50 protein-coding genes (2 of these 50 running past the window's edge) are annotated in these 57,671 nt (G+C 66.5%); 44 read left to right on the top strand and 6 right to left on the bottom strand.

The annotated features are described in order from the left end of the window. The 4 genes from DB459_RS20535 to DB459_RS20550 form a co-directional block, all read right to left on the bottom strand. Positions 1 to 972, bottom strand: partial view of a TonB-dependent receptor gene (locus tag DB459_RS20535; RefSeq protein WP_371926792.1) — the start only. 1,296 nt of this gene lie to the left of the window's left edge; only the first 972 of its 2,268 coding nucleotides appear in the window; it begins with the start codon at positions 970 to 972; its stop codon lies beyond the left edge, outside the window. A gap of 318 nt (positions 973 to 1,290) precedes the next feature. Continuing rightward, the gene (locus tag DB459_RS20540) at positions 1,291 to 1,479 is read right to left on the bottom strand and encodes a hypothetical protein (protein ID WP_253707169.1); all 189 of its coding nucleotides are present in this window, start codon (positions 1,477 to 1,479) and stop codon (positions 1,291 to 1,293) included. 150 nt (positions 1,480 to 1,629) lie between these two features. Beyond that, complete coding sequence (locus DB459_RS20545) at positions 1,630 to 2,253, bottom strand: FMN-binding negative transcriptional regulator (RefSeq protein WP_253707171.1); 624 nt, start codon at positions 2,251 to 2,253, stop codon at positions 1,630 to 1,632. Positions 2,254 to 2,293: 40 nt separating this feature from the next. Next, entirely contained in the window at positions 2,294 to 2,515 is a 222-nt protein-coding gene (locus tag DB459_RS20550) for a hypothetical protein (protein WP_371926793.1), read from the bottom strand. Between the two features lie 74 nt (positions 2,516 to 2,589). Here DB459_RS20550 and DB459_RS20555 point away from each other — a divergent pair, with 74 nt between their 5' ends. The 27 genes from DB459_RS20555 (at position 2,590) to DB459_RS20685 (ending at position 32,434) form a co-directional block, all read left to right on the top strand. Then, positions 2,590 to 2,976 (top strand): DUF2946 family protein, encoded by a 387-nt coding sequence (locus tag DB459_RS20555; RefSeq protein ID WP_253707174.1) that lies wholly within the window; start codon positions 2,590 to 2,592, stop codon positions 2,974 to 2,976. 39 nt (positions 2,977 to 3,015) lie between these two features. After that, positions 3,016 to 5,202 (top strand): TonB-dependent receptor, encoded by a 2,187-nt coding sequence (locus DB459_RS20560; RefSeq protein ID WP_253707176.1) that lies wholly within the window; start codon positions 3,016 to 3,018, stop codon positions 5,200 to 5,202. A gap of 10 nt (positions 5,203 to 5,212) precedes the next feature. After that, the gene (locus tag DB459_RS20565) at positions 5,213 to 5,674 is read left to right on the top strand and encodes a copper uptake system-associated protein (RefSeq protein WP_253707178.1); all 462 of its coding nucleotides are present in this window, start codon (positions 5,213 to 5,215) and stop codon (positions 5,672 to 5,674) included. Positions 5,675 to 6,041: 367 nt separating this feature from the next. Beyond that, a complete protein-coding gene (locus tag DB459_RS20570) occupies positions 6,042 to 6,407 on the top strand; it encodes an NADH-quinone oxidoreductase subunit A (RefSeq protein ID WP_253707180.1) in 366 nt (121 codons plus the stop codon). Beyond that, positions 6,377 to 6,970 carry an NADH-quinone oxidoreductase subunit B family protein gene (locus DB459_RS20575; protein ID WP_253707182.1) on the top strand — a complete coding sequence of 198 codons (594 nt, stop codon included), beginning with the start codon at positions 6,377 to 6,379 and terminating at the stop codon, positions 6,968 to 6,970. The genes DB459_RS20570 and DB459_RS20575 overlap by 31 nt, the downstream gene beginning before the upstream one ends. A gap of 14 nt (positions 6,971 to 6,984) precedes the next feature. Next, positions 6,985 to 7,605, top strand: coding sequence for an NADH-quinone oxidoreductase subunit C (locus DB459_RS20580; RefSeq protein ID WP_253707193.1), 621 nt, complete (start codon positions 6,985 to 6,987; stop codon positions 7,603 to 7,605). Then, positions 7,605 to 8,795 carry an NADH-quinone oxidoreductase subunit D gene (locus DB459_RS20585; protein ID WP_253707195.1) on the top strand — a complete coding sequence of 397 codons (1,191 nt, stop codon included), beginning with the start codon at positions 7,605 to 7,607 and terminating at the stop codon, positions 8,793 to 8,795. Before DB459_RS20580 ends, DB459_RS20585 begins: the two co-directional genes overlap by 1 nt. Beyond that, positions 8,795 to 9,415, top strand: a complete 621-nt coding sequence (locus tag DB459_RS20590; RefSeq protein WP_253713649.1) for a hypothetical protein — start codon at positions 8,795 to 8,797, stop codon at positions 9,413 to 9,415. Before DB459_RS20585 ends, DB459_RS20590 begins: the two co-directional genes overlap by 1 nt. Positions 9,416 to 9,437: 22 nt before the next feature. Then, positions 9,438 to 10,079, top strand: coding sequence for an NADH-quinone oxidoreductase subunit NuoE (nuoE, locus tag DB459_RS20595; protein ID WP_253707197.1), 642 nt, complete (start codon positions 9,438 to 9,440; stop codon positions 10,077 to 10,079). After that, complete coding sequence (gene nuoF / locus DB459_RS20600) at positions 10,079 to 11,401, top strand: NADH-quinone oxidoreductase subunit NuoF (RefSeq protein ID WP_253707199.1); 1,323 nt, start codon at positions 10,079 to 10,081, stop codon at positions 11,399 to 11,401. Before nuoE ends, nuoF begins: the two co-directional genes overlap by 1 nt. A gap of 6 nt (positions 11,402 to 11,407) precedes the next feature. Further along, positions 11,408 to 13,483, top strand: coding sequence for an NADH-quinone oxidoreductase subunit NuoG (gene nuoG, locus DB459_RS20605; protein ID WP_253707201.1), 2,076 nt, complete (start codon positions 11,408 to 11,410; stop codon positions 13,481 to 13,483). Positions 13,484 to 13,487: 4 nt separating this feature from the next. Next, entirely contained in the window at positions 13,488 to 14,519 is a 1,032-nt protein-coding gene (gene nuoH / locus DB459_RS20610; protein WP_253707203.1) for an NADH-quinone oxidoreductase subunit NuoH, read from the top strand. A 7-nt stretch (positions 14,520 to 14,526) separates the two neighbouring features. Continuing rightward, positions 14,527 to 15,015, top strand: coding sequence for an NADH-quinone oxidoreductase subunit NuoI (gene nuoI, locus DB459_RS20615; protein ID WP_253707206.1), 489 nt, complete (start codon positions 14,527 to 14,529; stop codon positions 15,013 to 15,015). A gap of 9 nt (positions 15,016 to 15,024) precedes the next feature. Next, a complete protein-coding gene (locus DB459_RS20620) occupies positions 15,025 to 15,663 on the top strand; it encodes an NADH-quinone oxidoreductase subunit J (RefSeq protein ID WP_253707208.1) in 639 nt (212 codons plus the stop codon). Further along, complete coding sequence (gene nuoK, locus DB459_RS20625) at positions 15,660 to 15,968, top strand: NADH-quinone oxidoreductase subunit NuoK (RefSeq protein ID WP_253707210.1); 309 nt, start codon at positions 15,660 to 15,662, stop codon at positions 15,966 to 15,968. Before DB459_RS20620 ends, nuoK begins: the two co-directional genes overlap by 4 nt. A 7-nt stretch (positions 15,969 to 15,975) precedes the next feature. Further along, complete coding sequence (gene nuoL / locus DB459_RS20630) at positions 15,976 to 18,063, top strand: NADH-quinone oxidoreductase subunit L (protein WP_253707212.1); 2,088 nt, start codon at positions 15,976 to 15,978, stop codon at positions 18,061 to 18,063. Then, positions 18,064 to 19,569, top strand: a complete 1,506-nt coding sequence (locus DB459_RS20635) for an NADH-quinone oxidoreductase subunit M (protein ID WP_253707214.1) — start codon at positions 18,064 to 18,066, stop codon at positions 19,567 to 19,569. 25 nt (positions 19,570 to 19,594) lie between these two features. Then, positions 19,595 to 21,025 (top strand): NADH-quinone oxidoreductase subunit NuoN, encoded by a 1,431-nt coding sequence (nuoN, locus tag DB459_RS20640; RefSeq protein WP_253707217.1) that lies wholly within the window; start codon positions 19,595 to 19,597, stop codon positions 21,023 to 21,025. Next, complete coding sequence (locus DB459_RS20645; protein WP_253707219.1) at positions 21,025 to 21,834, top strand: biotin--[acetyl-CoA-carboxylase] ligase; 810 nt, start codon at positions 21,025 to 21,027, stop codon at positions 21,832 to 21,834. Before nuoN ends, DB459_RS20645 begins: the two co-directional genes overlap by 1 nt. Beyond that, on the top strand, positions 21,834 to 23,504 hold the full coding sequence (locus DB459_RS20650; protein WP_253707221.1) for a ribonuclease J: 1,671 nt from the start codon (positions 21,834 to 21,836) through the stop codon (positions 23,502 to 23,504). The genes DB459_RS20645 and DB459_RS20650 overlap by 1 nt, the downstream gene beginning before the upstream one ends. Before the next feature lie 74 nt (positions 23,505 to 23,578). Continuing rightward, the gene (gene mce / locus DB459_RS20655) at positions 23,579 to 23,983 is read left to right on the top strand and encodes a methylmalonyl-CoA epimerase (RefSeq protein WP_253707223.1); all 405 of its coding nucleotides are present in this window, start codon (positions 23,579 to 23,581) and stop codon (positions 23,981 to 23,983) included. A gap of 4 nt (positions 23,984 to 23,987) precedes the next feature. After that, on the top strand, positions 23,988 to 24,257 hold the full coding sequence (locus DB459_RS20660) for a DUF1467 family protein (protein ID WP_253707225.1): 270 nt from the start codon (positions 23,988 to 23,990) through the stop codon (positions 24,255 to 24,257). A gap of 1,536 nt (positions 24,258 to 25,793) precedes the next feature. After that, entirely contained in the window at positions 25,794 to 26,159 is a 366-nt protein-coding gene (locus DB459_RS20665) for a DUF2946 family protein (protein WP_253707227.1), read from the top strand. Positions 26,160 to 26,221: 62 nt separating this feature from the next. Then, positions 26,222 to 28,657: a TonB-dependent receptor gene (locus DB459_RS20670; RefSeq protein ID WP_253707229.1), complete on the top strand. Its 2,436-nt coding sequence runs from the start codon at positions 26,222 to 26,224 to the stop codon at positions 28,655 to 28,657. A 197-nt stretch (positions 28,658 to 28,854) separates the two neighbouring features. Continuing rightward, entirely contained in the window at positions 28,855 to 30,171 is a 1,317-nt protein-coding gene (gene proS / locus DB459_RS20675) for a proline--tRNA ligase (protein ID WP_253707231.1), read from the top strand. Positions 30,172 to 30,455: 284 nt separating this feature from the next. Further along, a complete protein-coding gene (locus DB459_RS20680) occupies positions 30,456 to 31,724 on the top strand; it encodes a lipoprotein-releasing ABC transporter permease subunit (RefSeq protein ID WP_253707233.1) in 1,269 nt (422 codons plus the stop codon). Positions 31,725 to 31,732: 8 nt separating this feature from the next. Further along, the gene (locus DB459_RS20685) at positions 31,733 to 32,434 is read left to right on the top strand and encodes an ABC transporter ATP-binding protein (protein ID WP_253707241.1); all 702 of its coding nucleotides are present in this window, start codon (positions 31,733 to 31,735) and stop codon (positions 32,432 to 32,434) included. A gap of 33 nt (positions 32,435 to 32,467) precedes the next feature. Here the strand turns inward: DB459_RS20685 and DB459_RS20690 are convergent, their stop codons facing one another. Then, positions 32,468 to 32,749, bottom strand: coding sequence for a DUF3551 domain-containing protein (locus DB459_RS20690; protein ID WP_253707243.1), 282 nt, complete (start codon positions 32,747 to 32,749; stop codon positions 32,468 to 32,470). A gap of 618 nt (positions 32,750 to 33,367) precedes the next feature. On the opposite strand from DB459_RS20690, the gene DB459_RS20695 reads away from it, so the two are divergent. The 17 genes from DB459_RS20695 to lpxB all read left to right on the top strand — a co-directional run bounded on the left by DB459_RS20695 (position 33,368) and on the right by lpxB (position 56,508). Further along, on the top strand, positions 33,368 to 33,907 hold the full coding sequence (locus DB459_RS20695; RefSeq protein WP_253707245.1) for a putative immunity protein: 540 nt from the start codon (positions 33,368 to 33,370) through the stop codon (positions 33,905 to 33,907). A gap of 296 nt (positions 33,908 to 34,203) precedes the next feature. Beyond that, positions 34,204 to 37,692 carry a DNA polymerase III subunit alpha gene (gene dnaE, locus DB459_RS20700; protein WP_253707247.1) on the top strand — a complete coding sequence of 1,163 codons (3,489 nt, stop codon included), beginning with the start codon at positions 34,204 to 34,206 and terminating at the stop codon, positions 37,690 to 37,692. Between the two features lie 223 nt (positions 37,693 to 37,915). Further along, complete coding sequence (locus tag DB459_RS20705) at positions 37,916 to 40,909, top strand: caspase domain-containing protein (protein WP_253707249.1); 2,994 nt, start codon at positions 37,916 to 37,918, stop codon at positions 40,907 to 40,909. 248 nt (positions 40,910 to 41,157) lie between these two features. Continuing rightward, on the top strand, positions 41,158 to 42,150 hold the full coding sequence (locus DB459_RS20710) for a 30S ribosomal protein S2 (RefSeq protein ID WP_253707251.1): 993 nt from the start codon (positions 41,158 to 41,160) through the stop codon (positions 42,148 to 42,150). 276 nt (positions 42,151 to 42,426) lie between these two features. Next, positions 42,427 to 43,350, top strand: coding sequence for a translation elongation factor Ts (gene tsf / locus DB459_RS20715; RefSeq protein ID WP_253707253.1), 924 nt, complete (start codon positions 42,427 to 42,429; stop codon positions 43,348 to 43,350). Positions 43,351 to 43,463: 113 nt separating this feature from the next. Then, the gene (gene pyrH, locus DB459_RS20720; RefSeq protein WP_253707255.1) at positions 43,464 to 44,180 is read left to right on the top strand and encodes a UMP kinase; all 717 of its coding nucleotides are present in this window, start codon (positions 43,464 to 43,466) and stop codon (positions 44,178 to 44,180) included. 108 nt (positions 44,181 to 44,288) lie between these two features. Continuing rightward, complete coding sequence (gene frr / locus DB459_RS20725; protein WP_253713650.1) at positions 44,289 to 44,852, top strand: ribosome recycling factor; 564 nt, start codon at positions 44,289 to 44,291, stop codon at positions 44,850 to 44,852. Between the two features lie 23 nt (positions 44,853 to 44,875). Then, positions 44,876 to 45,634 (top strand): isoprenyl transferase, encoded by a 759-nt coding sequence (locus tag DB459_RS20730; protein WP_253713651.1) that lies wholly within the window; start codon positions 44,876 to 44,878, stop codon positions 45,632 to 45,634. 26 nt (positions 45,635 to 45,660) lie between these two features. Beyond that, complete coding sequence (locus tag DB459_RS20735) at positions 45,661 to 46,488, top strand: phosphatidate cytidylyltransferase (RefSeq protein ID WP_253713652.1); 828 nt, start codon at positions 45,661 to 45,663, stop codon at positions 46,486 to 46,488. Positions 46,489 to 46,594: 106 nt separating this feature from the next. Next, positions 46,595 to 47,821, top strand: coding sequence for a 1-deoxy-D-xylulose-5-phosphate reductoisomerase (gene dxr / locus DB459_RS20740; protein WP_253707257.1), 1,227 nt, complete (start codon positions 46,595 to 46,597; stop codon positions 47,819 to 47,821). A 208-nt stretch (positions 47,822 to 48,029) separates the two neighbouring features. Then, positions 48,030 to 49,181: an RIP metalloprotease RseP gene (gene rseP / locus DB459_RS20745; RefSeq protein ID WP_253707259.1), complete on the top strand. Its 1,152-nt coding sequence runs from the start codon at positions 48,030 to 48,032 to the stop codon at positions 49,179 to 49,181. Positions 49,182 to 49,448: 267 nt separating this feature from the next. Then, the gene (gene bamA / locus DB459_RS20750; RefSeq protein ID WP_253707261.1) at positions 49,449 to 51,923 is read left to right on the top strand and encodes an outer membrane protein assembly factor BamA; all 2,475 of its coding nucleotides are present in this window, start codon (positions 49,449 to 49,451) and stop codon (positions 51,921 to 51,923) included. A 32-nt stretch (positions 51,924 to 51,955) separates the two neighbouring features. Further along, positions 51,956 to 53,053 (top strand): UDP-3-O-(3-hydroxymyristoyl)glucosamine N-acyltransferase, encoded by a 1,098-nt coding sequence (gene lpxD / locus DB459_RS20755; RefSeq protein ID WP_253707263.1) that lies wholly within the window; start codon positions 51,956 to 51,958, stop codon positions 53,051 to 53,053. After that, positions 53,053 to 53,505: a 3-hydroxyacyl-ACP dehydratase FabZ gene (gene fabZ, locus DB459_RS20760; RefSeq protein WP_253707265.1), complete on the top strand. Its 453-nt coding sequence runs from the start codon at positions 53,053 to 53,055 to the stop codon at positions 53,503 to 53,505. The genes lpxD and fabZ overlap by 1 nt, the downstream gene beginning before the upstream one ends. A gap of 158 nt (positions 53,506 to 53,663) precedes the next feature. Then, positions 53,664 to 54,491, top strand: coding sequence for an acyl-ACP--UDP-N-acetylglucosamine O-acyltransferase (gene lpxA / locus DB459_RS20765; protein ID WP_253707267.1), 828 nt, complete (start codon positions 53,664 to 53,666; stop codon positions 54,489 to 54,491). Continuing rightward, on the top strand, positions 54,488 to 55,339 hold the full coding sequence (locus DB459_RS20770; protein ID WP_253707269.1) for an LpxI family protein: 852 nt from the start codon (positions 54,488 to 54,490) through the stop codon (positions 55,337 to 55,339). Before lpxA ends, DB459_RS20770 begins: the two co-directional genes overlap by 4 nt. Continuing rightward, positions 55,336 to 56,508 (top strand): lipid-A-disaccharide synthase, encoded by a 1,173-nt coding sequence (gene lpxB, locus DB459_RS20775; protein WP_253707271.1) that lies wholly within the window; start codon positions 55,336 to 55,338, stop codon positions 56,506 to 56,508. Before DB459_RS20770 ends, lpxB begins: the two co-directional genes overlap by 4 nt. Positions 56,509 to 56,832: 324 nt before the next feature. On the opposite strand, the gene gltA is transcribed toward lpxB, so the two are convergent. Then, on the bottom strand, positions 56,833 to 57,671 hold the 3' portion of the coding sequence (gene gltA, locus DB459_RS20780) for a citrate synthase (RefSeq protein ID WP_253707274.1). The gene runs 463 nt beyond the window's last position; 839 of the gene's 1,302 nt are visible here — the last part of the coding sequence; the start codon falls outside the window, past its right edge; the stop codon is at positions 56,833 to 56,835.

Genomic DNA, 57,671 nt, shown 5'->3' on the forward strand with positions numbered 1-57,671 from the left:
GCCGATGTCGTCGGTGCCGGCGATGCGGCCCGACAGGGCGAAGCGGCTGGTCCTGCCGCCGTCGGTCGGGTTCTCGGAGCCGAAGCGCGGGATCAGGCCGGACTCGATCGCTCGCATCGGCACCTGGTCGGTCGAATTCCAGCGGTTCGCATAGGCCATGCCGGTCAGGGAGAAGCCGTCGGACGTGGTGCCCTGGGTGTAGCGGACGAGGCTGTTCAGCTTGCGCAGCTCGTCCGGATTGGTCCAGGGGCCGTCGTAGCTGCCGCCTTCGCCGGCGACGAGCAGCGTGCCGTCGCCGAGCTTCGTCGACCCCATGCCGAACATCCGACGATAGCCGAAGCTGCCGATGGTCAGGGAGGCGGTGCTGCGCGGCGCTTGGTCGACGAGCCCGATGCGCAGGCTTCCTGCCGAGCTGAAATCGCCTTCATCCGCGAAATAAGGGCCTTTGCGGATGTTGAGGGAGTTGACGGTTTCCGGCATCAGCCAGTTGAGGTCGGCATAGCCCTGGCCGTGGGCATGGGTGCGCATGTTGACCGGCACGTCGTCGACGTAGATCGCCATGTCCGTGCCGTGATCGAGATTGTAGCCGCGCAGGAAGTACTGGTTGGCTTTACCGTCGCCGCTGTGCTGGGTCACGATCAGTCCGGGGACCGCTTCGAGGATCTCTCCGGGCCGGGTGATCGGCTGGGTGTTCAACTGGTCGCCGCTAATACTGAGCTCGCTCGCCATTCCCGGCACTCGCGGCGGCCCGGATCCGACATTCGGCGCTCCGCTGCCGTTTGCGATTTCCGCTGACGACCGGCTCCCAGTGGGCTGAACCGACCTTGTCGTCTGGGTCGGCGTGGCGGGGCGGCGCATGCTCTGCCGCGACTTCAGCTTTTTCGGCTCTGGATTGACGGTGATCGTCGGAAGCTCGGTGGGTACCGAATCTGCCGCGGCTCGCACCGGTTCGGTGAGAGCCGGCTCCGCCATTGCAGCCACGAGCCCAAAGGTGGCGAAAAGCCGATGAAAGCCCAAATTCACGTGACAGCCCCTACAATCTGCCGCGACGGTATCGCAGGAAGCTGCCAAAGTCATACGAATTTATTAAGTTGTCATACCGAAACTGGGCGCCGGGATATCAACTCACGGCTGAGTGGAACGGACGGCAATCGCTCGTTGGCCGTCGCCGGTCGGGACGGGTCGCCTGAAAGGATGGCCGGCGGCGCGACGGCTGCTGACGCCCGGCGCGGAAGGCGGCACGCAGTGCCATCCCGCGATCCGCGGCGCGCGTTACTCCCTTGCCCCGCGCTACTTTGTTTTCGTGTCGGTCGTGCCCGATTTCGGCGCCCCGTCGGTCTTCTTCTTGGAATTGTCCGTGTCCTTGTGCTTGCCGCTCTTGGGGTCCCCCTTGGGTGGGCTCGGCTCCTGACTGAAGGCAGGTGCCGCGCTGGCGGTCACCAGCGCGATCGCGGTCAATATGGTCAAGGCACGTTTCATCGCCCGTCTCCTCTAACCCCTTGATGAGGGGGCTCGACTATCGCGTGGCGTCCGGCCGAGACATTGACGTAGGTCAACGTGAAGTTGCCGCACCCATGAGCGACGGGCAGGGCGGCGAGCCCGAGATCGACGACGGGAGCCAGGGTCCGATCAGCGCGGGATCAGTGGCGCCACCGCGCGCTCGCCCGGCTTGTCGCTCTGCGAAAGTCCGGCGGCGACGCCGGCGCGGTCCTCGGCGCTCCGGTTCTGGCTCATCTTGCGCTTGGCATCGATGCGCGTGACCGTCAGCTTGATGCCGACGATGGCGCGCAGCTGGGCCTCGATGAATTTCTCCGGCGCGTCGGACACCTGCCAGCGTTCGGCGCGGCCCTGCTCATGGCGGTTCGTCAGCCGCGTCACCACGTCCAGCAGCCGCGCCTGGTCGTCGAAGAATTCCACCTCGCCATAGACATGCACCGCGACGTAATTCCAGGTCGGCACCACGCGGCCGTGCTCGGCCTTGGAAGCGTACCAGGAGGGCGTCACATAAGCGTCCGGTCCCATGAAGATCGCCATGGCGTCGCCGGTGGCGCCGGCCTGCCACTGGGGATTGGCGCGGGCGAGGTGGCCGTAGAGCGTGCCGAGCACGCCTTCGTTCTCGTCGAGCAGCAGCGGCAGCGGCGAGGCGATCAGCCCGTCGGCGCCGCTGGTGACGAGGCTCGCCAGAGGGGCGGCGCGGATCAGTCCGGCGATCTCGGCGCGATCCTCGATCCTGAAATGCGGCGGGAGGTACATCGAACGGGCCTCTTGCTGGCGTGCAGTGCTGTCGGCGGCGTTACTTGTTCGGCTGATGGACGGTCGCGGGCGCCGTGCCGATAGCCGGCTTCTGTTTCAGGCTGCCGGCATAAAACGACAACGCGCCGATGGCGATCACCAGCACCGCATAGACCGCGTAGGCCTGCGGCGGCGTGGTCGCCCAGTTGTAGATCGCTTTCACCTTCGCCCGGCTCCCTGAATCTGCGCCGCAGACCATGGCCCCGGCATCGGTTGGTGACAAGGCGGTAATATCCACCGCCCGTCGTTGCAGCCCTCGACCGCCTTATGTCACTATATTTCTGAAGGGATGCGGAGGTGACATTGCGTCGGGGCTGGCTGTCGCGGTTTGCAGGGGTGGTCGGCTTTGCCGTCGCCCAGCTGCTTGCCGTGCAGCTGATTCTGAGCGGCGTCGCCGCCACCCGCATGGCCGTCGCGGCGGGCCTCGACGAGGCTCCGATCTGCTCGGAACTGGGTCATCTGTCGCCCGACGGCGGCACGTCGAAATCGCCCGCTGCCGCCCATCCCGCCTTCTGCGCGCTGTGCGCCTTCGCATCCCAGCATGCGGTGCCGCCGGCGATGCCGGCAATGCTGCCGCTGGAGCTTGCTGTCGTCACGGCGGCGCTGCCGGCGGTCATCGTTGTCGCGCCTGCCGAACGCAGAACCGAACCCCGTTCGTCCCAGGGACCTCCGTCGATCGTCTGACCGTCCTTTTCGGCTGACCTTCATTCCCGGAGTCCTCCCATGTTTCGTCACGTACCCGCGCTCGGCGCGGCGGCGCTGCTCGCCTCTGTTCCAGTCCAGTCTCATGCCCAGAATCGCTCGGTCCTTCCGCCGGTCATCGTCGATGCCGCCAAGAAGCGACCCGCCCAGCAGCAGGCGAAGCCCCAGGCGAAGCGGTCGTCGCGGACGGGCGTTGCCCGAGCCAACCGATCGCCGGCCGCACCGCTGCCGCAGCCCGCGGCCCCTGCGAGCCTGACGGTCGCCGACACCCGGCAGGCCACCACGGAATTGGCGCGTATTCCCGGCGCGGTGGCCGTGGTGCCCGACACCGCCTTCAAGAATGCGCCGGCGCAGAGCATCAAGGACATGCTCGACTATGTGCCCGGCGTCTTCGTCCAGCCGAAATGGGGGGACGACACGCGCCTGGCGATCCGCGGCTCGGGCCTGTCGCGCAACTTTCATCTGCGCGGCACCCAGCTCTTCATGGACGGGATTCCCATCAATACGTCCGACGGCTACGGCGATTTCCAGGAGATCGATCCGACGGCCTACCGCTATGTCGAGGTCTTCAAGGGCGCCAATGCCCTGCGCTTCGGCGGCAACTCGCTCGGCGGCGCGATCAATTTCGTCATGCCGAGCGGGCGGGACGCCTCGTGGTTCGACGGGAGGGTCGATGGCGGCGCCTTCGGCTATCTTCGCGGCCAGGCCAGTTCGGGCGGCGCGTCCGGTCCGGCGGACTATTTCGTCACCGGCTCGTCGTGGCGCAACGACGGCTACCGCGACCACAGCTCCGGCTTCGGCGAGCGCGGCAGCGCCAACATCGGCTACCAGTTTTCGCCGGACTTCGAGACGAGGTTCTACCTCAACGCCAATTCGGTGCGTCAGCGCATTCCAGGCGAGGTCACCAGGACCGCGGCGCTCACGACGCCGCAGGCGGCCTGGACGGACAATGTCGTCAACGATTGGCAACGCAATATCGACACCATCCGCGTCGCCAACAAGTCGACCCTGCGTCTCGACAGCACCACCATCGATTTCGGCATCTTCGGCGTCGACCGGCATCTGATGCATCCGATCTACCAGTGGCTCGACTATCGCTACGCCGATTACGGCGGGTTCGTCCGCGCGGCCGACGATCGCATCGTCGGCGGCCACCGCAACCGCGTCACTGTCGGCCTCAACATCCAGAACGGCACGATCGACGCCAACCAGTACCAGAACATCGGCGGCAACAAGGGCGCCCAGCAGTCGGCGCTGGTCCAGAAACCCGAGAACTACACCGCCTATCTCGAAGACGCCTGGTACGTCGTGCCGACCGTGTCGCTGGTCGCCGGCACCCAGTTTCTCTATGCGGTGCGCGACCAGCAGGTGAATTTCTCGCTCAATGGCGATGTTCCGGGGCGCAGCAGCTTCAGCCTGTGGAGCCCGAAGGGGGGCATCGTCTGGGACGTCGATCCCGCCTGGCAGGTCTTCGCCAATGTCTCGCGCAGCGCCGAGGCGCCGAGCTTCGGCGAAAACGTCGCGCCGAACTTCCTCCATCCCAATTATCCGACCATTCCGTTCTACGACATCAAGGCGCAGACCGCGACGACCTACGAGATCGGCACGCGGGGGCGACGACCGGATTACAGCTGGGATCTCGCGCTCTATCGCGCCGATATCCGCAACGAGCTGCAATGCTTCTACAGCTCGTTCGGCAACTGCAACGTCACCAATGCCGACCGCACCGTCCACCAGGGCGTCGAGGCCGGGTTCGGCGCCACCCTGTTCAGGGGCCTTGCGGTGAACAGCGATCAGCCGGACCGGATCTGGCTCAACGTCGCCTACACCTACAGCGATTTCCGCTACGACCATGACGCCCGCTTCGGCGACAACCGGCTGCCGGGGGCGCCGTCGCATTTTCTGCGGGCGGAGCTGCTCTACCGGCACCCGAGCGGGATCTCCTTCGGGCCGAACATCGAGTGGGTGCCGCAGGCCTACTACGTCGACAGCGCCAATACGCTGGCGACCGATCCCTACGTCTTGTGGGGCCTCAAGGCGACCTACGACGACGGCAGGCATTTCTCGGCCTACGTGGAAGGCCGCAATCTTTCGGACAAGGCCTATATCGCCGCGACCAGCATCATCGATCGGGCCGATCCGACCTCGCGCCTGTTCAATCCGGGGAACGGCCGCGCGGTCTATGCCGGCATTCGCTACAAGCTGTGAGGAGGGGATGATGTCGCTCAGGTCTCTGGGGTTGGCCCTGTCCACGGCCTTGATGCTCTCCGTTCCGGCCGGGTCGGGCTCTGCGGGGTCGGAGGACGACGCCATCCGCGCCGTGTTGATGGCGGCCTTCGACAGGCCCGATCAGCGGCTGGTGGTCGAGCCGGTGGTCGTGGCCGGCGACCATGCCGTCGCCGACTGGAGCCAGGGGGCGACCGGGGGCCGCGCGCTGCTGCGGCGCGCCGTCCATGGCGCGATCGAAGGCGCGATCGACGGCTGGATCATCGTGCTGTGCAGCGGCGAGGAGATCAGATCGGCCGACGCCCTGGTGCGAACCGGGATCCCGCGGCCGGCCGCCGCGCAATTGGCGGCCGCGCTGGCCGAGGCCGAGCGTCATGTCGCTGCCGAGCGCCTCGCCCTGTTTTCCACCTTCGAGGGCACTGTGCCGGTCGAGGAGGGCGCCCACCACCGCTGAACTCGGCGGACGGAGCGGCCGCGGCGCCACCCCCGGCCGATGCGACGCAGGCAGGATTGTGCATGTTGAGCCCCGCCGCCGCCCCGGCGACATTCGGAACGAGGCGGCGGCGCGATTGACACCGCCCGGCGGGCAGGCGGGGCGGGCTGGGGCGGCCGTCCGGCCGGTTCGGCGTGGCGCACGGGCCTCACCCGGTCAAAGGGCGCTATCCCATTGAAATAGATGGTTGTCCCCAGCCGGACACGCGCTATAAGCCCTCAAGACACCTTGTCTTGCGCCCCCTGTTGCGCTGCGCTAATTCAGAACCGTTCCAAAGGTTTCGCGAATCTGCGGAACCAACCTCCTCCGCCGAAAATCGAGGTCGCCGATGAACGGCATCTTGCAGAGCTATCTTCCGCTTGTCGTCTTCATCGGCGTGGCGGGAGTGATCGGTCTGGCGCTTCTGGTGGCGCCCTTCCTGGTGGCCTATCAGCAGCCCGATCCGGAAAAGCTCTCCGCCTACGAATGCGGCTTCAACGCTTTCGACGACGCGCGCATGAAGTTCGACGTGCGGTTCTACCTGGTCGCCATCCTCTTCATTATCTTCGATCTCGAGGTCGCCTTCCTGTTTCCCTGGGCGGTGGCCTTCGGCAAGCTCGGCGCAGCCGGCTTCTGGTCGATGATGGTTTTCCTCGGCGTCCTTACCGTCGGCTTCGCCTATGAATGGAAGAAAGGGGCGCTGGAATGGGATTGATCCAGCCCGCAGTGGCGCCCGCCGCCACAGGAATTCTCGACCCGCGCACCGGCAAGCCGGTCGGCGCCGATGATCGCTTTTTCCTCGAGGTCAACAACGAACTCGCGGACAAGGGCTTCTTCGTCACCGCGACCGACGAGCTGATCACCTGGGCGCGCACCGGCTCGCTGATGTGGATGACCTTCGGTCTCGCCTGCTGCGCCGTCGAGATGATGCAGATGTCGATGCCGCGCTACGATGCCGAGCGCTTCGGCTTCGCGCCGCGGGCTTCGCCGCGCCAGTCCGACGTGATGATCGTCGCCGGCACCCTGACCAACAAGATGGCCCCGGCGCTGCGCAAGGTGTACGACCAGATGCCGGAGCCGCGCTACGTCATCTCGATGGGCTCCTGCGCCAACGGCGGCGGCTACTATCATTATTCCTATTCGGTGGTGCGCGGCTGCGATCGCGTCGTGCCCGTCGATATCTACGTGCCCGGTTGTCCGCCGACGGCGGAGGCGCTGCTCTACGGCGTCATGCTGCTGCAGAAGAAGATCCGGCGCACCGGCACCATCGAACGCTGAAGGCTGGCAAAGGCATGGACGACGCAAAGCTCGACGCCCTGGGTTTGACGATGGTCGAGGCGCTGCCCGGCGCCGCGCTGTCGCATCGCGTGGCCTTCAATCAGCTCGACGTCATCGTCGATCTGTCCCGGATCGTCGAGGTGGTGCGCGTGCTGCGCGACGATCCGCGGTTGCGCTTCGTCAACATCGTCGATGTGACGGCGGTGGACTATCCGGGCCGCGAGAGCCGCTTCGACGTGGTCTATCACCTGCTGTCGCCGACGCTGAACGCGCGGGTGCGGCTGCGCGGCGAGGCCGGCGAGACGACCCAGGTGCCCTCGATCATCGAGGTGTTTCCCGGCGCCGACTGGTTCGAGCGCGAAACCTACGATCTGTACGGCGTGATCTTCACCGGTCACCCCGACATGCGGCGGCTGCTCACCGATTACGGGTTCGACGGCCATCCGCTGCGCAAGGATTTCCCGCTCACCGGCTTCGTCGAGGTCCGCTACGACGACGAGGAGAAGCGGGTGGTCTATGAGCCGGTCCGGCTCAACCAGGAATTCCGCAAGTTCGACTTCCTGTCGCCCTGGGAAGGCGCGGACTATCCGCTGCCCGGCGACGAGAAGGCGAGCACCGGAAAGGCAGGCAATTGATGGCTGAGGCGTCACTGCGCAATTTCACGATCAATTTCGGACCGCAGCATCCGGCGGCGCACGGCGTGCTGCGCCTCGTGCTGGAGCTCGATGGCGAGGTGGTGGAGCGGGTCGATCCGCACATCGGCCTGCTGCATCGCGGCACCGAGAAGCTGATCGAGCAGAAGACCTATCTGCAGGCGATTCCCTATTTCGACCGGCTCGACTACGTCGCGCCGATGAACCAGGAGCATGCCTTCTGCCTCGCCGCCGAGAAGCTGCTCGGCATCACCGTGCCGCGGCGCGGCAGTCTGATCCGCGTGCTCTATTGCGAGATCGGCCGCATCCTCTCGCACCTCCTCAACGTCACCACCCAGGCGATGGACGTCGGCGCCCTGACGCCGCCGCTGTGGGGCTTCGAGGAACGCGAGAAGCTCATGGTGTTCTACGAGCGCGCCTCGGGCAGCCGGATGCATGCGGCCTATTTCCGCATCGGCGGCGTCCACCAGGACCTGCCGTCCAAGCTGATCGACGACATCTGGGACTGGTGCGATCCGTTCCTCAAGGTCGTCGACGACCTCGAGACCCTGCTGACCGACAATCGCATCTTCAAGCAGCGCAACGTCGATATCGGCGTGGTGACGCTGGAGCAGGCCTGGGCCTGGGGCTTCTCCGGGGTGATGGTGCGCGGCTCCGGCGCCGCCTGGGACCTGCGCAAGGCGCAGCCCTACGAGTGCTATGCCGAGATGGATTTCGACGTCCCGGTCGGCAAGAACGGCGACTGCTACGATCGCTACTGCATCCGCGTCGAGGAGATGCGCCAGTCGGTGCGCATCATGAAGCAGTGCATCGAGAAGCTGCGCGCGCCGGACGGGCAGGGGCCCGTCGCCGTCGAGGACAACAAGATCTTCCCGCCGCGCCGCGGCGAGATGAAGCGCTCGATGGAAGCGCTGATCCATCACTTCAAGCTCTATACCGAGGGCTTCCACGTGCCCGCCGGCGAGGTCTATGCCGCGGTCGAGGCGCCCAAGGGCGAGTTCGGCGTCTATCTCGTCGCCGACGGCGGCAACAAGCCCTACAAGTGCAAGATCCGGGCGCCGGGCTTCGCCCATCTGCAGGCGATGGATTTCATCTGCAAGGGCCACCTCCTGGCCGACGTCTCGGCCATTCTCGGCTCGCTCGACATCGTGTTCGGCGAGGTCGATCGGTGATCGTGCAGGCTCCCATCCGGTTCGACCGGGCGACGGGCGTCCTCGAGGGGACGAACGCATGGGAGCGGCTTGCGGCAATGTCCCTGGTGGCCGGCACCAAGATGTCGGCGCCGTTCTCGTATCGCGGCGACAACGTCTGCGCCAATTTCCAGCGCAAGGCGCTGCCGGCGCGTGACATCGCGGTCAAGCTCAACGCGGTCAAGCTCAACGACGACGCGATCTTCGCCTTTCCCTATGGCGACGGCTACTGGAGCAAGCTGCTCTATCGCGGCTTCCGCTACGAGGACGAGCTCGAGATCCTGTTCGAGGACTGCCGCGACATCGACTACGCGCTGGTCGATGGCGGCGCCAATTACGGCTACTGGTCGGTGCTGTTGTGCGAGGACCACGGCTCCGATCGCAGCCACAGCGTGTCGCGCTACATCCTCGAACAGACCCCGATGCAGCTGATCCTGCTCGATCGCGCCGTCCGCCGCTTCGAGCCCGTCACCGACCTGTCGGTGCTCGACCGCGTCAAGGTCGCGACCAATGTCGGCTACAACGTGTTCGCCACCGCGAGCGCGTTCTGGCAGGACCGTTTCGCCAACCTGAACGAGCGCGTCTCGCGCCGCGTTCATTAACGAGATCGCCAAAGAGACCGTCATGTCCGTCCGCCGCCTCGCCCCCAAGGAGCTGCAGCCCGCCAGCTTCGAATTCACGCCGGAAAATCTCGCCTGGGCCAGGGCGCAGATCGCGAAATATCCGGCGGGCCGCCAGGCATCGGCGGTGATCCCGATCCTGTGGAAGGTGCAGGAGCAGCATGACGGCTGGGTGTCGGAGCCGGCGATCCGTGCCGTCGCCGACCTGCTCGACATGCCCTATATCCGTGTCCTCGAGGTCGCGACCTTCTACACCATGTTCCAGCTCCAGCCGGTGGGCAAGAAGGCCCATGTCCAGGTCTGCGGCACCACGCCCTGCAAGCTGCGCGGCGCCGACGAGCTGAAGAAGGTCTGCGAGCACCGCATCCATCACGAGCCCTTCCACCTGTCCGCCGACGGCGATTTCAGCTGGGAGGAGGTCGAGTGCCTCGGCGCCTGCGTGAATGCGCCGATGGTCCAGATCTGGAAGGACACCTACGAGGACCTCACCCCCGAGAGCCTGAACAAGGTGCTCGACGGCTTCGCCGCCGGCAAGCCGCCGCAGCCGGGGCCGCAGAACGGCCGCCAGTTCTCCGCGCCCCAGGGCGGGCCGACCACGTTGAAGGACGTCGCCGGAAAGGCCGTCCCTGTGAAGGACAAAGCGTGATGCTGGACGACAAGGACCGCATCTTCAGGAATCTCTACGGCCTCCACGACTGGGGGCTGAAGGGCGCGCGCGAGCGCGGCGCCTGGGATGGCACCAAGTCCATCCTCGAGAAGGGCCGCGACTGGATCATCAACGAGATGAAGGCCTCGGGCCTGCGCGGCCGCGGCGGCGCCGGCTTCCCGACCGGGCTGAAATGGTCCTTCATGCCCAAGGAATCCGACGGCCGGCCGCACTACCTCGTGGTCAATGCCGACGAATCCGAGCCGGGCACCTGCAAGGACCGCGAGATCCTGCGCCACGACCCCCATCTGCTGGTCGAGGGCTGCCTGCTGGCGAGCTTCGCCATGGGCGCCCATGTCTGCTACGTCTACGTGCGCGGCGAATTCATCCGCGAGCGCGAGCGGCTGCAGGCCGCGGTCGATCAGGCCTATGAGGCCAAGCTGATCGGCAAGGACAACATCCACGGCTATCCCTTCGACCTCTACGTCCATCACGGCGCCGGCGCCTATATCTGCGGCGAGGAGACCGCGCTGCTGGAAAGCCTCGAGGGCAAGAAGGGCCAGCCGCGTCTCAAGCCGCCTTTCCCGGCCAATATGGGCCTCTACGGCTGCCCGACCACCGTCAACAACGTCGAGTCGATCGCGGTCGCGCCCGACATCCTGCGCCGCGGCGCCGCCTGGTTCGCCGGCATCGGCCGGCCCAACAATGTCGGCACCAAGCTGTTCGGCATTTCCGGGCACGTCAACACGCCCTGCGTCGTCGAGGAGGCGATGGGCATTCCGTTCCGGGAGCTCATCGAGAAGCACGGCGGCGGCATCCGCGGCGGCTGGGACAATCTCCTGGCGATCATTCCCGGCGGCGCGTCGTGTCCGCTGATCCCGGCGGCCGATTGTCACGACCTCATCATGGATTTCGATGGCACGCGCGCGGTGAAGTCGAGCTTCGGCACGGCGGGCGTGATCGTGATGGACAAGTCCACCGACGTGATCGCCGCGATCGCGCGCATCAGCTACTTCTTCAAGCACGAGAGCTGCGGCCAGTGCACGCCGTGCCGCGAGGGCACCGGCTGGATGTGGCGCGTGCTGTCGCGCATGGTCGAGGGCCGCGCCCACAAGCGCGAGATCGACATGCTGCTCCAGGTCACGACCCAGGTCGAGGGCCACACCATCTGCGCGCTCGGCGACGCTGCCGCCTGGCCGATCCAGGGTCTGATCCGGCACTTCCGGCCGGAGATCGAACGGCGTATCGACGCCTTCTCGCGCAATGCCGATCCCGGCGATGTGGGCGTGCTCGATCCCGCCCGCATGGCGGCGGCGGAGTAAACTGCAATGACGAAGCTGCTCATCGACGGCAAGGAAGTCGACGTTCCCGCGGAATACACGCTGCTGCAGGCCTGCGAGGCCGCCGGCGCCGAGATCCCGCGCTTCTGCTACCACGAACGGCTGTCCATCGCCGGCAACTGCCGCATGTGCCTCGTCGAGGTGAAGGGCTCGCCCAAGCCGGTGGCGAGCTGCGCCTGGGGCGTGCGCGACTGCCGGCCGGGTCCCAACGGCGAACTGCCGTCGGTCTCGACCCGCTCGCCGATGGTCAAGAAGGCGCGCGAAGGCGTGATGGAATTCCTGCTGATCAACCATCCGCTCGACTGCCCGATCTGCGACCAGGGCGGCGAATGCGATTTGCAGGACCAGGCCATGGGCTATGGCGTCGACACCAGCCGCTTCGCCGAGAACAAGCGCGCCGTCGAGGACAAGTATCTCGGCGCGCTGGTCAAGACCTCGATGACCCGCTGCATCCAGTGCACCCGCTGCGTGCGGTTCTCGACCGAAGTCTGCGGCGTGCCGGAAATGGGCGCCACCGGCCGCGGCGAGGACGTGGAGATCACCACCTATCTCGAAAGCGCCCTGAGCTCGGAGCTGCAGGGCAACCTCGTCGACATCTGCCCGGTGGGCGCCCTGACCTCCAAGCCCTACGCCTTCGCGGCGCGGCCGTGGGAGCTCGGCAAGACCCAGTCGATCGACGTCATGGACGGCCTCGGCTCGGCGATCCGGGTCGATACCCGCGGCCGCGAGGTGATGCGCGTGCTGCCGCGCGTCAACGAGGCGATCAACGAGGAATGGATTTCCGACAAGACGCGGCACATCGTCGACGGGTTGCGCACCCAGCGTCTCGACCGGCCCTATGTCCGTGAGGGCGGCAAGCTGCGGCCGGCGTCCTGGCAGGAGGCCTTCGCCGTCGTCGCCTTGAAGCTGCAGCACGCCGAGGCGAAGCGCATCGGCGCCGTCGCCGGCGATCTCGCCGCGGTCGAGGAGATGTTCGCGCTCAAGGATCTCCTGGCGCAGCTCGGCTCGGGCAATCTCGCCGTGCAGGGCGGGGCGGCGTTCGATCCCGCGCTCGGCCGCGCCTCCTACATCTTCAATCCGACCATCGCCGGCCTCGAGCAGGCCGATGCCCTGCTGATCGTCGGCTCGAATCCGCGCAAGGAGGCGGCGGTCCTCAACGCCCGCATCCGCAAGCGCTGGCGCACCGGCAAGCTCAAGATCGGCGTCATCGGCGAGAAGGCCGACCTGACCTACGCCTACGAGCATCTCGGCGCCGGCACCGACACCCTGGCCGAACTCGCTGCCGGCCGTCATTCCTTCGCCGACGTGCTCAAGGGCGCGCAGAACCCGATCGTGCTGGTCGGCGCCGGCGTGACCGCGCGCCCGGACGGTGCCGCGGTGCTGGCCCAGGCGGCGAAGCTCGCGGCCAAGATCGGCGCGGTCAAGGACGGCTGGAACGGATTTGCCGTGCTGCACGCCGCCGCCTCGACGGTGGGGGCGCTCGACATCGGCTTCGCGCCGGGGAAGGGCGGCCTCGGCCTGGCGCAGATGACGACCCCCGGCTCGCTCGACGTGCTGTTCGCGCTCGGCGCCGACGAGATCAAGATCCCGGACGGCACCTTCGTCGTCTACATCGGCACCCATGGCGATCGCGGCGCCCATCGCGCCGACGTCATCCTGCCGGGCGCGGCCTATACCGAGAAGACCGGCATCTTCGTCAACACCGAGGGGCGGGTGCAGGTCGCCAGTCGCGCCGCTTTCCCGCCGGGCGAGGCGCGCGAGGACTGGGCGATCCTGCGGGCGCTGTCGGAGGTGGTCGGCAGGCGGCTCGCCTACGACTCGCTCGCGGCGCTGCGCCAGGCGATCGTCAAGGCGGTGCCGCATCTCGGCCGCGTCGACCAGATCGCCCCCGCGGACGCCGCGGCGGTGACGACGCTGGCGGCGCGCGGCGGCGCGATCGACAAGGCGCCGTTCAAGCCGGCCCTCGAGGATTTCTACCTCACCAACCCCATCGCGCGGGCCTCTGCGACGATGGCCGAATGTTCACGCCTCGCGGCCGGCCGCGTCCTGACCGCAGCGGAGTAAGTCGATGACCTTCGCAGAGTTCTGGACCAGCTATCTCTGGCCGCTCATCATCATGGTGGCGCAGAGCCTGCTGCTCCTCGTGATCCTCCTGGTCGGGATCGCCTACATCCTGCTCGCCGACCGCAAGATCTGGGCGGCGGTGCAGATCCGCCGCGGTCCCAACGTGGTCGGGCCCTGGGGCCTGTTCCAGTCCTTCGCCGACCTTCTGAAGTTCGTGCTCAAGGAGCCGGTGATCCCGGCGGGGTCGAACAAGGGCGTCTTCCTCCTGGCGCCGCTGGTGTCCTGCATCCTGGCGCTCGCCGCCTGGGCGGTGATCCCGGTCAATCTCGGCTGGGTCATTGCCGACATCAATGTCGGCGTGCTCTACATCTTCGCGATCTCGTCGCTCTCGATCTACGGCATCATCATGGCCGGCTGGGCGTCGAACTCGAAATACCCGTTCCTGGCGGCGCTGCGCTCGGCGGCGCAGATGGTGTCCTACGAGGTCTCGATCGGCTTCGTCATCGTCAGCGTTCTGCTCTGCGTCGGCTCGCTCAACCTCACGGCCATCGTCGAGGCCCAGAACACCCGCTTCGGCCTGTTCGGCTGGTACTGGCTGCCGCTGCTGCCGCTGTTCGTGATCTTCTACGTCTCGGCGCTGGCGGAGACCAACCGTCCGCCGTTCGACCTCGTCGAGGCGGAATCGGAGCTCGTCGCCGGCTTCATGGTGGAATACGGCTCGACGCCGTACATGATGTTCATGCTCGGCGAGTACGTTGCCATCGCCACCATGTGCGCCATGGGAGCGATCCTGTTCATGGGCGGCTGGCTGCCGCCATTCCCGATCGCGCCCTTCACCTGGGTGCCGGGCGTGATCTGGTTCGTGCTCAAACTACTGTTCATGTTCTTCCTGTTCGCGATGGCCAAGGCCATCGTCCCGCGCTATCGCTACGATCAGCTGATGCGCCTGGGCTGGAAGGTCTTCCTGCCGATCTCGCTGGCGATGGTGGTCGTGGTTGCCGCCGTCCTGCAGTTCGGCGGACTTGCGCCGAAGTGAGGCCGTCATGAGTGTCGCCACTGCCGCCCGTTCGCTGCTGCTCAAAGAGTTCGCCTCGGCGTTCGTTCTCGCCATGCGCTATTTCTTCAAGCCGAAGCCGACGCTGAACTACCCCTTCGAGAAGGGGCCGATCTCGCCGCGCTTCCGCGGCGAGCATGCGCTGCGCCGCTATCCCAACGGCGAGGAACGCTGCATCGCCTGCAAGCTCTGCGAGGCGATCTGCCCCGCCCAGGCCATCACCATCGAGGCCGGCCCGCGTCGCAACGACGGCACCCGCCGCACCGTGCGCTACGACATCGACATGGTGAAGTGCATCTATTGCGGGATGTGCCAGGAGGCCTGCCCGGTCGACGCCATCGTCGAGGGGCCGAATTTCGAGTTCGCGACCGAGACGCGCGAGGAGCTCTATTATGACAAGGCCAAGCTGCTCGCCAACGGCGACCGCTGGGAGCGCGAGATCGCGAAGAACATCGCGCTCGACGCGCCGTACCGCTGAGGTGAGGGCATGATCCTTCCGGCGCTGTTCTTCTATCTCTTCGCGGGCATCTGCGTCGCTTCCGCGGTGATGGTGATTGCCTCGCGCAATCCCGTGCACTCGGTGCTGTTCCTGATCCTCGCCTTCGTCAATGCCTCGGGGCTGTTCATGCTGATGGGCGCCGAGTTCCTCGCCATGATCCTGGTGGTGGTCTATGTCGGCGCGGTGGCGGTGCTGTTCCTGTTCGTCATCATGATGCTGGACGTCGACTTCACCGAACTGCGGCAGGGCTTCCTGGAGTATCTGCCGGTCGGCCTGCTGATCGGCGCGATCTTCCTCGCCGAGCTGCTGCTGGTCGCCGGCGGCTGGGCGATCAGCCCGGCGCTGACCAGGAGCATCGCGGCGCCGATCCCGCACAACGTGACCAACGCCGAGGCGCTCGGGCTCGTGCTCTACACCCGCTATCTGGCGTATTTCCAGCTCGCGGGCGCGGTGCTGCTGGTCGCCATGATCGGCGCCATCGTGCTGACGCTGCGCCACAAGGCGAACGTCAAGCGCCAGAGCATTCCGGTGCAGAACGCGCGCGGCAAGGCCACCGCCATGGCGGTGCGCAAGGTGCCGAGCGGGCAGGGGCTGCAGGACAAGGACGCGCAGGAGTGGGTGCGATGACCATCGGGCTCGGACATTACCTCTCGGTCGGCGCGATCCTGTTCACGCTCGGGATTCTCGGCATTTTCCTCAACCGCAAGAACGTCATCGTCATCCTGATGTCGATCGAGCTGATCCTGCTCGCCGTCAACGTCAACCTCGTGGCGTTCTCGACCTTCCTCAACGACATCGTCGGCCAGGTGTTCGCGCTGCTGGTGCTGACGGTGGCGGCGGCGGAGGCGGCGATCGGACTTGCCGTACTGGTGGTGTTCTACCGCAACCGCGGTTCGATCGCGGTCGAAGACATCAATCTGATGAAGGGCTGACGGCGACATGATCCAGGCGATTGTTTTCCTGCCCCTGCTGGGCGCCGTCCTCGCCGGCCTGATCGCACTTGCCGGCGCGCACGCCCGCAACCCGAGCGGCGACGAGATGGAGCATGGCCACGGCCATGCCGCGCCGGTCGGCGCCGACGTCGCGGCGATCCACAACACCCACGCCGGGTCCGCCGCGCACGGCGATGCCCACGGCCACGACGACCACGCGGTCGAGCCGGCGGCGGCGGGCTCCCGCGCCGCCGAACTGATCACCACGGCGCTGCTGCTGGCGTCGGCGGCGCTGTCATGGGTGATGTTCGTCGATGTCGGTTTCCTGCATCACGACGTCCGCGCCCTGCTGCTGCCCTGGATCGTGTCGGGCGACCTCAACGTCGCCTGGTCGCTGCGGGTCGACACCCTGACGGCGGTCATGCTGGTGGTCGTGACGACGGTGTCCTCGCTCGTCCACCTCTATTCCATCGGCTACATGCACGAGGACCCGCACCGGCCGCGCTTCATGGCCTATCTGTCGCTGTTCACCTTCGCCATGCTGATGCTGGTGACTGCCGACAATCTGGTGCAGCTGTACTTCGGCTGGGAGGGCGTCGGTCTCGCCAGCTATCTCTTGATCGGCTTCTGGTACCAGCGTCCCTCGGCCAACGCCGCTGCGATCAAGGCCTTCGTCGTCAACCGCGTCGGCGACTTCGGCTTCGGGCTCGGCATCTTCGCGATCTTCGCGCTGGTCGGCTCGACCGATTTCGAGACCATCTTCGCCGCCGCGCCCGGGCTCAGCGGCAAGACCATTCCGATGTTCGGCTGGAACGTCGACGCCCTGACCCTGACCTGTCTGCTGCTGTTCATGGGCGCCATGGGCAAGTCGGCGCAGTTCCTGCTGCACACCTGGTTGCCGGACGCCATGGAAGGCCCGACCCCGGTTTCGGCATTGATCCACGCCGCGACCATGGTGACCGCCGGCGTCTTCATGGTGGCACGCCTGTCGCCGCTGTTCGAACTGGCGCCGACCGCCCAGGCCTTCGTGATGTTCATCGGCGCGACCACGGCGTTCTTCGCCGCCACCATCGGCCTCGTGCAGAACGACATCAAGCGCATCGTCGCCTATTCGACCTGCTCGCAGCTCGGCTACATGTTCGTGGCCATGGGGGCAGGGGCCTATTCGGTCGGCATCTTCCACCTCTTCACCCACGCCTTCTTCAAGGCGCTGTTGTTCCTCGGTGCCGGCTCGGTGATCCATGCCATGCACCACGAGCAGGACATCCGGATGATGGGCGGGCTGTGGCGGAAGATTCCCTTCACCTTCTTCGTGATGTGCATCGGCACCCTGGCGCTGACCGGCTTCCCGCTGTTCGCCGGCTACTTCTCCAAGGACGCGATCATCGAGTCGGCCTACGCCGCGCATAATCCGTTCGCGCTCTATGCCTTCATCCTGACGGTGGTCGCCGCCGGCCTGACCTCGTTCTATTCGTGGCGCCTGGTGTTCAAGACCTTCTTCGGCCAGCCCCATGACGAGCACCACCACGAGGCCGCCCATGAGAGCCCGCTGGTGATGCTGGTGCCGCTCGGCGTGCTCGCCGCCGGCTCGATCCTCGCCGGCCTGCCGTTCAAGGAGCTGTTCGCCGGTCACGGCATCGAGGAATTCTTCCGCGAGTCGCTGAAGATGAATCCGGAGATCATCGACCACATGCACCACATCCCGGAATGGGCGACCTACCTGCCCACCGTGATGATGGTCGGCGGCCTCCTGGTGGCGGTCCAGTTCTACCTGCGGTCGCCGTATCTGCCGGTCGAACTCGCCGAGCAGCATCAGGGCCTGTATCGCTTCCTGCTCAACAAGTGGTACTTCGACGAACTCTACGAAGTGATCTTCGTCCGTTCGGCGAAGTGGCTCGGCCGCTTCCTGTGGAAGAAGGGCGACGGCTTCCTGATCGACGGCTTCGGTCCGGACGGCGTCTCGGCGCGGGTGCTCGACGTCACCCGTGGCGCGGTGCGGCTGCAGAGCGGCTATCTCTATCACTATGCCTTCGCGATGCTGATCGGCGTCGCCGGGCTCGTCACCTGGTTCATCTTCGGTCTCGGGGGCCACTAAATGACAACCTGGCCCATTCTCTCGGTCACCACCTTCCTGCCGATCCTCGGCGCCGTCCTGGTCTGGCTCAGCCGCGGCGACGACGAGGCCGCGCAGGGCAATGCACGCTGGATCGCGCTGTGGACCACGCTGATCACCTTCGCGGTGTCGCTGATCCTGGTCTGGCGCTTCGATCCGGCCCAGCCGGACTTCCAGTTGGTCGACACCGCGCCGTGGCTGACAAAGACCATCGGCTACCGCATGGGCGTCGACGGCATTTCGCTGCCCTTCGTCATCCTCACCACCGCCCTGATGCCGTTCTGCATCCTCGCGAGCTGGAAGTCGGTGAAGGTGCGGGTGCGCGAATACATGATGGCGTTCCTGCTGCTCGAAACGCTGATGATCGGCACCTTCGCGGCGCTCGATCTCGTGCTGTTCTACCTGTTCTTCGAAGGCGGCCTGATCCCGATGTTCCTGATCATCGGGGTGTGGGGCGGCCCGCGCCGGGTCTACGCCAGCTTCAAGTTCTTCCTCTACACGCTGCTCGGCTCGGTGCTGATGCTGCTCGCCATCATGGCGCTGTACTGGAACGCCGGCACCACCGACATCCCGACGCTGCTGCACACCGCGGTGCCGCGCAGCCTGCAGACCTGGGCCTGGCTCGCCTTCTTTGCCTCCTTCGCGGTGAAGATGCCGATGTGGCCGGTGCACACCTGGCTGCCGGACGCCCACGTCGAGGCGCCGACGGCCGGCTCGGTGATCCTGGCGGCGATCCTGCTCAAGATGGGCGGTTACGGTTTTCTGCGCTTCTCGCTGCCGATGTTCCCGCTGGCGTCGCATGACTTCGCGCCGCTGATCTACACCCTCTCGGTCATGGCCATCGTCTACACCTCGCTGGTGGCCCTGATGCAGGAGGACATGAAGAAGCTGATCGCCTATTCCTCCGTGGCGCATATGGGCTTCGTCACCATGGGCATCTTCGCCGGCACCCTGCAGGGCGTCGCCGGCAGCGTCTTCCAGATGATCTCCCACGGCATCGTCTCGGGGGCGCTGTTCCTCTGCGTCGGCATTGTCTACGACCGCCTCCACACCCGCGAGATCGCGGCCTATGGCGGCCTCGTCAACCGCATGCCGCTCTACGCCTTCGTGTTCATGATCTTCACCATGGCCAATGTCGGCCTGCCGGGCACGTCGGGCTTCATCGGCGAATTCATGACGCTGCTCGGCACCTTCAAGGTCTCGACGGCGACCGCGACCTTCGCCAGCCTGGGCGTGATCCTGTCGGCGGCCTACGCGCTGTGGCTCTACCGCAAGGTCATCTTCGGCGTCCTCGACAAGGCCTCGCTCGCCAGCATCAAGGACCTGACGCTGCGCGAGGGCATCATCATGGGCCCGCTGGTGGCGCTGACCATCCTGTTCGGCGTCTACCCCAAGCCGGTGCTCGACATGTCGTCGGCGTCGGTCCAGCAACTCGTCACCACCTACAGCCAGGCGATCTCGGCGGTGAAGGCCGCCTCGCTTCCCTGACCGCAGCGGATCGGAACCCACGCTTATGACCTTCGCCGGATATAATCTCGTTCCCGTGCTGCCGGAGATCGTGCTGGCGCTGGGGGCCATGCTGCTCCTGATGGTGGGCGCCTATCGTGGCCAGCAGGCGACCGGCGCGGTCACCGCGCTCGCCGCGGTGCTGCTGGTGGTGATCGGCGCGCTGGAACTGTGGCTGCCGGCCGGCAAGCTGACGACCTTCGGCGGCAGCTTCATCGTCGACGACTTCGCCCGGTACCTGAAGATCCTGGCGCTGATCGGTTCGCTGGCGACGCTGCTGATGGCGCGCGGCTTCCTCGCCGACCCGTCGCGGCGGATCTTCGAGTTCGCCGTGCTGATCCTGCTGTCGACGCTCGGCATGATGGTGCTGATCTCGGCGGCCGACCTCATCATGCTCTATCTCGGCCTCGAACTGATGAGCCTTGCGCTCTATGTCGTCGCCGCGAGCCATCGCGACGACGCCAAGTCGACCGAAGCCGGCCTGAAGTATTTCGTCCTCGGCGCCTTGTCCTCGGGCATGCTGCTCTACGGCGCCTCCCTGATCTACGGCTTCACCGGTACGGTCGCCTTCTCGGGCATCGCCGCCGCGGCGACGGAGGGCTCGGCCGGCATCATCTTCGGCATCGTCTTCCTGCTGGCCGGCCTGTGCTTCAAGATCTCGGCGGTGCCGTTCCACATGTGGACGCCCGACGTCTACGAGGGGGCGCCGACGCCGGTCACCGCCTTCTTCGCCTCGGCGCCGAAGGTGGCGGCGCTGGCGGTGTTCACCCGTGTCGCGCTCACCGCCTTTCCGGGCGTGGTGCACGACTGGCAGCAGATCGTGGTGTTCGTCGCCATCGCTTCGATGGGGCTCGGCGCCTTCGCCGCCATCGGCCAGACCAACATCAAGCGCCTGATGGCCTATTCGTCGATCGGCCATATGGGCTTCGCGCTGGTCGGCCTCGCTGCCGGCACCGCCGAGGGCGCCCAGGGCGTGCTGATCTACATCGCCATCTACGTGGCGATGACGCTGGCTTCCTTCGCGGTGATCATCGCCATGAAGCGCAACGGCCAGGCGGTCGAGACCATCGCGGATTTCGCCGGGCTCGCCCGCACCAACCCGCTGATCGCCTTTTTCTTCGCGATGCTGCTGTTCTCGCTCGCCGGCATTCCGCCGCTGGCCGGCTTCTTCGCCAAGTTCTACGTCTTCCTCGCCGCCATCAAGGCTGGGCTGTTCGCGCTGTCGATCATCGGCGTGCTCACGAGCGTGGTCGGCGCCTACTACTATCTGCGGGTCATCAAGGTGATGTATTTCGATGAGCCGGCCGGGGCGATCGACCCGGTGCAGGTCGAACTGCGCGCCGTGCTCGGCATCGCGGGAACCTTCAACCTCTTGTTCTTCGTCTATCCCGGGCCGCTGGTGAGCGCGGCGACGGCGGCGGCGAAGTCGCTGTTCTGATGGCCTTCGCGCTCGGGCCTCGGGCCAGCGCCGCCGGCACCCGGCTGATCTCCTTTCCAAGCACCGGCTCGACCAATGTCGAGGCGCTGCTCTGCGCCCGGGCGGGCGAGCGCGGGCCATTGTGGCTGGTCACCGACCACCAGACGGCAGGCCGCGGCCGGCGCGACCGCGCCTGGATCTCGCCGGTCGGCAATCTCGCCGCCAGCGTCCTCGAGGTGATCGAGGTGACGCCGCCGGTCGCCGCGACACTGGGCTTCGCTGCCGGCCTTGCGGTCGAGACCGCGCTGCAGCAGGTCAGCGTCGAGGCACGGCTGCGCGCGGGCGGCGCGATCGCGGCGCCGTTCCAGCTGAAATGGCCCAATGATGTGCTGGCGGGCGGACGCAAGCTCACCGGCATCCTGCTGGAGGCCGAGCCGGTCGCCGGCGGCCTTGCCGTTGTCGTCGGGATCGGCATCAATGTAGTCGGCGCGCCGGAAGGCACGGCGACCGCGGCGACGTCGCTGCATGCCCTCGGCATTCACGTCGGTGCCGAGGAGCTGTTCGCGGCGCTGTCCGACGCCTGGACGGAATGGCGCGGGCGCTGGGACAGGGGCCGGGGCTTTGCCGCCCTTCGCGCCGCCTGGCTGGAGCGTGCGGCGGGCCTTGGCCAGCGGGTGTCGGTGCACAGTGGCGGAAGTATCGTGGAAGGCATATTCGAGACCATCGACTCGGCCGGCTGCCTCGTGGTGGCCACCGCATCCGGCGCGCGGATGACGGTCTCGGCCGGCGACGTCTATTTTGGCGGCGCCGCCTCGATGGGAGCAGCTTGATGGCACGGCCAGACGAATTGACTTTTGCGCCGCTCGGCGGCGTTGGCGAGATCGGCATGAATCTGTCGGTCTACGGCCTCGGCAGCCGGCACCAGCGCAGCCTGCTCGCGGTCGATCTCGGCGTCTCCTTCGGCGACGAAGAGCATCTGCCGGGGATCGATCTGGTGATGCCGGACGTCGCCTTCCTCGAGGCCGAGCGCAAGAACCTCGTCGGGCTGGTGCTGACCCATGCCCACGAGGACCACTTCGGCGCCATCATCGATCTGTGGCCGCGACTGAAGATGCCGATCTACGCGACGGCCTTCACGGCGTCGTTGTTCGAGGCCAAGCGCGCCGCCGAACGCGGCGCGCCGCAGATCCCGATCACCGTGGTGCCGTCGGGAGGGCGCATCGATGTCGGCCCCTTCAACGTCGAATTCATCCCGGTCGCCCATTCCATTCCGGAGGCCCATGCGCTGGCGATCCGCACCACCGCCGGAACCGTGCTGCACACCGGCGACTGGAAGATCGATCTGACCCCGGTGATCGGCCGTCCGACCGACGAGAAGCGGCTGCGCGAACTCGGCGACGAGGGCGTGCTGGCGCTGATCGGCGATTCGACCAATGCCGTTCGCGAAGGACGCTCGCCGTCGGAATCGGAAGTCGCGCTCGCCATCGCCGCGGTGGTGAAGCAGGCGAGGGGCCGCGTCGCGGTGACGACCTTCGCCTCGAACGTCGCGCGCCTGCGCGCCGTGGCCGAGGCGGCCCGCGCCGCCGATCGCGAAGTGGTGGTGGTCGGGCGCGCCATGGAGCGGGTGGTGCAGGTGGCGCGCGAATGCGGCTATCTCGACGGCATCGGCGATTTCCGCAGCGCCGAGTATTACGGCAACTTCCCGCCGGACAAGGTGCTGGCGCTGTGCACCGGCAGCCAGGGCGAACCGCGCGCCGCGCTCGCGCGAATCGCCAACGACGACCATCCCCTCGTGACCCTCAACAAGGGCGACATGGTGATCTTCTCTTCGCGCACGATCCCGGGCAACGAGAAGGCGGTCAGCGCCATCGTCAACGGTCTGGTGCGGCAAGGCATCGAGATCATCACCGATCGCACCCACCTCGTTCACGTCTCCGGCCATCCACGTCGCGACGAACTGCGCGAGATGATTTCCTGGGTGCGGCCGCAGCTCCTCATCCCGGTCCACGGCGAGGCGCTGCACCTCGAGGAACATGCGCGGCTGGCGCGCGCCGCCGGGGTGCCCAAGGTGATGACCTGCCGCAACGGCGACCTCGTGCGACTGGGGCCCGGCGATCCCGCGGTGATCGGCGAAGTGCCGTCGGGACGGCTCTACAAGGACGGAATGCTGCTCGAGCCGGACAAGGCGCGGGCCGTGGTGGAGCGGCGCAAACTGTCGTTCGCCGGCTGTGCCTTCATTGCCCTCGCGCTCGACGACAAGGGCGAACTTGTCGATGACCCGGAGATCGATCTGGTCGGCGTTCCGGAGAAAAACGCCGACGGCGAGGTGATCGCCGACGAGGTCTTAGACATTGTGGTGTCGACGGTGGAGAACCTGCCGCGGGCGCGGCGGCGCGATCCCGACGCAGTGGCGGAATCGGTGCGGCGGGCGGTGCGGGCGTCGGTCGCCGAGCAGTGGGGCAAGAAGCCGCTCTGCATGGTCCATGTCCTGACGGTCTGAGTGCTGACGGTTGACGAGGACGGCGTGAGGCCGCTGCGGCGGCGCCGCGCAACAAGATAAGGCGGAGACGAACCATGCTGGGCCGGCTCAATCATGTGGCGATCGCGGTGCGCGACGCGAGGAGCGCCGCGAAGATCTATGGTGCCGCGTTCGGCGCCGAGATTTCCGACGCGGTGCCGCTGCCGGAGCATGGGGTTGTGACCGTGTTCGCGACGTTGCCCAACACCAAGATCGAGTTCATCGAACCCTTTGGCGAAGCCTCGCCGATCGCCAAGTTCGTCGAGCGCAATCCCGACGGCGGCATCCATCATCTGTGTTACGAGGTCCCGGACATCGTCGCGGCGCGCGACCAGCTGATCGGGGAGGGCGCGCGGGTGATCGGCGACGCCACGCCCAAGGTCGGCGCCCATGGCAAGCCGGTGCTGTTCTTCCACCCCAAGGATTTCTCCGGGGCGCTGGTCGAAATCGAGCAGACCTGACGCCATGTCGATTTCCTCGGCGATCGCGATCTATTTCGTGCTGTGGTGGGTGGTGCTGTTCGCGGTGCTGCCGTTCGGCGCTCGGCGTCAGCCCGAAGAGAGCGAACAGGTCGTCGGCGCCGACCCCGGCGCGCCGGCACTGCCGCGCATGGCCCGCAATCTGGTGGTGACGACGCTGGTCTCGGCCGCGATCTTCGCGGTGGCGGCGTGGGCGTATCAGGCCGGCTATCTCGGCATCGACCGGCTCAACCGCCTGATGGGCATTCCATTCTAGCTAGTGTCCTGTCTCCGAATTACCGCTTCATTTGCCTCACCCTCGCACGGTCATTCGGAGACATCAGGACACTAGCAAAATCAAAAAGCTAGTGCGGCTTATGTCTCGCAATTGCCTACAGGGGCTTGCCGCGAAGGGCATAGGCAATTGCGAGACGCCACACTAGTGTCCCGTCTCCGAATTACCGCTACGTTTGCCTCACGCTCGCACGGTAATTCGGAGACATAGGGACACTAGCAAAATCAAAGTGCTAGTGTGGCTTATGTCTCGCAATTGCCTACAGGGACTTGCCGCAAAGGGCATAGGCAATTGCGAGACGCCACACTAGTGTCCCGTCTCCGAATTACCGCTACGTTTGCCTCACGCTCGCACGGTAATTCGGAGACATAGGGACACTAGCAAAATCAAAGTGCTAGTGTGGCTTATGTCTCGCAATTGCCTACAGGGACTTGCCGCAAAGGGCATAGGCAATTGCGAGACGCCACACTAGTGTGGTGGATCTGACACTCGCTTCAGCATTGCAGCGAGTTCTTCTTACCCGCGTCAGATCCAAAACCGCACTAGAATCATAACGATGCTGGTGTCCGTTCACGCGCAGCGGTGCCCGCTTCGCTCGAAAATGTTCTGGCCATCCGCGTCGCGTACGATCAGCGCGTCGCGCGCCCTGCGCTGGTCGCCGACATCATGTCGTCATCATTTCAAGCGAGAAAAAGAAAAAGCAGGGCCGGGCCCTGCTTTAATGTTGTACCAACCCTATTGTCCCCAAATATTGATTGCGACCGGGTCGTTCTTGGCTTGGGGAGACGCTGTTTTAGCGCGTCAGGGCTCCTCCCGAGACTTGGACCACCAGACTTGGCGCCACCAATCAGGTCAATGCGTCAGCCTGAGTTTTCACGCTAGCCGATCCTTTTGAGTTTGTCACTCTTTTCGGCAACAAATGGCTAAAATAGCAGCGGCGATTAAAAGGTCATTACCCACGGTCGTTAGGCCGGGAAAGTCGGGCGCTATGCCAGCCTGGTGGCCCGATCGCCTGCCTCATCCTTCATCAGGTCGGGCGAGTGCCTGGTGCGGCGTCTCGTAATTGCCTCTTCCCGGTAATGATCTATCGAATTCACGCATCGAAAAGAGATTCTGATTTCAACAGCTTGCCAAAGCAGATCCTAAGAGCGCGCCACGCCGGCGGTCTTCAGGAGGCGCTTCGACTCCCACTTCGTCGTCACCGGGCTTGTCATCGCAAGTCGGATTTATCCGACTTGCGATATTTAAGAAGGACGCAACTCGGCTGCGCCGAGTTGCTATGGACCTCGATTAGGGAGGCACTGCGCTGATCATCAGGAGGGTAGCAAATGCACTGCGCCCCTCATAACGCTGCTCGTGTCCCCTTGTTTCCAACGTTCGTATCAGCGCCTGCTGCAATGGAATACGAACGTTGGAGACAGGACACTAGCCGCCGAGCTCAACTGGTACTCTATCGTTACCCCTGCGCTCGTGTTAGGAGCGGCCAGGGGGAGTATCGAGGTGCCGAACAGGAGATCATTGCGCCAGCTGGGGATGCTGGCCGCCTTCGCTGCGGTGCATGCCTTCGTGTTCAATGCCCTGATCGCCGGCTTCCTCCTGGCGGCCATTCCGGCTGCCGCCTACGCCTCCGATTACGAGATCTGCAGCCATTCGGTGGGCGGCGAGGGCATCGCCGCCGATGCCAACGGACCGGCCAAGAAGGCGGCGCTCCACTGCAAGCTTTGCCTGCCTGCGCTCGCCGCCGCGATCTTGCCGCCCCCTCAGCCGATGCCGGCCGAACGCGTTGTCGTCACGGCGCCGCGTCAGGCCGCCTTCGACTTGCGGCTGCGGCAATTCTCGCGTTTCCGGCCTTTCGCCCCACGTGGCCCTCCGGCCGAGATCTGACGACCGCGCGCCCCGCGCATCTCTCGCCTTCGTCGATCTGAAGACCTTTTCCGGAGTTCGTTATGCTGTCCGCGTCCGCGGCGCGCAGGCTTTGGCTTGCCGTGCCCGTCATGCTTGTCGCCAGTCCCGCCGCGCAAGCCCAGTCCCCGTCTGCAGTTTCCTCGTCCGGCAGCGATCAGCTGCCAGCCGTCGTCGTCGATCCGCCGCGGCCAAGGCCCGCGGCGCGGCCGCAGGAGCGTCGCGCCGCACAGAGCCGGCCCCGTCCGGCGGCGGCAACCGCGCCGCGCCGCGGATCGGAGGTCGCCACGGCCACCGCGCGGGTCGGTGTCGCGACGACGCCGCTGAAGCAGACGTTCCAGCTCCCCCAGACGGCGGAGGGGATCTCCGCGGCCCAGATCGCCAATCGCATCAACCTCGTCGATACCGAGGATGCGGTGAAATACATGCCGAGCCTGTTCGTGCGCAAACGCAACTACGGCGACACCCAGCCGACGCTGGCCACCCGCACCAATGGTGTCGGCTGGAGCGCGCGCAGCCTCGTCTATGCCGACGATATCCTGCTCTCGGCCCTGATTGCCAACAACAACACCCTGGGCGCGCCGCGCTGGGGCCTGGTGGCGCCCGAGGAGATCAAGCGGGTCGACTTCCTCTATGGACCATTCTCGGCGGCCTATCCCGGCAATTCGGTCGGCGGCGTGCTGCTGATCGCAACGCGCATGCCGGAGAAGCTGGAATGGAGCGTCAAGCAGACCGAGGCGTTCCAGACCTTCGGCTACTACAAGACCAAGGACACCTATCGCACCGATCAGACCAGCGTCTCGCTCGGCGACAAGGTCGACCGCTTCTCCTATTTCCTCTCGGCCAACTTCCAGAACAGCTACAGCCAGCCGCTGAGCTGGATCACCGGCTCGCCGACCAAGGCCAATCCCAGCGGCATCCCGACCGGCACCAGCGGGGCCGTCCCGGCGCTCAGCCGCACCGGCACCATCGCTCCGGTGCTCGGCGCCGGCGGTCTCCTCCACACCGAAATGGCCAATGCGAAGGGCAAGTTCGCCTATGACATCACCCCGTGGGTGCAGGCGGTCTATACCCTCGGCTACTGGTCCAACGACGCTACGTCCGACGTGCAGTCCTATCTGCGCGACGCGTCCGGCAACGTCACCTATGGCGGCAATTCCGGTTTCGCCAGCTCGTACTACACGCTCCACGAAAAGCACCTCGCCAACGCGCTGTCGGTGAAGTCCGACACCAAAGGCACCTTCGATTTCGACGTCGCGGTGTCGCGCTACGATTATCTGGAGGACATCCAGCGCAACCCGTTCAGCGTATTGTCGACCGGCGCCGCCTTCACCAGCTACGGCAAGATCACCCGGCTCGACGGCACCAACTGGACCAATGGCGATGCCAAGGGCATCTGGCGGCCGAACGACGCCCACGAGGTCAGCTTCGGCGTCCATGCCGACCGCTATCATCTGGAAAATCCGGTCTACAAGACCGCGACCTGGAGCGGCGGCCCGGACGCGACCGGCGAACTCTACAGCAACAGCCGCGGCTCGACCCGCACCCTGGCGCTGTGGGCCCAGGACGCCTGGCGTTTCGCCCCGCTGCTCAAGCTGACGCTGGGCGGCCGGCTCGAGGACTGGCGCGCCTATGACGGCTACAATCTCCTGACCTCGACCAACGCGTCGACCGGGGCGATCACCGGCACGGCGGCGACCGCGCAGCCCGAACTCGGCGCCACCAAATTCTCGCCCAAGGCGCAGCTCGCCTTCGAGCCGTCGGCGCTGTGGCTGTTGACCGCGTCGATCGGCCAGGCCTCGCGGTTTCCGACCGTCGCCGAACTCTACCAGGCGACGACGGTCAACGGCGTGCCGGTCATCCCCAACCCCAACCTGCGCCCGGAGGACGTGCTCAGCGAAGAGATCGCGATCGAGCGGCGGCTGCCGGGCGGCAAGCTGCGGCTGTCGCTGTTCAACGAGAACGCCCGTGACGCGCTGATCTCGCAGCTCGCCGTCGTCGGCAGCGGCACGGCCAGCATTGTCTCCAATGTCGATGCGACGCGCACCCGCGGCTTCGAGCTCGCCGGCGAGAAGACCGACCTCGTCGAGGGCGTCGACGTGTTCGGCAGCGTTACCTATGCCGATGCGAAGATCGTGCGCGACCCGACCTTCGCGGCCGCCGAGGGCAAGCGCGTGCCGAACATTCCGTTGTGGCGCGCCACCGCCGGAATCACGGTGCGGCCGACCGAGGCCTGGGCCTTCACTGCCGCCGTGCGCTACAGCGGCAAGCAGTATGGCACGCTCGACAACACCGACACGGTGCCCCACGTCTACATGGCCTTCGACGGCTTCACGGTGGTGGACCTGCGGGCGCGGTATCTCCTGACCAAGAACGCCACCATCAATTTCGGCGTCGATAATGTCGGGGACACCAAATACACTCTGTTTCATCCGTTCCCCGGCCGCACCTATGTGGCTGATGTCCGGGTGACCTTCTGATCGCGGGCAGGGCGGGGCGGCACGTGGCGGCCCCGCCGATCGGACAGCTTCCGTTCAGGAAAGACCCGGAGACGACCGTTTCGGTTCACACCCTTGCGAAAGGACCGGAAAACGGCGTCGAACGCTTGTGTTTTGGTTGCCGATCCGGTTTGACTGCGGAAAATCCCGTTTCAACCCCGATTCCCTGAGTGTTTCCCATGCGGCTGTCGCGTTTCTTTCTGCCCATCCTCAAGGAGACGCCGAAAGAGGCGGAGATTGCGTCGCATCGGCTGATGCTGCGCGCCGGCATGCTGCGCCAGCAGGCCGCCGGTATCTATTCCTGGCTGCCGCTGGGGTGGCGGGTGCTCCAGAAGGTCGAGCAGATCGTCCGCGAGGAGCAGAACAGGGCCGGCGCCATCGAGCTCCTGATGCCGACCCTGCAGCTCGCCGATTTGTGGCGAGAAAGCGGCCGTTATGACGCCTATGGCCCCGAGATGCTGCGCATCCAGGACCGCCACAAGCGCGAGCTCCTCTTTGGTCCGACCAACGAGGAGATGATCACCGAGATCTTCCGCAGCTACATCAAGTCCTACAAGAGCCTGCCGCTCAATCTCTACCACATCCAGTGGAAATTCCGTGACGAGCAGCGGCCGCGGTTCGGTGTGATGCGCGGGCGTGAATTCCTGATGAAGGACGCCTATTCGTTCGATCTCGATAAGGACGCGGCGCGGCTGTCCTACAACAAGATGTTCGTCGCCTACCTTCGCACCTTCGCCCGGATGGGGCTGCAGGCGATCCCGATGCAGGCCGAGACCGGTCCGATCGGCGGCGACCTGTCCCACGAATTCATCGTGCTGGCCGAGACCGGCGAATCCGGCGTCTACTGCAATCGCGACGTGCTCGAACTGCCGGTGCCGGGTGAGGGCGTCGATTACGACGGCGATCTGACCCCGATTATCCGGCAGTGGACCGATCTCTACGCGGCGACCGAGGACGTTCACGATGCGGCGCGCTTCGAACGCGAGGTGCCGGCGGAGAAGCGGGTCCATACCCGCGGCATCGAGGTTGGGCAGATCTTCTATTTCGGGACGAAATATTCCGAGGCTCTGAAGGCCTCGGTCATGGGGCCGGACGGCACCGAGCGGCCGATCCATGGCGGCTCCTACGGCGTCGGCGTCTCGCGCCTGGTCGGCGCCCTCATCGAGGCCTTCCATGACGACGCCGGCATCAAATGGCCCGAGTCCGTGGCGCCGTTCCGGGTCGCCCTGCTCAACCTCAAGCAAGGCAGCTCCGAGACCGACGCCGCCTGCGCGAAGCTTTATGCCGGGCTGTGTGCCAAGGGCATCGACGTGCTCTACGATGATCGCGACGAGCGGCCGGGGGCCAAGTTCGCCACCGCCGACCTCATCGGCATCCCCTGGCAGGTGATGGTCGGACCCAAGAGTCTCGCTGACGGCAAGGTGGAATTGAAGCGCCGTTCGGATGGCGCGCGCGAACTGCTGACGCCGGACGACGTGCTCGCCCGGTTCGGCTAGTGCGGTGGATCTGACGCTCGTATCAGCATTGCAGCGAATTCATCGTACGTGCGTCAGATCAAAAACCGCACTAGAATCATAACTATGCTAGTGCGGCGTCTCGCAATTGCCACAAGATAATTGATGTTGCTTGTGGTCGTTCGATTCTAGCGCCGCGACCACGCCGGCCCGGAAGGAAAGCGAATGTTGGAATCGGACCACTGGTGTCCTTCGAATCCGAGGTTCGCCCGCGGGGACGCTGCGCAATCGGGCGAACTTCGGGGTCGGTCCACCAGGATGAGACGATGAGCGAGCCGATCCGAACCGCCCCCTTCGCGCCCTTCGAGTGGATGCTGTCGAGCCGCTATCTGCGGGCCCGCCGCAAGGAGGGCTTCATATCGGTGATCGCCGGCTTTTCGTTCCTCGGCATCATGCTCGGCGTCGCCACCCTGATCATCGTCATGGCGGTGATGAACGGCTTCCGCAAGGAACTGCTCGACAAGATTCTCGGCCTCAACGGCCATCTCCTGGTGCAGCCGCTGGAACGGCCCCTGACCGACTGGAAGGATGTGGCCGAGCGCATTAGCGCGGTCGACGGCATCCGCCTCGCGGCGCCGATCGTCGAGGGCCAGGCGCTGGCATCCTCGCCCTTCAACGCCGCGGGCGTGCTGGTGCGCGGCATCCGCGCCGCCGACCTCAACAGCCTCGCCTCCATCGCCAAGAACATCAAGCAGGGCTCGATCGAGGGCTTTGACGACGGCCAGGGGGTGGCGATCGGCCGCCGCCTCGCCGACCAGCTCTCGATCCATGCCGGCGATACCGTGACGCTGGTGGCGCCGCGCGGCGCGATCACGCCGATGGGGACGACGCCGCGCATCAAGCCCTACAAGGTCGCCGCGGTGTTCGAGATCGGCATGTCCGAATACGATTCCTCGGTGGTCTTCATGCCGCTCACCGAGGCCCAGGCCTATTTCAACCGCAGCGGCGACGTCACCGCCATCGAGGTCTATACCGCCGATCCCGACCGTATCGACGTCTACCGCAAGTCGGTCACCGAGGCGGCGGGCCGGCCGATCTTCCTGGTCGACTGGCGCCAGCGCAACGCCACCTTCTTCAACGCGCTCCAGGTCGAGCGCAACGTGATGTTCCTGATCCTCACCTTGATCGTGCTGGTGGCGGCGCTGAACATCATTTCCGGCCTGATCATGCTGGTGAAGGACAAGGGCAGCGACATCGCCATCCTGCGCACCATGGGCGCGACCCAGGGCTCGATCATGCGGGTCTTTCTCATCACCGGCGCGGCGATCGGCGTGGTCGGCACGCTGGTCGGCTTCCTGGTCGGCCTGCTGATCTGCCTGAACATCGAATCGATCCGCCAATTCCTGTCCTGGATGACCAACACCGAACTGTTCTCGCCTGAGCTTTATTTCCTGTCGAAGCTGCCGGCGGAAGTCGATGTGGCCGAGACCGCGGCGGTGGTGATCATGGCGCTGACGCTGTCCTTCCTGGCGACGCTGTATCCGTCATGGCGAGCGGCGCGCCTCGATCCCGTCGACGCGCTGCGCTACGAATAGGACTGTTCATGACCCAGGGGGGCGAAGAAGAAGTTCCGGTCGTCTATCTCCACGAGATCCGGCGGCAGTACCGCCAGGGCGAGGAGACGCTGACCATCCTCGACGGTGCCAGGCTGGCGCTGTGGGCCGGGCAGTCGGTGGCGCTGGTGGCGCCGTCGGGCTCCGGCAAGTCGACCCTGTTGCACATCGCCGGGCTGCTCGAGCATCCCGACGACGGCGAGGTCTATGTCGGCGGTACCGCGACCTCGACGCTGAGCGACACCGACCGGACCCAGATCCGCCGCACCGACATCGGCTTCGTCTATCAGTCGCACCGGCTGCTGCCGGAATTCACCGCGCTCGAAAACGTCATGCTGCCGCAGATGATCCGCGGCCTGAAGAAGCGGGAGACGGTGCAGCGCTCGCACGAGATCCTGTCCTATCTCGGCCTTGGTGAGCGCGTCAGTCATCGGCCGGCCGAACTCTCCGGCGGCGAGCAGCAACGGGTGGCGATCGCCCGGGCGGTGGCCAATGCGCCGCGGGTGCTGCTGGCCGACGAGCCGACCGGCAATCTCGACCCGCACACCGCCGATCATGTCTTCCACGCCCTGATGCAGCTGGTGCGGGCGACACGGGTGGCGATGCTGATCGCCACCCACAACATGGAACTCGCGGCCCGGATGGACCGTCGGGTCTCGATCGAGAACGGCCTCGTCGTCGAGCTCGACTGATCCTCTGGTTCCGTCAGAGGCCGTCGCGCTTTCTCACTCGGCGTGGCGGCGGATACGCTTGCGCCGTGGCGGCGGCGCAGCTTCGTCGTAAGTCTCGCGGACGACGGCGGCGTAAGCGGGGTTGTAGAGGCAGTCGGCGCCGAGGCCCGAGGCTGACGCATTGCACTGGGCCATCGAAGTGTAGCGGCAGTCGGTCAGATCGCCCTTCCAGTGCAGGCAGATCGGAAAGATCGTCTCGGCCGCAGCCGGGGCAGGGCTCGCGAGCGCCCAGCCGAAACCCGTCGCCGCCACCGCGGCCAACAACATCCGTCGCATTGTTTTTGTCTCCCGCCGACTCGCGGCACTTAAGGTCCAGCCCGGACGGCAGCAAGCCGCTCCGCTGGAACGGCGTCAAGGCTGACGTCAGGTCTGGGCGCCGCGGCCGATTAACCACGGCGCCTGGAACGATTGTTCGACCACGATCGCCCGGCTTGACTCTTAAGAACAAAAACAGAACAATGTTCTTCATACGTTCTTCTTCGTCATGGGGCGTTTCCGTTCGCCCAAAGCTTCGCCTAGGGAGAGCCAAGATGTTGAGATTGTTCGTGGAAGAAGCCGCGGCGCTGGCCTCGATCGTGCTGTTCGTCGGAATGGTGGCGATCTGGGCTCAAGTGATCCCGCAGCTGTAGGGCATTCTGCAACTCCTGCAGGTCGTTGTGACATCAGTCGCCGTCCATCCGGATTCCGCCCCCGCCGCGCGCCAAATATCCTCTGAAGGGATGTCCTCTGAAGGTGGTTCCGGCCCGAACAGCCAGCGGGCCGGACAGGCGGTGGGGGCGGGACCTTAAAGGTCGGCGTCTCGCAATTGCCTGCTGCCTTTGCGGCCAGTCTGTCGTAGGCAATTGCGAGACATAAGCCATCCACGGATGGTGCGGCGGCAAGTCGGATGAAGCCATGTTGGATCACTCCACAAAGGTCGAGCTCACCCGGTCCGAACTCAGGGAAGTCGCCCGCTATGCGGTGGTCTGCGCGCGGCCAGCATTGGCGATCTTCGAACGCGAACGCCCTGACGATACCCGCCCACGCGCCGCAATAGACACTGCGCAGTCGTTTGCGGATGGAGGCGAGCGGACGAAGGCGTTACGTGACAGCGCGTGGGCTGCACAGCGGGCGGCTCAGGAGGCGCGCGATGCAGGGCAGGTCGCGGCGAGCGACGCCGCACGCGCGGCCCTCGCCGCAGCCGGCGCGGCGTTTCTCCATCCCTTGGCCAAGGCTACGCAGGTCAAGCACATCCTTGGTTCGCCCGCGTATGCTGCGCGAGCTTTCGAACTCTCCACCGGCGACGATCCCACCGTTGGAGTCGAGCACATCATGCAATCGCGCGTACGGGCGCATCCCGTGGTGCGAGACGTTTTGAGGCGGTATCCGCCCGCCCCGCCGGGTGGGGGACGGGTCGGAGAGTTGATCCGTCAGTTGGACGCCTTGCTCCGGTGATCGTGCGGGCGCCGGCATCTCTATATGTAGTGGGTGCCTGCGTTAACCGGATAGGCGCGATTGGAATTTTCCGGTGTTGGGATCGTCCGCCCTGGGGAAAAGCAGGACAGCTCCGAAGGGTGTCGGGGATCGTGGCGAGCGCCGATGGACTTAGGCTGACCGGCACCCCACCATCAGGCCGTTGAGTCGCCGCCGGTGCTGTCGCCGACATCCCGCCTCGAAGGCGCGAATCCGGCGGTTTCGCATCCCGACCTTCGGCCCTGATTTCGTATTCGTCCCGAGAGCTGCCCGCATCCATGAGTTCCGCCGGTTTCGTCCATCTCCACGTCCATTCGGCCTATTCGCTGCTCCAGGGCGCGATCAAGATCGGCGGCCTCGCCGACCTCGCCAAGGCCGATCACCAGCCGGCGCTCGCGCTGACCGACACCGACAACATGTTCGGGGCGTTGGAATTCTCCGACAAGATGGCGGGCTCCGGGATCCAGCCGATTGTCGGCTGCGCCCTGGCGGTGGATTTCGGCGATGTCGAGCCGACCTCGCGCAGCATTCTGGCCGCTTCGCCCCAGCGTCTGGTGCTGCTCGCGGCTCGCGAGGCCGGCTACCGCAGCCTGATGCGGCTGAATTCCCGGGCATTCCTCGAGACGCCGACCCATCAGACACCGCATATCAAGCTCGACTGGCTCGAGGGCGAGACCGATGGCCTGATCGTGCTCACCGGCGGACCGGACGGACCGATCTCGATGGCGATCACCGCCGACCAGGCGGCACTGGCGGCGACACGGCTCGATCGGCTCACCGCGCTGTTCGGCGACCGGCTCTACGTCGAATTGCAGCGCCACGGCCTCGACAAGGAGCGGCGCGCCGAAGGCACCCTGATCGATCTCGCCTATGCCAAGTCCCTGCCGCTCGTCGCCACCAACGAGCCTTACTTCGCCAAGGCCGACGATTTCGAGGCCCATGACGCGCTGCTGTGCATCGCCGGCGGTCGCCTGATCGCCGAGACCGATCGCGTCCAGCTCACCCCGGACCACCGCTTCAAGACCCGCGCCGAAATGGCGGTGCTGTTCGCTGATCTGCCGGAGGCGCTGGCCTCGACGGTCGAGATTGCCGAACGCTGCGCCTACCGGCCGCTGACCCGCAAGCCGATCCTGCCGCGCTTCACCGTCGGCGCGTCGAGTGGCGGCGACGCGGAGCGGGAGGAGGCGGCCGAACTCAAGCGCCAGGCCGAGGAGGGACTGGCGCGGCGTCTCGCCCATCACGGCACCGCCCCGGGCACCACCGAAGAGACCTATGCCGCGCGGCTGGCCTTCGAAATCGACATCATCAACCGCATGAACTACGCGGGCTACTTTCTGATCGTGTCGGACTTCATCAAATGGGCGAAGTCCCAGGACATCCCGGTCGGACCGGGCCGCGGCTCCGGCGCCGGCTCGCTCGTCGCCTATGCCCTGACCATCACCGACCTCGACCCGATCCGCTTCAGCCTGCTGTTCGAGCGCTTCCTCAATCCCGAGCGCGTGTCGATGCCGGACTTCGACATCGACTTCTGCCAGGACCGTCGCGAAGAGGTGATCCATTACGTCCAGGATCGCTATGGTCGCGACCAGGTCGCCCAGATCATCACCTTCGGTACGTTGCAGGCGCGCGGCGTGCTGCGCGACGTCGGCCGCGTGCTGCAGATGCCCTATGGCCAGGTCGACAAGCTCACCAAGCTGGTGCCGCAGAACCCGGCGGCGCCGGTGACGCTGGCTGCTGCGATCGCCGGCGAGCCGAAGCTGCAGGCCTTCCGCGATGAAGATCCGGTGGTCGCCCAGGCCTTCGACATCGCCCAGAAACTCGAAGGCCTCAACCGTCACGCCTCGACCCACGCCGCCGGCATCGTCATCGGCGACCGGCCGCTCAGCGAGCTCGTGCCGATGTACCGCGATCCGAAGTCGGATATGCCGGTCACCCAGTTCAACATGAAATGGGTGGAGCCCGCCGGCCTTGTCAAATTCGACTTCCTCGGCCTGAAGACGCTGACGACGCTCAACGTCGCGGTCAAGCTCGTCGCCCAGCGCAGCATCAAGGTCGAACTCAACAAGCTGCCGCTCGACGACGCCGACAGCTATTCGATGCTGGCGCGCGGCGAGGTCGTCGGCGTGTTCCAGGTTGAAAGTCAGGGCATGCGGCGCGCGCTCGTCGACATGCGTCCCGACCGTTTCGAAGACATCATCGCGCTGGTGGCGCTGTATCGCCCGGGCCCGATGGCCAACATCCCGACCTATTGCGCCCGCAAGCACGGCGACGAGGAGCCGGAATACCTGCATCCGATGATGGAGCCGATCCTCAAGGAGACCTTCGGCGTCATCATCTACCAGGAACAGGTGATGCAGATCGCCCAGGCGCTGTCGGGTTATTCGCTCGGCGAAGCCGACCTGCTGCGTCGCGCCATGGGCAAGAAGATCCGCGCCGAGATGGACCAGCAGCGCGTCCGCTTCGTCTCCGGCGCCCTCGAGCGCGGCATCACCCAGGCCCAGGCCGACACCATCTTCGACCTGCTGGCGAAGTTCGCCGACTACGGCTTCAACAAGAGTCACGCCGCGGCCTATGCGCTGGTGTCCTATCACACCGCCTATATGAAGGCGCATTATCCCGTCGAGTTCATCGCCGCCTCGATGACGCTCGACATGAGCAACACCGACAAGCTGTCGGAATTCCGCGCCGAGGCGCAGCGCCTCGGCATCAAGCTCGAGCCGCCGTCGATCAACCGCTCCGGCGTCAATTTCGACGTCGCCGACGGCAAGATCTTCTATGCGCTTGCCGCGCTCAAGGGCGTCGGCGCCCAGGCCGTCCAGCAGATCGTCGAGGCGCGCGGCGACAAGCCGTTCACCTCGATCGCCGACTTCGCCAGCCGCGTCAGCCCGAAGGCGATCAACAAGCGCGTGGTCGAAAGCCTCGCCGCGGCGGGCGCCTTCGACGAACTCGAGCCGAGCCGCGCCCGGGTCTTCGCCGGCGCCGACGTCATCGTCGCGGCCTGTCAGCGCAGCCACGAGGCGGCCACCATCGGCCAGAACGACATGTTCGGCGGCCAGGCCGATGCGCCCACCGTGATCCTGCCGTCACTCGATCCGTGGCTGCCGTCGGAACGCCTGCAGCGCGAATACGACGCCGTCGGCTTCTTCCTGTCGGGCCATCCGCTGGACGATTACAAGACCGTTCTCAAGCGCCTCAACGTGCAGTCCTGGGCGGAATTCTCCCATGCGGTGAAGAACGGCCGCACCGCCGGCAAGGTCGCGGCGACGGTGGTGTCGCGGATGGAGCGCCGCACCAAGACCGGCAACAAGATGGGCATCATCGGCCTGTCCGACGCCACCGGCCATTTCGAGGCGGTGCTGTTCTCGGAAGCGCTGGCGCAGTTTCGCGACATGCTCGAGCCCGGCCTTGCCGTGCTGATGCAGCTCGGCGCCGAACTGCAGGGCGAAGATGTGCGAGCCCGCATCAATAACGTCGAATTGCTCGACCAGGCCGCGGCCAAGACCTCGATGGCGCTGAAGATCTTCGTGCGTGACGGCAAGCCGCTGGAGTCGATCGCGCGACGGCTGGCTGCGCCGGAGCCGGCGCGCGGCGCCGTGGCGTCGCCCTCGATCGCGCCGCGCGGCGGCGACGGCGAGGTGACGCTTGTGATGATGCTCGACCTCGAAACCGAGGTCGAGCTCAAGCTCCCCGGCCGCTTCAAGGTCTCGCCCCAGATCGCCGGCGCGCTCAAGGCCGTGACCGGCGTCGTCGACGTCCAGACGATCTAGTGTGGCGTCTCGAAATTGCCTATGCCCTTCGCGGCAAGCCCCTGTAGGCAATTGCGAGACGCCACACTAGCATCATGCAGGGTTCCGACATCGCTGCGCCCTTGCGGTGCGAGGCTCGCACGTGCTTCGTTCAACTCCCGTTCAGTTCCGGACAGGCTCACTGTCGGCCCGGCCGAATCCGGGAAAAACGAACGCGAAAGAACAAACGCGAGAGAAACGTGCCATGCTGCGACTCCCGATCCCGTCGTTCCTGCCCCTGAGCCTCCTCGCGGTGCTCGCCGCCGTGGCGATCGGCGCCGTTCCGGCTGCGGCCCAGCAGCAGGAGAAGCGCATAGCCTTTGTCGTGGGCAACGGCGCCTATGCCAAGGGGCCGCTGGCGACGGCGGCCAACGATGCCGGGCTGATCGCGCAGACCCTGCAGGCCGCCGGCTTCGACGTCGCTGGCGCCCGCGACCTCGACGGCGACAGCCTGCGCAAGAGTTTCCGCGACTTCATCCAGAAGGCGGAAGCCTCGGGGCCGGGCACTGTGGCGATGGTCTATCTCTCCGGCTACGGCGTCCAGTATGCCGGCGAGAATTACTTCGTGCCGGTGGATTCCAGCATCAGCCGCGACACTGACATTCCGGTCGAGGCGCTGCGGCTGTCGGACTATATGCGCCAGCTCGCGGCCTTGCCTCTCAAGAGCGGCATCGTGGTGCTCGATGCGGCGCGGCAGCAGCCTTTCGTCCAGAACCAGATCGCCAGCGGCCTCGCGCTGGTCGATCCCGAACCGCGCATGCTGATCGCCTTCAACGCCGCGCCGGGGACCGTGGCGCCGCCGGAGCAGGGCGCCTATGGCGCCTATGCCCAGGCGCTCGCCGAGATGATCCGCACCGGCGGTCTGTCGCTGCCCGACGTGTTCAATCGCGTGCGGCTGCGCGTCAGCGAGAGTTCCAAGGGCTCGCTGCTGCCGTGGGATGCCCATAAGCTCGAGGGCAGTTTCCAGTTCTTCGACCGCGCCGCCGACGCTCCGCCGCAGCCTTCAGCGGCCCAGGTCGCCGCCATGCGCGATCGGCCGATGCGCGATCTCGGCGCGCAGGAGGCCTATACCGCGGCGATCGAGCGCGACACCCTCCAGGGCTATGAGGATTTCCTCGCCGCCTATCCTTCGGATCCGTTGGCGAGGCGGGTGAGGGCGATCGCTGCCGCGAGGCGCGAAGCCATCACCTGGCGGCGCACCTACAGCGCCGACACGCCCCAGGCCTACTGGTCCTATCTGCGACGCTATCCGCGCGGACCGCATGCCCCCGACGCGCGTCGCCGGCTCGCCTTCCTCACCGCGCCGCCGGAGCCGCCGCCGAGCTTTGCGATGATCGAGTATGACGTGCCGCCGCCGCCGCCGGACGAGATCGTCTATGTGGACCGCCCGGTGCTGATGTTCAGCGATCCGGATTTCGACTTCGCGCCGCCGCCGCCGCCGCCGGTGTTCTTCCTGCCGCCGCCGCCGCCGGATTTCGTGGTGCTGCCGCCGCCGCCGGCGCCGGTCGCGCTGTTCATCCTGCCGCAGCCGGTCTTCGTGCCGATGCCGGATTATGTCGTGGCGCCGGCCTATGTGGCGCCGCCGCCCGACAACATCATCTTCAACAACATCCACAACACCACGGTGATCAACACCGTGATCAATCAGCCGCCGCCGGCGCCGGCGCCGGTCGCCGCCGTGCCCGCGCCGTCCGCAACCGGCCCTGCGCCGGGTACGTCGATGGCACCGATCGCGGCCGCGGCTGTGGCCGGCGCCGCTGTCGGGGCTGCGGCGACGCAACTGCCGAAGGCCGTGCAGCAGCGCGCCGCTCTGATCCAGCAGGGCAAGCTGCCGCCGCCGCCGAGTGCCGCGATCAGGACGGCGGTGCCGGCGAGCCCCGCACCGGGGACGACGTCCCCGGCGGCGACGTCACCGGCGGTGACCACCACCACCACCACCCAGCCGACGACGCTCGCTCCAAGTAAAACGGGCCCAAGCCCGACAGGCCCGACACCGACCAGCCCTAACGGGCTGCCGGTGCCCGGCACCGCCGGCACCCCGCCGGCTCCGGGCATCAAGCCGCCGGGGCAGGCGACGGTGACGCCCACCGGCACGCCCGCGCCCGTCGCGCCGGCCGCCACCACCACGACCAAGCCCAATGGTCTGCCGGTTCCCGGCACCGCCGGCACCCCGCCGGCTCCGGGCATCAAGCCGCCGGGGCAGGCGACGGTGACGCCCACCGGCACGCCCGCGCCCGCCGCGCCGGCCGTCACCACCACGACCAAGCCCAATGGTCTGCCGGTGCCCTCCACCGTCGGCACCCCGCCGGCTCCGGGCATCAAGCCGCCGGGGCAGGCGACGGTGACGCCCACCGGCACGCCCGCGCCCGCCGCGCCGGCCGCCACCACCACGACCAAGCCCAATGGTCTGCCGGTCCCCGGCGCCGCCGGCACGCCGCCGGCTCCGGGCATCAAGCCGCCGGGGCAGGCGACGGTGACGCCCACCGGCACGCCCGCGCCCGCCGCGCCGGCCGTCACCACCACGACCAAGCCCAATGGGCTTCCGGTCCCCGGCACCGCCGGCACCCCGCCGGCTCCGGGCATCAAGCCGCCGGGGCAGGCGACGGTGACGCCCACCGGCACGCCCGCGCCCGCCGCGCCGGCCGTCACCACCACGACCAAGCCCAATGGGCTTCCGGTTCCCGGCACCGCCGGCACCCCGCCGGCTCCCGGCCCGAAACCACCGGGTCAGGCCGCCCTGCCGCACGTGACGCCGCCGCCGCCACCGCCGGGACCGAAGCCGGCTCCCGCCGCCGACCGGCCGGTACGGACGCCGCCGCCGCAGGTCAAGCCGGCTACACCGCCGCCGCCGCCACCGCCCGTCACGAGGCCCGCGCCACCGCCACCGCCACCGCCACGGCCGGCGCCACCGCCGCCACCGCCGCCGCGGATTTCGGCGCCGCCGCCGCGTCCGGCACCGCCGCCGGTCGTCCGCCCGGCGCCTCCGCCACCGCCCGTCGCGAGGCCAGCGCCACCGCCGCCGGTCGTCCGCCCAGCGCCTCCGCCACCGCCGGTGGCGAGGCCAGCGCCTCCGCCGCCTCCGCCGCCAAGGATGGCACCGCCACCGCCGCCTCCGCCGCGGCCGGCGGCGCCACCCCCCAGGCCGGCCGCGCCGGCGGCCCAGCCCAAGAAGTGTCCGCCCAACGTCGAGAAATGTTGAGGGCGGGCTGATCGAGCTTCCAGTCGGGAAGGGGGCCGGACCGCCTCGGACGCGGTCCGGCCCCTTTTTGTCATTGGAGCTCAGCCGGCTTGTTTTTGCTGGAAATCCTTGCCTGAAGGGCGGGGCGCGGGTATAGAGCGCGCCATCTCACACGGAAACATGGCTCTTACAGGCCGTCCGGTGGCATCCGGGCCGCAAGGTCCGCTTTGCTCACGCGTTTCCGGAGGAACAACCGGAGAATATCTGACATGGCGCTTCCCGACTTCAACATGCGCCAGCTGCTCGAGGCTGGCGTGCATTTCGGTCACCAATCCCACCGCTGGAATCCGAAGATGGCTGAGTACATCTTCGGCGCCCGCAACAACATCCACATCATTGATCTCGCCCAGACGGTGCCGCTGTTGCACCGTGCGTTGCAGGCGGTGTCCGACACCGTCGCCAAGGGCGGCCGCATCCTGTTCGTCGGCACCAAGCGCCAGGCGCAGGATGCCGTTGCCGATGCGGCGAAGCGGTCGGCGCAGTACTACGTCAATTCGCGCTGGCTCGGCGGCACGCTGACCAACTGGAAGACGATCTCCGGCTCGATCCGGCGCCTGCGCCAGCTCGACGAGATTCTCGCCTCGGCGGAAGGCCAGCAGTACACGAAGAAGGAGCGCCTCGACCTGCAGCGCGAGCGCGACAAGCTCGACCGCTCGCTCGGCGGCATCAAGGACATGGGCGGTCTGCCCGACCTGATCTTCGTCATCGACACCAACAAGGAAGACATCGCGATCCAGGAGGCTCAGCGCCTCAACATTCCGGTGGCGGCGATCGTCGATACCAACTGCGATCCGAAGGGCATCAGCTACCTGGTGCCGGGCAATGACGACGCCGGCCGGGCCATCAGCATGTACTGCGACCTCATCGCCCGCGCGGCGATCGACGGCATCTCGCGCGGCCAGGGCGAAGCGGGCATCGACGTCGGCGCGCTGGCCGAGCCGGTGCGCGAGGACCTCGCTGGCGAATCGAAGCCTGCCTTCCAGGGGCTGCCCGGTCCGCGCGGCGTCGCCGACGATCTCAAGAAGCTCACCGGCGTGTCGGGGGCGATCGAGAAGAAGCTCAACGATCTCGGCATCTTCCACTACTGGCAGCTGGCCGAGCTCGACCCCGGCACCGCCCACAAGATCGGCGACGAAGTCGGTCTGCCGGGCCGGGCCGAGAGCTGGGTCGCCAAGGCCAAGGAACTGACCGCGGAAGCCTGATCGAGGCATTTCGCGACGCCGGCCGCGCCCTCGGCGCGGCCGGTTGATGGATGCGGCGCTCGGCGCCACATAAGGCTCGACGGCGCGGCGAGGCGGCCGGCTTCACGGCCTGGTCATGCCGACCGCGCAAGATCAGGGCGTGATCCGGTAAGAGGTCATGCTCAACGTCATGAAGTTGAATCGCGTCCGGGCCTTTCGATCCCGAACGTGACGCTCCGCCGGTGCCCCGAGCGACGTGGGCGGCGAGCCGGCGTCCCTATGCGAGAGGATAGCAAGATGGCAACGATTTCGGCGGCAATGGTCAAGGACCTGCGCGACAAGACCGGCGCAGGCATGATGGATTGCAAGCAGGCGCTCAACGAGAACAACGGCGACATGGAAGCGGCCGTCGACTGGCTGCGCAAGAAGGGCCTGTCGAAGGCCGCCAAGAAGGCCGGCCGCGTCGCCGCGGAAGGCTTGATCGGCGCCGTCACCGCCGGCACCCGCGGCGTGCTGGTCGAGGTCAATTCGGAAACCGACTTCGTCGCCCGCAACGAGCAGTTTCAGGGCCTCGTCAAGATGATCGGCCAGGTCGCGCTGGACGCGGGCGCCGACGTCGAGAAGATCAAGGCCGCCAAGGTCGGGGCGGTCACCGTCGACACCGCGATCGCCGACGCCATCGCCACCATCGGCGAGAACATGACGCTGCGTCGTGTCGCCGAGCTCAAGGTCGGGCAGGGCGTGGTTTCGAGCTATCTGCACAATTCGGTCGGTGACGGCCTCGGCAAGCTGGGCGTGATCGTCGCGCTCGAATCGGCCGGCAAGGCCGACGAGCTGGCGACGCTGGGCCGCCAGCTCGCCATGCATGTCGCCGCCGCCAATCCTTCGGCGATCGACGCCGCGGGCCTCGATCCGGAAGCGGTGCGCCGCGAGAAGGACGTGCTCGCCGACAAGTATCGTCAGCAGGGCAAGCCGGAAAACGTCATCGAGAAGATCGTCGAGTCCGGTCTGAAGACCTACTACAAGGAAGTCTGCCTGCTCGAGCAGGCCTTCATCCATGACGGCGGCAAGTCGGTCGCCCAGGCGGTGAAGGAAGCCGAGGGCCGGGTCGGTGCGCCGATCAAGGTCGCCGGCTTCGTGCGCTATGCCCTCGGCGAAGGCGTCGAGAAGCAGGAATCCGACTTCGCTGCCGAAGTCGCCGCTGCGGCGGGCCAGGGCTGACGCCCCGACCCGACCGGCCACGTTTTGCGCGGCTTTCCCGCGCAGGGTATTGAGTGACCACCTTGCGCGGCGAATCGCCCCTTTCGCCGGTTTTCTGTCCGAAGGAGCGCAACATGGCTGAGCCGGTCTATCGACGGGTCGTGATCAAGCTCTCCGGCGAGTATCTGGCCGGCCCCCAGCCCTTCGGTATCGACCAGCCGACCATCGACCGTCTTGCGGGCGAGCTGATCGCCGCCCGCGATCTCGGCGTCGAGGTCTCGGTGGTGATCGGCGGGGGCAATATCTTCCGTGGCGTCGAGGTCTCGACCCGCGGTGTGTCGCGGCCGACCGGCGACACCATGGGCATGCTCGCGACCATGATGAACTGCCTCGCTCTGGAGGCGGCGCTGGAGCGCAAGGGCCAGCCGGCCAAGGTGCTGTCGGCCATGGTCATGCCCGAAGTGAGCGAACTGTTCACCCGCGCCGCCGCCTTCCGCAGCCTCGCCGAGGGCCGTATCCTGCTGCTCGGCGGCGGTACCGGCCGGCCATTCTTCACGACCGACACCACGGCGGTGCTGCGGGCCGGCGAACTCGGCGCTCAGGCGGTGCTCAAGGCGACCAATGTGGATGGTGTCTACAGCGCCGATCCGAAAAAGGACCCGAACGCCAAGCGATTCGATCGCCTGACCCATTCGCAGGCGCTGGCGGGCGGCTATAAGGTGATGGACGCCACCGCCTTCGCGCTTGCCCGCGAGACCGACGTGCCTATCATCGTGTTTTCGATCGCCGAGCCAGGCTCCATCAGCGCGATTCTGAACGGCACCGGCCGGGGCACCATCGTCGCCGGTTAGAGCGTTCGACGAAGTGGATCCCGGTTCGCGTGAGGAAAGTGCGTTAAAACAACGCCGCCGGCGCCAAGATCCGCGCGGCCGGCGATCTCGACGAGAGGAATAATGACCATGAGTACCGGGAGCTTCGACCTCAACGAATTGAAGCGGCGCATGCAGGGCGCCATCCAGTCGCTCAAGCATGAACTGGGCGGCCTGCGCACCGGGCGCGCGTCCGCGTCGATGCTCGAACCCGTGCAGGTCGAAGCCTATGGCAGCCACATGCCGCTCAATCAGCTCGCGACCGTCAGCGTGCCCGAGCCGCGCCTGCTGTCGGTGCAGGTGTGGGACAAGTCGATGGTGCATGCGGTGGAGAAGGCGATCGTCAATTCCAACCTCGGCCTCAGCCCGGCGACCGAAGGCCAGGTGCTGCGGTTGCGCATCCCCGAACTGAACGAGGAGCGCCGCAAGGAACTCGTCAAGGTCGCGCACAAATACGCCGAAGCCGCCCGCGTCGCGGTGCGCCATGTGCGTCGTGACGGCATCGACGCCGCCAAGAAGCTCGAGAAGAATCACGAGATCTCCGAGGACGACGAGAAGCGGATTGCCGCCGACATCCAGAAGGCGACCGACGCCTCGATCTCCGAGATCGATCAGCTGCTTGCAGCCAAGGAAAAGGAAGTCCTCACGGTTTGAGGATGATGGCGATGTCCAAGGCGATGTCCGAAGGCGCTCCGTCCGAACGAGCCGAGCCGGTGCGACCGGACACGCCGCGCCATGTGGCGATCATCATGGACGGCAACGGCCGTTGGGCCGCGGCGCGGGGATTGCCGCGCGGCGAAGGCCATCGCCGTGGTGTCGAGGCGCTGCGCCGGGTGGTCCGCGCCTCCCATGAACTCGGCATCGCCTATCTCACCATCTTCTCCTTCTCGTCCGAAAACTGGTCCCGCCCCGCGAGCGAGATCGGCGACCTGTTCGGCCTGTTGCGGCGCTTCATCCGCAACGATCTTGCCTCGCTCCATCGCGACGGCGTGCGCGTGCGCGTGATCGGCGAACGCGAGGGCCTGGACGCCGACATCCGCAATCTGCTCGCCGAAGCCGAGGATCTGACCAGGGCCAACACCAAGCTGACCCTCGTCGTCGCTTTCAATTACGGTTCGCGGCAGGAGATCGCGCGCGCCGCGAGGCGCCTCGCCGTCGAGGTTTCCGAAGGGCGCCGCACGGCGGACAGCATCAACGAAAACAGTCTCGCGCAGTATCTCGACGCGCCCGACATCCCGGATCCGGACCTGATCATCCGCACCAGCGGCGAGCAGCGCCTGTCGAACTTCCTGATGTGGCAGGCGGCCTACAGCGAGCTGGTGTTCGTGCCGATTCACTGGCCGGATTTCGACCGCGCCGCGCTCGAGGGCGCGATCGCCGAATATGCGAGGCGCGAACGCCGCTTCGGCGGCCTGGCGGCCAAGACCGCGTCGTGAGTGCCTCGCCCGACGAGAACCTCGCGATGTCGCCGGCCCCCGAGCCGGCCTCGCGCAATCTCCTGATGCGTGTGCTGGCCGCCCTGGTGCTGGCGCCGCTGGCCGTCGCCATCGCCTTCGTCGGCGGCAAGCTGTGGGCCCTGCTGGTCACCGCCGCCGCCATCGGCCTGTTTCTCGAATGGATGATGATCGTCGGCGCGTGGCGGCGCAGCGCGGCGGTCGCGACCGGCGTTGCCGTGCTCGCGGTCGCCGGCTACAGCATGGCGACCGGGCGCTTTTCGGTCGCGGTCGCGGCCACGGTGATCGGTATCGCGGCGGCGGCGCTGACGTCCGGCGCGCAGCGGCTGTGGGCCGCCGGCGGGCTGCTCTATGCCGCGCTGCCGCTGGCGGGCTCCGTCCTGGTGCGGCTCGACGGCCGCGAGGGCTTCCTCGCCCTGATCTTCGTGCTGGTGGTGGTGTGGGTCACCGATATCGGCGGCTACTTCGCCGGTCGCGGCATCGGCGGCCCGAAGCTCTGGCCGCGGGTCAGTCCGCGCAAGACCTGGGCCGGCGCCATCGGTGGTCTCGGCGGCAGCCTCGTCGTGGCGGGGCTCGCAGCTGCGGTGGGCGTCGGTCGCGCCGGTACGCTCGTTGCCCTTGCGGCGGTGCTGAGCGTGGTGTCGCAGTTCGGCGATCTGTTCGAATCCGCCGTCAAGCGCCGGTTCGGCGTCAAGGACTCCAGTCAGGTCATTCCCGGCCATGGCGGGCTGCTCGATCGGCTCGACGGATTCGTCGCCGCCATCGTTGTCGCGGCCCTGATCGGACTGGCCCGCGGCGGAATCGGCGGGGTGGGGCGTGGTCTGTTGGTGTGGTGATCTGTGTTGTGAGCCGGCTCTGCGGCTTCCAGTTCGTTTCTTCGAATGCCGACGTTGAAATTGTGAATAAGTTTTCCTCCTTTGGTTCCGGCCCGGTGATTGAGCAATGAGTGCAGTTCCGTTGAAGACCCTCGATACGGCGCGGCCGCAGTCGCAACGCAGCGTGACTGTGCTCGGCGCGACCGGCTCGATCGGCGACAGCACCATGGATCTGTTGCGCAGGGGAGGGGAGCGGTTCCGCGTCGAGGCCGTGACCGCCCACAGCAATGTCGAGGCGCTGGCGAAGCTGGCGCGGGAATTCAACGTCGGCTTCGCCGCCGTGGCCGATGAAGCGAGGCTCGACGCATTGCGCGAGGCGCTGGCCGGCACCGGTATCGCTTGCGGCGCCGGCGAGGCGGCGGTGATCGAGGCGGCGGCCCGGCCGGCTGACTGGGTGATGGCGGCGGTCAGCGGCGCCGCCGGGCTCAAGCCGGCGCTGGCGGCGGTCGACCGCGGCGCCACGGTGGCGCTCGCGAACAAGGAGTGCCTGGTCTGCGCCGGCGAGTTCTTCATGACCCGTGCCGTCAAGACCGGCGCCCGCATCCTTCCCGCGGACTCCGAGCACAATGCGCTGTTTCAGGCGCTGTCGTCCGGCAATCGCGAGGAACTGGTCCGCGTCATCATCACCGCTTCGGGCGGCCCCTTCCGCACCTGGACGGCCGAGGCGATCGAGCAGGCGAGCCTCGAGCAGGCGCTCAAGCATCCGAACTGGTCGATGGGGCAGAAGATCACGATCGATTCCGCCTCGATGATGAACAAGGGGCTCGAGGTGATCGAGGCGGCGCATCTGTTCGGCCTCACCGCCGACGAGATCGACGTGCTGGTGCATCCGCAATCGATCGTCCACGGCATGGTCGAGTTCTCCGATCGCTCGGTGGTCGCCCAGCTCGGCGCGCCGGACATGCGCATTCCGATCGCCCACTGCCTCGGCTGGCCCGACCGGCTGCCCGGACCGGCGGCGCGGCTCGATCTCGCCGCCATCGGCCAGCTGACCTTCGAGGTGCCCGATCTCAAGCGCTTCCCCGGACTGGGGCTGGCCTACGAGGCGCTGCGAACCGGGGGCGGGGCGCCGACGGTGTTCAATGCCGCCAACGAGATCGCGGTGGCCGCCTTCGTCGCGCGCAAGATCAGGTTCGGTATGATCGCACGGCTGGTCGAGGCGACAATCGAGGCGGCGCTCAGGGACGTCGCCGCGGCCGCGCCGGCGAGCGCCGACGAGGCCATCGCCGTTGACCATGTTGCGCGAAAACTGGCGGCCTCCCTCTTGCCTCAAATCGCCGCAAAGGCATCCTAGTGTCCCGTCTCCGAATGACCGCTTCGTTTGCCTCACCCTCGCACGGTCATTCGGAGACATCGGGACACTAGCAAACTCAAAAAGCTAGTGTGGCTTATGTCTCGCAATTGCCTACAGGGGCTTGCCGCAAAGGGCATAGGCAATTGCGAGACGCCACACTAGACAACGGGGGAAAGAGGCGGCTTGCGCTCTTTCGACAGAGGGACGGATGACTGAACTTTTCACCCACAGCTTCCACACGTTGGGGCATTTCGTCGTCGGCTATGCCGTGCCCTTTCTGTTCGTGCTCACGATCGTGGTCTTCTTTCACGAACTGGGGCATTTCCTGGTCGCCCGCTGGGCGGGCGTGAAGGTCCTGACCTTCTCCCTCGGTTTCGGGCCGGAACTCGTCGGTTTCAACGATCGTCATGGCACCCGCTGGAAGCTGTCGGCCATCCCGCTCGGCGGCTACGTGAAGTTCTTCGGTGACGACAGCGAGGCCTCGACCCCCGCCGCCGATGCGCTCGAGCGCATGACCGACGACGAGCGCGCCCGGAGTTTCCATGGCCAGCGGGTCGGCCCTCGCGCCGCCATCGTTGCCGCCGGTCCGATCGCCAACTTCCTGCTGGCGATCGTGATCTTCGCGGCGCTGTTCGCCTTCTTCGGCAAGCCCAGCACCTCCGCCCAGGTCGACAGCGTGCAGCCGGGCAGTGCCGCTGCCGCCGCCGGGTTCCAGCCGGGCGACGTGGTCACGGCCATCAATGGCAGCGCCATCGACAGCTTCACCGACATGCAGCGGATCGTCAGCATCAGCGCCGGTGAGAAGCTCGTCTTCACCGTGAAGCGGGGCGGGGCGACCGTTTCGCTGGATGCCACCCCGGAACTGCGGGAGATGAAGGATCCGTTCGGCAACCCGCAACGGATCGGGGTGCTGGGCATCACCCGGGCGAGTTCGCCGACCGAGGCGACCACGACGCCGGTGGATCCGCTGACAGCGGTCTGGCTGGGGGTCAAAGAGACCTGGTTCGTCATGCACCGGACCGTGGCCGGCATTGCCGGTATCCTGAGCGGGTCGGCATCCGCCGATCAGGTCGGTGGGCCGATTCGGATCGCCCAGATGTCGGGGCAGGTCGCGACTCTGGGCCTCTATGCCCTGATCCAATGGTCGGCGATCATTTCGATCTCGATCGGATTACTGAATCTGTTCCCGGTTCCCCTGCTGGATGGTGGTCACCTTTTGTTCTACGCCATCGAGGCAGTCCGTGGACGGAAGCTCTCGGATCGGGCTCAGGAAATGGGATTCCGTGTCGGCCTGGCCCTGGTCCTGACATTGATGGTCTTTGCCACTTACAACGACTTCCTGCACCTCTTCCGGTCCTAGTGCGGTGGATCTGACGCTCGTTTCAGCATTGGGGGCGAACATTTGCTTCAAAAGCCGCATCCAGTTGGGAGTGGTTGTCAAATTCGCTCGATCTGAGGTTTTTTGCTGGCGTGGCCATTGGGCAACGTATTGGTGAGAAATTAGAATTACAGCGCGAAACGTCGTTTGCGTGCCCGGTAAAATTGGCTACAAGCGACGCAGATTTGGGGAATCTATCGGTGCGCCGGGGAGTGTGCCGTGGATTGGAATGATAAGGTCGCTTGGCGCATGAAAGTTGGAATGCGGGTGCTTCGGGGTGGGATCTTTGCCGCCCTGGTCATGATGGCTGTGCCGGTCACCTCCGGGGTGGCGGCGTTGCTGCTCCCATCGCCCGCGGCGGCCCAGACGGCCTCGTCGATCGTGGTCGAGGGCAACCGGCGCGTTGAGGCGGACACCATCCGCTCCTATTTCAAGCCGGGTCCCGGCGGTCGGCTGGACAGCGGCCGCATCGATGACGCGCTCAAGGCGCTGTACGAGACCGGCCTGTTCCAGGACGTGAAGATCAATAACGTCGGCGGCCGGATCGTCGTCACCGTGGTCGAAAACCAGGTGATCGGCCGCGTTGCCTTCGAGGGCAACAAGAAGGTCAAGGACGACCAGCTTTCGGCCGAGATCCAGTCCAAGCCGCGCGGCACCTTCTCGCGGCCGATGGTGCAGGCGGATGCCCAGCGTATCGCCGAGATCTACCGTCGCTCGGGCCGCTATGACGTCCGCGTCGTGCCGCAGGTCATCGAGCAGCCGAACAATCGCGTCGATCTCGTCTTCGAGGTCACCGAGGGCAGCAAGACCGGCGTCAAGACCATCAACTTCGTCGGCAACAACGCGTACTCGTCCTATCGCCTCAAGGACGTGATCAAGACCCACGAATCGAACCTGCTCAGCTTCCTCGCCTCCGGCGACATCTACGATCCGGACCGGGTCGAGGCCGACCGCGACCTGATTCGGCGCTTCTACCTCAAGAACGGCTATGCCGACGTGCAGGTGGTGGCGGCGCTCACGGAATATGACCCGCAGGGCAAGGGCTTCATCGTCACCTTCCAGATCGAGGAAGGCCAGCAGTACCGCGTCGGATCGGTGAATTTCCGGTCGACCGTTCCTTCGCTCGACGGCAATTCCCTGGCCAGCCTGTCGCGGGTCAGCGTCGGCTCGGTCTACAATGCCGAGGCGATCGAGAAGTCGGTCGAGGAGATGCAGATCGAGGCTTCGCGTCGCGGTTATGCCTTTGCCGTGGTCCGGCCGAGCGGCGAGCGCAATTTCGAGAATCGCACCGTCGCCATCGTCTTCAACGTCGACGAGGGCCCGCGCACCTATATCGAGCGCATCAATATCCGCGGCAACACCCGGACCCGCGACTACGTCATCCGGCGCGAGTTCGACCTCTCCGAGGGCGATGCCTACAACCGCGCCCTGGTCGACCGCGCCGAGCGGCGGCTGAAGAACCTCGACTACTTCAAGACGGTGAAGATCACGACCGAGCCCGGCTCGTCGAGCGATCGCGTCGTCCTGAACGTCGATCTGGAAGAGAAGTCGACCGGCGAGTTCTCGGTGTCGGGCGGCTACTCGACCTCCGACGGCTTCCTCGGCGAAGTCAGCGTCGCCGAGCGCAACCTGCTCGGCCGCGGCCTCTACGCCAAGGCGGCGGTGTCCTACGGCCAGTACACCCGCGGCTATTCGTTGTCCTTCGTCGAGCCCTATCTGCTCGACTACCGCGTCGCACTCGGCATCGACATCTATCAGCGCCAGCAGCTCGCCAATAACTACGTCTCGTATAATACCAAGACGCTGGGCTTCAACACGCGGCTCGGCTTCGCCCTGCGCGAGGACCTGACGCTGCAGCTGCGCTACTCGCTGTATCAGCAGGACATCACCCTGCCGGCGAACTACGCCAATTGTAACAACATCCCGGGTCCAAGTTTCAATCCGACGCCGGCCTTCGCCAGCGCCAACGGAATCAGCCTCGCCTCGACCAACGGGCTCGGCTGTTACGCCGACGGCGAAGCCTCGCTGCCGATCCGCAAGGAGCTGGCGGCGGGCAGGTCGCTGACCTCGGCGCTGGGCTACACCCTGACCTTCAACACCCTCGACAACAACAAGAACCCGACCTCGGGCCTGCTGGTCGATTTCCGTCAGGACTTCGCCGGCGTGGGCGGCGACGTCAGCTACCTCAAATCGACCGGCGACGTGAAATACTTCCAGCCGCTGGTCGCCGACATCGTCGGCCTGATCCATCTGCAGGGCGGCGTCCTCAACAAGATCGGCAGCGACGATCTGCGCATGCTCGACCACTTCCAGATGGGCCCGCAGCTCGTCCGCGGCTTCGCCCCTCAGGGCATCGGTCCGCGTGACGTCACTAACGGCACGACCAACGACGCCCTCGGCGGCACCATGTTCTGGGGCGCTTCGGCCGAATTGCAGATGCCGTTCTGGTTCCTGCCCAAGGAAGTCGGCCTGAAGGGCGCGGTCTATGCGGACGCCGGCTCGCTGTGGAACTATAAGGGACCGACCTCCTGGGCCCAGACGGGCGAAGTCGGCCCCTACGGTCTCGACTACAAGGACGAGAACATGGTCCGGTCGTCGGTCGGTGTCGGCCTGATCTGGGCCTCGCCCTTCGGTCCGCTGCGCTTCGACTATGCGATACCGCTGAGCAAGGCCAGCTACGACCGCGTCCAGCAGTTCCGTTTCGGAGGCGGGACCACATTCTGAGCCCGACCGCGGGTCGGATTACGGCAGGCGGAATGGCGCATCTGACGTTCTTCAAACAACCGGCCTGGTCAACGCTTGCCGATATTGCGGCGTTGACCGGGGCGGAACTGGTCGACGCCAGCCGCGCCGGCCAGCGGATCAATCGGCTGGCTGCGGTTGACCGCGCCGGGCCGTCGGATCTCACCTTCTTCGACAACAAGAAGTATGCTGCGCAGCTCGCCGGCACCCATGCCGGCGCCTGCCTGGTCAGCGAGCGGCTGGCTGCCAGCGTCCCGCCCCATGTGGCTGTGCTGCGGGTGGCCGATCCCTATCGTGCTTTCGTCCGGGTGGCGCGGGAGTTTCATCCCGACGCGCTGCGGCCGGGCTCGTCCTGCGGCACCGAAGGCATCGCCTCGTCGGCCGCAATTCACGAAACGGCGCGGCTCGAGGACGGGGTCACGGTCGATCCGCTGGCGGTGATCGGTCCTGAGGCCGAGATCGGCAGCGGCAGCGTGATCGGTGCCGGCGCCGTCATTGGCGCCGGCGTCAAGATCGGCCGTGACTGCAGCATCGGTGCCGGCTGCACCATCGTCTGCGCCCTCATCGGCAACGACGTCATCATCCATCCCGGCTGCCGGATCGGCCAGGACGGTTATGGTTTCGTGTCCGGCCGCGATGGTCACTTGAAAGTGCCGCAGACCGGCCGGGTGTTGATCCAGAACGCCGTCGAGCTCGGTGCCGGCACCACAGTCGATCGGGGCGCGCTGCGCGACACCGTGATCGGCGAGGGCACCAAGATCGACAACCTGGTTCAGGTCGGCCACAACGTGGTGATCGGTCGTCACTGCATCATCGTCAGCCAGAGCGGGATCGCCGGCAGCTCGGTCCTCGGCGACGGCGTGGTGCTCGGCGCGCGGGTCGGAGTCAGCGACCATGCGGTGATCGGCGACGGCGCTCAGATCGCTGCGCGCAGCAGCGTGGTCGGTGAAGTCCCCGCGGGCGTGCGCTGGGGTGGATCGCCGGCCAAGCCGATCAAGCAGTTTTTCCGCGAGATATTCGAACTGGAGCGTCTTGGCCGCGAGGGGGCTTCCCACGGCAGAGCAAAACCGGCATCAAGCGCGCCGGACAATGGGACAGAGGGACAAGGTTGATGGAAGCGCCCATTACCATCGAGGCCGTGGACATCGCCGTCATTCTCAAGACGCTGCCGCACCGCTATCCATTCCTGCTGATCGACCGCGTCGTCGGCATCCGGAGCAATTTCAGCGGGATCGGCATCAAGAATGTGACGATCAACGAGCCGCAATTCACCGGGCATTTTCCCGGCCGCCCGATCTTTCCGGGCGTGCTCATGATCGAGGGCATGGCGCAGACCGCAGGGGTCATCGGCATGCTGTCGACGGAGACCGATCGGCCGACCGCCGTCTACTTCCTGACCATCGACAAATGCAAGTTTCGCAAGCCGGCGCTGCCGGGCGATACGATCGAATACCACATGAGCCTGATCAACCGGAAAAAGGACATGTGGTGGTTCCACGGGGATGCCAAGGTCAACGGTGTCGTGGTGGCGCAGGCCGATATCGGGGCGATGCTGGCCGATTGACCTATCATCGCCGTCACGGAGTGCGGGGGGGGGGACGCCGAGATGGCAGCGTCGCACTGCACCTCGTGTGCTGTACGATCTCGCGGCCGGATGGCGGTGATCGCGTCGAGACGTGTCGCGACATCGCGCGACCGACGGGTTGAAGGACTGGAAACCAGATGAGCAAGATCGATCCCTCCGCCCGCATCGAGGACGGCGCGGTCATTGGAGATGACGTCGAGATCGGGCCGTTCTGCGTGGTCGGGCCGGATGTCACCATCGGCGCGCGCTGCCGCCTGGTCAGCCATGTCAGCGTCACCGGCCACACCACCATCGGCGAGGGCTGCACGATCCATCCCTTCGCCGCGCTGGGCGGTCCGCCCCAGGACCTCGGCTATCGGGGCGAGCCGACGCGGCTCGAAGTCGGCGCCGGCTGCACCATCCGCGAATCCGTCACCATGAACCTCGGCACCGCGAAGGGAGGCGGGCTGACCAGCGTCGGCGAGCGCGGATTCTACATGGCCTACAGTCATGTCGGCCACGATTGCCGGGTCGGCAACGATGTCATCTTCGCCAACTCGGCGACGCTCGGCGGTCACTGCGAGGTCGGCGATTTCGTCTATATCGGCGGCCTGTCGGCGGCCCACCAGTTCGTGCGCATCGGTTCGCAGGCCATGATCGCGGGCTGCTCGGGGCTGCGCCACGACGTCATCCCGTTCGGCATGGCCAGCGGCCAGTTCGCCCATCTTGAGGGATTGAACGTCGTCGGCATGCGACGGCGCAAGTTCGGTCACGCCCGCCTGCAACTGATCCGCGCCTTCTACCAGGACCTGTTCCACACCACCGGCGTGTTCGCCGACCGTCTCGCTCGCATCCAGCACCGCGCCGCCGAAGATCCGGCGATCGCCGAGATTCTGAAATTCATCGGCGACGGCGGCAAGCGCCCGCTGTGCATGCCCCCTGACAGCATCGACACCTCGGAGCAACGTCGTCACGAGGGCGAATGAGCGCAGAGCCCGACACCCGTCCGGTCGCGGTGATCGCCGGCGCCGGCGGTCTGCCCTTCGCCGTGGCGGATTCCCTGGCGAAGGCCCGGCGATCGCCGGTGATCTTCGGCATTCGCGGGTTCTGCGATGGCGCCCGCATCGCCGGCTATCGTCATCACTGGGTGGCGCTGGGGCAGGTCGGGCGGCTGGTGCGGCTGCTGCGCACCGAGAGGTGCCACGACGTCGTCTTCATCGGAAGCCTCGTCCGGCCGGCGCTGTCGGAGATCCGGATCGATTTCGGCACGCTGCGGGCCGTGCCGCAGATCGCTGCGGCATTGCGCGGCGGCGATGATCATCTGCTTCGCAACGTCGCCAAGATTTTCGAGCAGCACGGCTTCCGCGTGATCGGCGTCCAGGATGCCGCGCCGGACCTCGTGATGCCGCTCGGCGATCTCGCGCGTGCCACGCCCGACGCGGACGCCCGGGCCGACATCGACATCGGGCTTGCGGCGCTGCGGGCGATCGGCCCCTTCGATATCGGCCAGGCGCTGGTCGTCATCGACGGCCACATCGTCGCCGTCGAGGATATCGAGGGCACCGACGGTCTGCTGGCGCGGGTGGCGCGGCTGCGCGAGCAGGGACGTATCCGGGCGCGGCCGGGGCGCGGTGTGCTGGTCAAGGCGCCGAAGCGACAGCAGGATCTGCGCTTCGACCTGCCGACCCTCGGCCCCAAAACGATCGAGGGCGCGATCGTGGCGGGGCTGCGCGGCGTTGCCATGGCTGCGGGGCAGGCGATCGTCGCCGAGCCGCAGCAGCTTGTCGAAATCGCCGATCGCGCCGGACTGTTCGTCACTGGCGTGTCGGCATGAGTGCCGGACGCCCGCTGAACGTTTTTGTCGTCGCGACCGAAGAATCCGGTGATCGTCTCGGCGGCCATCTGATGCGTGCGCTGCGCGAGGCCGGCGGCGATGTCGCGTTTCAGGGGGTGGGCGGCCGCGACATGGCGGCGGAGGGGCTCCGCTCGCTGTTTCCGATCGAAGAGCTCTCGATCATGGGGCTCGTCGCCATCCCCCGGCGGCTGCCGCTGATCCTGCGGCGCCTGCGCGAGGTCACTGCGGCGGTCGTGGCGGCGCGACCGGACGTGCTGGTGATCATCGACAGCCCGGATTTCACCCACCGCGTCGCGCGGCAGGTGAGGGCGGCGGACCCGAGCATTCCCATCGTCGACTATGTCTCGCCCACCGTGTGGGCCTGGCGGCCCGGGCGCGCGCGGGCGATGCGCCGCTATGTCGACCATCTGCTGGCGCTGCTGCCGTTCGAGCCGCAGGCCCATCGCGATCTCGGCGGGCCGCCATGCACTTATATCGGCCATCCGCTGATCGAACAGATCGGCTCGCTGCGGCCGGGCCCGGACGAGGCCCGCCGCAGGGGTGAGGCGCCGCCGGTGCTGCTGGTTCTGCCGGGCAGTCGGCGCGGCGAGATCCGCCACCACATGGCGGAGTTCGGTGCGACCCTGGGACAGCTCCGGGCGGAAGGTGTTGCGTTCGAGGCCGTGTTGCCGACGACGCCGCATCTCGCCGACCAGGTCAAGGCGGCGCTGCGCGACTGGCCGGTCCAGCCACGCGTCGTCGTCGGCGAGGAGGCCAAGCGGGCGGCGTTTCGCATTGCCCATGCGGCGCTGGCCAAGTCGGGGACGGTGACCCTCGAACTGGCGCTGGCCGGCGTGCCGATGGTCACCGCCTATCGCGGCACCGCGATCGAGGCGTTCGTGGCGCGGCGCCTGGTGCGGGTGTCCTCCGTGATCCTCGCCAACCTGGTGCTGGGCGAGAACGTGGTGCCTGAATTCATGCAGCAGGACTGCGTGCCGGCGCGCCTCGTGCCGGCACTGCGCGAGATCATGACCGACAGTCCGGCGCGGCGGCGCCAGCTCGCGGCCTTCGCCTCTCTCGATGCCATCATGGCGACCGGCGGCGTCAGCCCGAGCCGTCGCGCCGCGGACATCGTTCTCGCCACCGCTCGCTCGCCCGTCGCGCGCTGAGGCCGCGGACAGCGGTTTTGGATCTGACGCGCGTATGAAGAACTCGCTGCAATGCTGATACGAGCGTCAGATCCACCGCACTAGTGTGGCGTCTCGCAATTGCCTATGCCCTTTGCGGCAAGCCCCTGTAGGCAATTGCGAGACATAAGCCACACTAGCACTTTGATTTTGCTAGTGTCCCTATGTCTCCGAATGACCGTGCGAGCGCGAGGCAAACGTAGCGGTAATTCGGAGACGGGACACTAGGCCCCGCAAATGCAAACGGCCGGCAGGGATGATCCTGCCGGCCGCTTAAATCCGCCTTCGCCCGTTCGGGCGATGCCGTCAGCCGCGCTTGTCGACCGGGATGTAGTCGCGCTTCTCGCTGCCGAGGTAGAGCTGGCGCGGCCGCGAGATCTTGTAATTCGGCTCCTGGATCATCTCGCTCCACTGGCTGATCCAGCCGACGGTGCGGGCGACCGCGAACAGCACGGTGAACATCGATGTCGGGAAGCCGATCGCCTTCAGCGTGATGCCTGAATAGAAGTCGACGTTCGGATAGAGCTTGCGGCTGATGAAATACTCGTCGCTGAGCGCGATCTTCTCCAGCTCGACGGCCACCTTGAGCAGCGGATCGTTCTGGTGACCGGTGGCCGCCAGCACCTCGTGGCAGGTCTGCTGCATCAGCTTGGCGCGCGGGTCGTAGTTCTTGTAGACGCGGTGGCCGAAGCCCATCAGGCGGATCTTGCTGGATTTGTCCTTCACCGCCTTGATGAACTCGGGAATGCGGTCGACGGTACCGATCTCGGCCAGCATCTGCAGTGCCGCCTCGTTGGCGCCGCCATGGGCCGGTCCCCACAGGCAGGCGATGCCGGCGGCGATGCAGGCGAAGGGGTTGGCGCCCGAGGAGCCGGCGCCGCGCACCGTCGAGGTCGAGGCGTTCTGCTCGTGGTCGGCATGCAGGATGAAGATGCGGTCGAGGGCCTTGGCCAGCACCGGATTGACCTCGTATTCCTCGCACGGCACGGCAAAGCACATGCGCAGGAAGTTGGAGGCGTAGTCGAGCGAGTTCTTCGGGTAAACGAAGGGCTGGCCGATGGAGTATTTGTAAGCCATCGCCGCCAGTGTCGGCACCTTGGCGATCATCCGCATCGAGGCGATCATGCGCTGCTTCGGATCGCTGA

Origin of the sequence: Bradyrhizobium sp. WD16, assembly GCF_024181725.1 — a bacterium.
Lineage (GTDB): Bacteria > Pseudomonadota > Alphaproteobacteria > Rhizobiales > Xanthobacteraceae > Bradyrhizobium_A.

Coding starts and splice junctions, on each gene's coding strand:
- DB459_RS20540 (WP_253707169.1), bottom strand. CDS start 1,479: ATGAAACGTGCCTTGACCATATTGACCGCGATCGCGCTGGTGACCGCC.
- DB459_RS20545 (WP_253707171.1), bottom strand. CDS start 2,253: ATGTACCTCCCGCCGCATTTCAGGATCGAGGATCGCGCCGAGATCGCC.
- DB459_RS20560 (WP_253707176.1), top strand. CDS start 3,016: ATGTTTCGTCACGTACCCGCGCTCGGCGCGGCGGCGCTGCTCGCCTCT.
- DB459_RS20565 (WP_253707178.1), top strand. CDS start 5,213: ATGTCGCTCAGGTCTCTGGGGTTGGCCCTGTCCACGGCCTTGATGCTC.
- DB459_RS20570 (WP_253707180.1), top strand. CDS start 6,042: ATGAACGGCATCTTGCAGAGCTATCTTCCGCTTGTCGTCTTCATCGGC.
- DB459_RS20575 (WP_253707182.1), top strand. CDS start 6,377: ATGGAAGAAAGGGGCGCTGGAATGGGATTGATCCAGCCCGCAGTGGCG.
- DB459_RS20580 (WP_253707193.1), top strand. CDS start 6,985: ATGGACGACGCAAAGCTCGACGCCCTGGGTTTGACGATGGTCGAGGCG.
- DB459_RS20585 (WP_253707195.1), top strand. CDS start 7,605: ATGGCTGAGGCGTCACTGCGCAATTTCACGATCAATTTCGGACCGCAG.
- nuoE (WP_253707197.1), top strand. CDS start 9,438: ATGTCCGTCCGCCGCCTCGCCCCCAAGGAGCTGCAGCCCGCCAGCTTC.
- nuoF (WP_253707199.1), top strand. CDS start 10,079: ATGCTGGACGACAAGGACCGCATCTTCAGGAATCTCTACGGCCTCCAC.
- nuoG (WP_253707201.1), top strand. CDS start 11,408: ATGACGAAGCTGCTCATCGACGGCAAGGAAGTCGACGTTCCCGCGGAA.
- nuoH (WP_253707203.1), top strand. CDS start 13,488: ATGACCTTCGCAGAGTTCTGGACCAGCTATCTCTGGCCGCTCATCATC.
- nuoI (WP_253707206.1), top strand. CDS start 14,527: ATGAGTGTCGCCACTGCCGCCCGTTCGCTGCTGCTCAAAGAGTTCGCC.
- DB459_RS20620 (WP_253707208.1), top strand. CDS start 15,025: ATGATCCTTCCGGCGCTGTTCTTCTATCTCTTCGCGGGCATCTGCGTC.
- nuoK (WP_253707210.1), top strand. CDS start 15,660: ATGACCATCGGGCTCGGACATTACCTCTCGGTCGGCGCGATCCTGTTC.
- nuoL (WP_253707212.1), top strand. CDS start 15,976: ATGATCCAGGCGATTGTTTTCCTGCCCCTGCTGGGCGCCGTCCTCGCC.
- DB459_RS20635 (WP_253707214.1), top strand. CDS start 18,064: ATGACAACCTGGCCCATTCTCTCGGTCACCACCTTCCTGCCGATCCTC.
- nuoN (WP_253707217.1), top strand. CDS start 19,595: ATGACCTTCGCCGGATATAATCTCGTTCCCGTGCTGCCGGAGATCGTG.
- DB459_RS20645 (WP_253707219.1), top strand. CDS start 21,025: ATGGCCTTCGCGCTCGGGCCTCGGGCCAGCGCCGCCGGCACCCGGCTG.
- DB459_RS20650 (WP_253707221.1), top strand. CDS start 21,834: ATGGCACGGCCAGACGAATTGACTTTTGCGCCGCTCGGCGGCGTTGGC.
- mce (WP_253707223.1), top strand. CDS start 23,579: ATGCTGGGCCGGCTCAATCATGTGGCGATCGCGGTGCGCGACGCGAGG.
- DB459_RS20660 (WP_253707225.1), top strand. CDS start 23,988: ATGTCGATTTCCTCGGCGATCGCGATCTATTTCGTGCTGTGGTGGGTG.
- DB459_RS20670 (WP_253707229.1), top strand. CDS start 26,222: ATGCTGTCCGCGTCCGCGGCGCGCAGGCTTTGGCTTGCCGTGCCCGTC.
- proS (WP_253707231.1), top strand. CDS start 28,855: ATGCGGCTGTCGCGTTTCTTTCTGCCCATCCTCAAGGAGACGCCGAAA.
- DB459_RS20680 (WP_253707233.1), top strand. CDS start 30,456: ATGAGCGAGCCGATCCGAACCGCCCCCTTCGCGCCCTTCGAGTGGATG.
- DB459_RS20685 (WP_253707241.1), top strand. CDS start 31,733: ATGACCCAGGGGGGCGAAGAAGAAGTTCCGGTCGTCTATCTCCACGAG.
- DB459_RS20690 (WP_253707243.1), bottom strand. CDS start 32,749: ATGCGACGGATGTTGTTGGCCGCGGTGGCGGCGACGGGTTTCGGCTGG.
- DB459_RS20695 (WP_253707245.1), top strand. CDS start 33,368: ATGTTGGATCACTCCACAAAGGTCGAGCTCACCCGGTCCGAACTCAGG.
- dnaE (WP_253707247.1), top strand. CDS start 34,204: ATGAGTTCCGCCGGTTTCGTCCATCTCCACGTCCATTCGGCCTATTCG.
- DB459_RS20705 (WP_253707249.1), top strand. CDS start 37,916: ATGCTGCGACTCCCGATCCCGTCGTTCCTGCCCCTGAGCCTCCTCGCG.
- DB459_RS20710 (WP_253707251.1), top strand. CDS start 41,158: ATGGCGCTTCCCGACTTCAACATGCGCCAGCTGCTCGAGGCTGGCGTG.
- tsf (WP_253707253.1), top strand. CDS start 42,427: ATGGCAACGATTTCGGCGGCAATGGTCAAGGACCTGCGCGACAAGACC.
- pyrH (WP_253707255.1), top strand. CDS start 43,464: ATGGCTGAGCCGGTCTATCGACGGGTCGTGATCAAGCTCTCCGGCGAG.
- frr (WP_253713650.1), top strand. CDS start 44,289: ATGAGTACCGGGAGCTTCGACCTCAACGAATTGAAGCGGCGCATGCAG.
- DB459_RS20730 (WP_253713651.1), top strand. CDS start 44,876: ATGTCCGAAGGCGCTCCGTCCGAACGAGCCGAGCCGGTGCGACCGGAC.
- DB459_RS20735 (WP_253713652.1), top strand. CDS start 45,661: ATGTCGCCGGCCCCCGAGCCGGCCTCGCGCAATCTCCTGATGCGTGTG.
- dxr (WP_253707257.1), top strand. CDS start 46,595: ATGAGTGCAGTTCCGTTGAAGACCCTCGATACGGCGCGGCCGCAGTCG.
- rseP (WP_253707259.1), top strand. CDS start 48,030: ATGACTGAACTTTTCACCCACAGCTTCCACACGTTGGGGCATTTCGTC.
- bamA (WP_253707261.1), top strand. CDS start 49,449: ATGAAAGTTGGAATGCGGGTGCTTCGGGGTGGGATCTTTGCCGCCCTG.
- lpxD (WP_253707263.1), top strand. CDS start 51,956: ATGGCGCATCTGACGTTCTTCAAACAACCGGCCTGGTCAACGCTTGCC.
- fabZ (WP_253707265.1), top strand. CDS start 53,053: ATGGAAGCGCCCATTACCATCGAGGCCGTGGACATCGCCGTCATTCTC.
- lpxA (WP_253707267.1), top strand. CDS start 53,664: ATGAGCAAGATCGATCCCTCCGCCCGCATCGAGGACGGCGCGGTCATT.
- DB459_RS20770 (WP_253707269.1), top strand. CDS start 54,488: ATGAGCGCAGAGCCCGACACCCGTCCGGTCGCGGTGATCGCCGGCGCC.
- lpxB (WP_253707271.1), top strand. CDS start 55,336: ATGAGTGCCGGACGCCCGCTGAACGTTTTTGTCGTCGCGACCGAAGAA.